A 57,671-nucleotide genomic window follows, 5' to 3' on the forward strand; every position below is an offset into this window, starting at 1 on the left:
CCCTTCATTCCTCCTCCTTCCCCCTCCCCTCCCATCGTTGTGGCGCCGCCCCTAGGGCGCCGCTGGCGTGGGGTTGCCGCATCCGCATCCGTACCGGCGCGCAGAAGGGCGCACGGAGTGGTGTGGACCAATGGCAATGGTGGAGTGCAGTGCTGCTGTGCGGGCGGGACGGGAAGTGCCTGCATGGTGCTGGAAGGCTGCGGCCTGCGCAACCGTTTCGACCGGATGCGGTCGGCCCCGGGCGTCCCCGGAGCCGACCGCCCTTGGGGTGACCGGGCTGCTGTCCCCTGCCGACCGGTCACGCGCGCCGGAGCGAGGTCCCACGACGCACCTGCGGTACGCCACACGCCCCAGCGGAGCCACGCGTGGTTCTTTCCTTCGGGGCCCGCCCCTGGCTGGCACGGACATCGGGACCAACGAAGCGGTACGGGAGCGGTCACGGGCCGTACGGGTGAGAGGGCGCCCGTACTGATGTGCGTATCCAGAGACCGCCCTGGCCGTTCAGATGCGGCCCCGGCACAGCTCCAGCAGCGTCATCGCCAGCGACGTACCCGGCTTGCCGAGCGCGTCCCTGTAGCGGCCGAGCACCTCCATCTCGCGCGAGAGATTCACGCGGCGGCCGCCGGAGGTGATGCGGGCCTCCTGGATGACGGCCGAGACGGCCATCCGTTCCTGGATCAGACCGATGATCCGGTCGTCGAGTGTGTCGATGCGCTCACGGGCTCCGGTGATCACATCCGCGGCCTCGGAGGTGCGGGCGCCGGTGTCGGTGACGGGAGTGACGGCCATGGTGAAGGGCTCCTTGGTGGAGGCCCCGGAGCGACCCGGCCCGGAAACCACAGAGCGCCCCGGGCCTGGTGGCCCGGGGCGCCTGGGAAGTCGCTTGTCAGTTGCTCAAGCAGCACGACCATGGCAGCCGGCGGGCCGGGTGCCATAGGTAAAGACGAAGGTCGAGTGCTTGCGCATGACGGTCAGTATGGCCCGGCCCCGGGGGCGGGACCAACGCGGGTTCGGATGGTGAGACGAAGAGCCACCCTCCTCCGCCGGTAGAATCGACAAATAGAGACCCCTCCCACCACCGCCGGAAGGCCGCCGTAGTGTCCTCAGCGTCCCCTGCTGCCGCACCCGACGTCGTGCTCGTTGTCGACTTCGGCGCGCAGTACGCCCAGCTCATCGCCCGCCGAGTCCGTGAGGCCCGGGTCTACAGCGAGATCGTCCCCTCCACCATGCCGGTGGCGGAGATGCTGGCCAAGAAGCCGGCGGCGATCATCCTCTCCGGCGGCCCGTCGTCCGTGTACGAGGAGGGCGCACCCCGCCTCGACCGTGCGCTCTTCGAGGCCGGCGTCCCCGTCTTCGGCATGTGCTACGGCTTCCAGCTGATGGCGCAGACCCTCGGCGGCACCGTTGACAACTCCGGTGCCCGTGAGTACGGCCGCACGGCGCTGCATGTGAGCAAGACGGGCTCCACGCTCTTCGAGGGCACCCCGGCCGAGCAGCCGGTGTGGATGTCCCACGGCGACGCCTGCTCCGCCGCGCCCGAGGGCTTCACCGTCACCGCGTCCACGGACGTCGTCCCGGTCGCGGCCTTCGAGAACGACGAGAAGAAGCTGTACGGCGTGCAGCACCACCCCGAGGTGATGCACTCCACCTACGGCCAGCAGGTCCTGGAGCACTTCCTCTACCGGGGCGCGGGCATCGAGCCGACCTGGACGACCCACAACGTGGTCGAGGAGCAGGTCGCGCTGATCCGTGAGCAGGTCGGCGACAAGCGCGCGATCTGCGGTCTGTCCGGCGGTGTGGACTCGGCGGTCGCCGCCGCCCTCGTCCAGAAGGCCATCGGCTCCCAGCTGACCTGCGTGTACGTCGACCACGGCCTGATGCGCAAGGGCGAGACCGAGCAGGTCGAGAAGGACTTCGTCGCCGCGACCGGCGTCTCGCTGAAGGTCGTCGACGCGCAGGAGCGCTTCCTGGCCGCGCTCGCCGGGGTCTCCGACCCCGAGGAGAAGCGGAAGATCATCGGCCGGGAGTTCATCCGGGTCTTCGAGCAGGCGCAGGCCGAGATCATCGCCGAGGCGGGCGCGCACGGCGACCAGCCGGTCCAGTTCCTGGTGCAGGGCACCCTCTACCCGGACGTGGTGGAGTCCGGCGGCGGCACCGGCACCGCCAACATCAAGTCGCACCACAACGTCGGCGGCCTCCCCGAGGACCTCGAGTTCGAGCTGATCGAGCCGCTGCGCAAGCTGTTCAAGGACGAGGTCCGGATGGTCGGCCAGGAGCTGGGCCTTCCGGAGGAGATCGTCCAGCGCCAGCCGTTCCCGGGACCGGGTCTCGGTATCCGTATCGTCGGCGAGGTCACCAAGGACCGCCTCGACCTGCTGCGCGAGGCGGACGCGATCGCCCGCGAGGAGCTCACCGCGGCCGGGCTCGACCGCGACATCTGGCAGTGCCCGGTGGTCCTGCTCGCCGATGTGCGCAGCGTCGGTGTCCAGGGCGACAGCCGGACGTACGGCCACCCGATCGTGCTCCGCCCGGTGTCCAGCGAGGACGCCATGACGGCGGACTGGACGCGCATGCCGTACGAGGTGCTCGCCAAGATCTCGACCCGGATCACCAACGAGGTCGCGGACGTCAACCGGGTGGTGCTGGACGTGACGTCGAAGCCGCCGGGCACCATCGAGTGGGAGTGACCCCTCCCCGTACGAACAAGGACGAAGCCGTCGCCCGCCTCGCGCGGGCGGCGGCTTCGGCGCGTGAAACCTCTGGTCAGTTGGGGTGACCGGAGGTACCTTCCGCCGCATGACCGAGACGCCCGCCCAGACGTCGGCCGGGACACCGCTCCCCGTTCCCGCGCCCGTCCCCGTCGAGCAGCTCCACTTCGCCATGCCGCCCGTGCACGAGTCCCCGGCCGACGAGCGGGCGTACCGGAAGCAGCGGCTCGCCGGGGCGCTGAGGCTCTTCGCGCGGTTGGGGTACGAGGAAGGTGTCTCCGGTCACGTCACCGCGCGGGATCCGGAGGTCCCGGACTGTTTCTGGGTCAATCCGTTCGGGGAGCCGTTCGCCACGATGACCGCGGGCAAGCTCGTCCTGGTCAACGGTGACGGACAGGTCGTGCTGGGTACCCGGCACGTCAACCAGGCCGCGTTCGCCGTGCATGCCGAGATACACCGGGCCAGGCCCGAGGCCGTCGCCGTCGCACACACCCACTCCGTGCACGGCCGGGCGCTGGCCGCGCTGGGGGAGCTGCTCGATCCGATCACCCAGGAGGCGTGCGCCTTCTACGAGGACCACGCTCTGTACGACGCGTACACGGGTGTGGTCGTGGACGCGGCAGAAGGCCGGCGCATCGCCTCCGCGCTCGGCGCGCACAAGGGCATCATCCTGCGCAACCACGGGCTGCTCACCGTCGGCGACTCGGTGGACGCGGCCGCCTGGTGGTTCCTCTCGATGGAGCGCTGCGCCCGGATCCAGCTCGAGGCCCGGGCGGCGGGAAAGCCGCTCCTCATCGGCCACCGCGACGCCCTCACCACCCGCGAGCAGCTCGGCACCGATCTCGTCGCATGGATCAACTACCAGCCGATGTGGCGGCAGATCGCCGCAGCGGAGCCCGAACTCATGTCGTAGTACGTCAATTTGATCGTGCGCAGATCACCCTCTCGTCGGCTTTCCGGTGCGTGATTGTCCCCGCCCGTACGGCACAATTCCTTGGAATTACGGGGTAGTTGCCGAAGCTGCCTACCGGGGAAGGGTGCGTCGCCGTGGCGGTGCAAGAAGCGGGACACAGCGTGCACGGGGGAGGCTGCACGTGCGGCGACTGCCCGCACGGAGCACGCGAGGGCCATCGGCGAGCCGTCGCCGGATTCCTCGCCCTGCGCGACGGACTGGCCGGGGGGCAGGGGCTGCCCGCCCAGGTCGCCTACTCCGCGGGCGCGTCCCGCCAGTGGGTCTCCGACGAGCTGACCGAGTCGGCCCGTGCCGTCGCGGAACGAAGCCGGGCGGCGGGCGAGGCCTGGCTCATCCGCGTCTGGCGGCGCACACTCCTCGCGCTGTGGGGCTGGGTCGCGCTGCTGCTCATCGCCCAGGCCGGGACCGCGATCGGCTCCGGCTGGAGCGTCTCCCGCACCGCGGGACTGGCCGCCGCGGTCTGCCTGGCGGCCCTGCTCACCGGCGCGGCCCGGCTGCACCGGACGCACGGCGGCCTGCTCGCCCCGCTCGTCGGCGAGGACAACCGGCTGTCGACCTCGCGGGCCGTCGCCGCCGCGTGGGTGCTCTTCGCCGCCTACACCGTCCTGTTCCTGGCGTTCCGCCTCGCCGCGTCGCAGCCGGCCGGACTCGGACTCGCCCAGGGCGCCGCCCTGCTGACCGTCGTCACGGTCGTCTGTCTGATCGCCGTCGTGGTACGCCGCGTCGTCACCGTGCGCATCATCACGCAGCGCCTGCAGAAGGTACAGGCGGACCGGCCGCGCCCCGCCGATCTGCTGTGCGACGACGCGGGGCGCGGGAGTTTCCCGGACGCGCAGTACGTCCTCGTCGGCGCTGCCGCGCTGGCCTGTGCGGGGGTCCTGCTCGCCCGCCGCCCCGACCAGTTGCCCGGACTGCCGTGGGGCCTCACGGTGCTGGTCCTGGTCTCCGCCGGCGTCTATCTCGCCGGGAAGTACGCGGAGGGCGGCCGGCCGGTCGTCCTCTCCGTCGTCCGCGCCCGTGAGCCCGGTGACCTCGACGGCCCCATCCGCACCGGCGACGACATCGAGATCCGCGGCGCCGGCTTCGTGCCGCCGGGCGCGGGGACCCCCGACCGGCTGTCCCGGATGACCGTCCGTATCGGCCCCGTCCACGTCCACGTCCCGCTGATCCCCGTCCCGGGCGGCTTCACCAACCCGACCGACACGAGCGTCGCGGTCCCGGTCCCGGCCGAGGTCGAACCGGGCAGGGTCGATGTGCAGGTGGTGACGGCGGCGGGCACCGAGTCGAACCGGGTGACCATCGACATCGCGGACTGAGCCTGCGTCGTGCGCCGAGGCGGCGCCGTGCACTGAGCCTGCGTGGCGTGCTGAGGCGGCGTCGTGCGCTGAGCCGTACGGCCGTCATCTCCGTATGCATAGGCGCGGGGCGTGGGGAGAATCGTTCCAGCCGGGTCAAACACGGAGGCGACGATGACACATGTGTACCGGACGACAGCCACCTACTCGAGCGATCAGGTCCGGAGCAGCTGGAAGGAGCGCGCGCAGCCCTACGCGCTGCTGCCGCTACGGCTCTTCCTCGGGGTGACGTTCATTTACGCGGGACTCGACAAGCTCACCGACAGCGCGTTCCTGTCGGCGACCGGCCCCGGGTCCATCGGGGAGCTCATGAACAATGTGCGGAACACGTCCGCCGTCCCCGGGCTCGTGGACATGGCCCTGCGCAACCCCGAAGGGTTCGGCTACGCCATGGCCTTCGGTGAGCTGGCCGTCGGCATCGGCACCCTGGTCGGGCTGCTGGCGCGGCTCGCCGCGCTCGGCGGGGCGCTGATCTCGCTGAGCCTGTGGCTGACGGTGAGCTGGCAGACGGAGCCGTACTACTACGGCAATGATCTGGCCTACCTGATGGCCTGGCTGCCGCTGGTGCTGGCCGGTGCGTCGGCGTTCTCGCTCGACGCCGCCATCGCGGAGCGGCGCCGCCGTATCCGGTAGTTCGTGAAGGTCGCGACCCCGGCGAGGAAGAGACCGCCGAAGACGACCGGGAAGGCCACGAACCACTCGGTCTCCCAGGCGCCCGCCGCGTCCCCGAGATAGGCCGCGGCGGTCGCCAGAGCCGCTGCGCCCGCGATCAGCCGGCCCGGACGGAACTCATGAAGCAGCACGGGTCACCTCCACCTGTCCGAGCCCGATCTCGAGATCGAGATCGAGCGTGCCCGCGGGCTTCGCGCCGGCCGGCGGGGCGAGCGTACGGGTACGGTCCTGGTCCGGGGCGATGTCCACGTCGTCGGCCGGGTCGCCGGGCAGGCTGATGTCGCCGATCCCCGCCTGCGCCGACACATTCACCTTCGCGCCCTCGGGCACGACGACCTTCAGGCGTCCCGCGCCGACCTCGGCCCGGGTGCTCACGGTCGTCTCCGCCGGGATCGCGACACGGCTGAGGTCGAGTGTGGCGTCGCCCGAGCCGAGTTCGTAACGCGGCGCGACGGCCGCGACCGTGGCGGGCTGCCACCGCGTCCGCGTCCAGTCGGTGCCGATCTCCTTGGGCAGCACGGAAGCTCCCGCCAGCAGGATCGCCGTGATCACCGTCATCAGGATCGTGCCCACGCCGATACGCCCGAGGAAGCTGCCCACCGCGAGACCGAGGCCGAACACCGCGAGCGCGCAGGCCAGTCCGATCTGCAGGCTCGTGCCCAGGGGCCGGCCGTCCCAGGACAGTCCCGTGCCCAGGCCGCCGGCCACCAGGGCGAGCAGGAGGACGAGACCGCCGATGCCGCGCGGTCCGCGGGGGCGTGGCGCGAGGACGGCCCGGTCGCGCCCGCCCCGGCGTGGCGGCGCCACGTCCGTCGCCGCGTCGGCCGGCCCCCACAGATAGCCGGTGGCGACCGGGCCCGTGGAGCCGTCCTTGATGATCGGGTCGCGCCACCAGGAGGGGCTTCCCGGGGCCGGCGGTGCCTTGGCCTCCGGCGGTGCCTCCGCCACCGCCTGCGCGGTGGCCCCGTCGAGCGGACCGCCGTCCGGTGCGACCGTCGTGCGCCGCTGCGACCACACGGCGGCGCCGGTCACGGCCAGCGCCAGCAGTGCGGAGAACGCGAGCGTGCCGCCATTGCCGATCATCGACAGGAACACGGCGCAGCCGAGCAGGGCCAGCAGCAGCGCTGCCAGACAGGCGCCGTCGACGCGGCCCGACAGGGCGCGCCGCGCCTCGTTCTCGTCGCTGCCCTCCAGCGGGATCAGCAGCCAGGCGAAGCCGTAGAAGATCAGGCCGATGCCGCCGGTCACCGACAGCACCCCGATGACGATGCGGAAGATCACCGGATCGACGTCGCAGTACCGGCCGAGGCCGCCGCACACTCCGCCCACGAGCTTGTGCCGCGGGGTCCGGCGCAGCAGCACCGGCGGAGGCTGCTGCTCCGACGGCGGCGAGGGCGGCGGAGCGGTCGGCTGAGTCATGACTCCATGGTGACGGGCCGCATCCCCGGGTGGCAGCCGCCCCGACCCTGGCCCTTCCCTGATATTGCGCCGATGCCGGCTCCGGGGGACCCCTGAGGTTCAGGGTCGGTCTCAGGGACGGCCCTGATGTCCGCGCCCGTACGTACGTGTGACGATCGGGGCATGCCAGTCGCCGCCGCCCGTCCGCCCGAGACCGAAGAGCCCGCCGTCCGCAAGCTGTACCGCAGCGCCGACGGGCGCTGGCTGGGCGGTGTCGCGCGCGGGCTCGCCGGGCATCTCGGGCTGCCGGTGATCTGGGTGCGGCTGGTCTTCCTCGGCCTGTTCATGGCGGACGGACTCGGCGCGCTGCTGTACGCGGTCTTCTGGATCGTCGTCCCGCTCGGTGTGGGGGGCAGGTCCGCCGAACCGAAGCCCGTCTTCGAGACGACCCCGGACGGCAGGCGGCGGCTGCGCAAGCCCGACAGGGGCCAGCTCTTCGCGATGTTCGCGCTGCTGATCGGCGCGGTCGTCTTCGTCGCCAATGTCGACATGGGCGGCTCCGCCAACCGCTATGTGTGGCCGGTGCTGCTGATCGCCGCCGGTGTCGTCCTGGTGTGGCGGCAGGCGGACAACGCCCGCCGGGCCCAGTGGGCGGGCGACGACCGGCGCCGCAGACTGCTGCAGCTGGCGCGCGGCCTCGCGGGCGTCGCCCTGGTCGGCATGGGCCTGACCGTCTTCATGGTCGTCCGCGGCTCGGCGGCCCAGCTCGGCAACGTACTGACGGCGGCGATCGCCGTGATCGTCGGCGTCGGTCTGCTCGCGGGCCCCTGGCTGGTCCGGATGACCCAGGACCTCTCCGAGGAGCGGCTGATGCGTATCCGCGCCCAGGAGCGCGCCGAGGTCGCCGCCCACGTCCATGACTCCGTCCTGCACACCCTGACCCTGATCCAGCGCAGCGCGGACGACGCGGGCGAGGTGCGCCGGCTCGCCCGCGCCCAGGAGCGCGAGCTGCGCAACTGGCTGTACAAGCCGGAGGGCACCGGCAAGGACGAGGGCGAGGAGCCCGCCACCCTCGCCGACGCGGTGAAGAAGGCCGCTGCCGAGGTCGAGGACAAGCACGGTGTCCCGCTGGAGGTCGTGGTCGTCGGCGACTGCCCGCTCGACGAGAAACTGACCGCACAGATGCAGGCCGCGCGCGAGGCGATGGTGAATGCCGCGAAGTACGGTGGCGAGGGGGGCCCCGTTCGGGTGTACGCGGAGGTCGAGGGCCGTGCGGTGTTCGTCTCGGTACGGGACCGGGGGCCCGGCTTCGACCCGGACGCGGTTCCGGAGGACCGGATGGGCGTACGAGAATCGATCATCGGCCGTATGCAGCGCAACGGCGGGACGGCGCGTCTGCGGTCCGTGCCCGGTGAGGGCACCGAAGTGGAGCTTGAGATGGAGAGGGCGGACGGATGACCGAGCAGACCGACGGAGCCGGTGGGACTTCGGAGCGTCGTGTACGGGTCGTGCTCGTCGACGACCACCGGATGTTCCGCGCCGGTGTCCAGGCCGAGATCGGCCGGACCGACGAGACGGGCGTCGAAGTGGTCGGCGAGGCCGCCGACGTCGACCAGGCGGTCACCGTGATCACGGCGACGCGCCCCGAGGTGGTGCTCCTGGACGTCCATCTGCCGGGCGGCGGCGGCGTCGAGGTGCTGCGCCGCTGCGCGAGCATGATGACGGCCGCCGAGCACCCGGTCCGGTTCCTGGCGCTGTCCGTCTCGGACGCCGCCGAGGACGTCATCGGTGTGATCCGCGGCGGCGCCCGCGGCTATGTCACCAAGACGATCACCGGCACCGACCTGGTCGACTCGATCTTCCGGGTGCAGGACGGCGACGCGGTCTTCTCGCCACGGCTGGCCGGGTTCGTCCTCGACGCCTTCGCCTCGACGGACGCGCCGCCGGTGGACGAGGACCTGGACCGGCTCACCCAGCGCGAGCGGGAGGTGCTGCGGCTCATCGCGCGCGGATACGCGTACAAGGAGATCGCGAAGCAGCTCTTCATCTCCGTGAAGACGGTGGAGTCGCACGTGTCGGCGGTGCTGAGGAAACTGCAGCTGTCGAACCGGCACGAGCTGACGCGGTGGGCGACGGCGCGTCGGCTCGTGTGACGCGGTCGTTCACGCACCCGGTGCTGCAGCCCTGCCAGTCGTGCACGCACGTGGTGCTGCAGCCGTGCACGCACGCGGTGCTGCAACCGTGCATGCATGCGGTTCAGCCATGCACATTCGGGAATCTGTGATGAAACCGCCGCACGACCGTGGCAACCAGGGCGGGTCAGGCTCCATCTGACTGTCCGTGATGAGTTTGACCGGGACGCCCTTTTTCGTGACCGCGATCGTACTGGCCGTGGTCGCCGTACTGCTGCCGCTGGCCCTGTGGAGCCGGGTGCGCGGCCCTGCCCTGCTGCGGGGCACCGTCCGGCTGATGATGCTCGGCTTCGCGCAGTCGACCGCGCTCCTCGTGGTCTTCATCGCCGTGAACAACAGCAACGGCCTGTACGACAGCTGGGAGGACCTGCTGGGCACGGGCGACCATGTCACGACCGCGCAGGACCTCGGTAAGGACGGCATGGGCGGGGTCCGCTGGGCCGATCTGCCGAAGACCAAGCAGACCTTCAAGCGCGCCACGGACCCGATCGTCGGGGAGGGGGTGCAGGTCACCTCGCTCACCGGGCAGGTGTCGGGCGTCCAGGGCGAGGTGTACGTCTGGCTGCCTCCGCAGTACGACGAGCCCGCCTACCGGAACACGAAGTTCCCCGTCGTCGAGATGCTGCCCGGCTATCCCGGCTCCTCCAAGGCCTGGTTCGGCACGCTCAAGGTGCAGGAGCAGCTCAGGCCGATGATGGAGCGCGGCGAGGTCGCGCCGTTCATCCTCGTCGCCCCGCGCACCACCCTGATCGGCCGCTCGGACACGGGCTGCGCCAACATTCCGGGCAAGATCAACGCGGACTCGTGGCTCAGTGTCGACGTCCGCAAGATGGTCATGGACAACTTCCGTGCCACGCAGAAGCCCGGCGGCTGGGCCGTCGCCGGATACTCGGCCGGCGGCCACTGCGCGGCGAAGCTCGCCGTCGCCCACCCCGACCGCTACCGCGCCGGCGTGAGCCTGTCCGGCTACAACGACCCGGCCGCCGAGAAGGCCTCCCTCGCCGCCCACGATCCCGAGCTGCGTCGCGCCAACAACCCCCTGCGCATCCTGGAGTCCGCCAAGACCGGCCCGCGCACGGCGCTCTTCGTCTCCGGCGCCCGCGGCGACGGCTACGAATCGGGCCTTGCGCTCCGCGCCGCCGCCAAGTTCCCGACGAGTGTCGACGTCTTCGAGATCGGCGGTGCCCACGACACCGGCGAGTGGAAGCGCCAGGTCCCCGATGTCTTCCGCTGGCTGACCCGCCAGGTCACGTACGAACGCGGTCCGAACCCGTCGGCGGCGGGTCACTGACCCGGGCCGTGAGCACGGGCTGGTGGAACCCGCTGTGGACGCTCCGCGCCCCGGCCCCCGGGAGCGGTGGACGAGTCCGTCCAGGGCCGCGTCCTGACGGGCCGTGCCGACGTCCCGGTCCGGGAAGACCAGGTGGTGGTACGCGGTCGGCTCGTCCGAGAAGCCGCGCACGGAGAAGTCGGGCACCGGGGAGAAGCCGGACACCGGGCCACTCCAGGTCGTGTCTTCAGAGTCCCGTCTGCTTCGGGCGGACGGCGCTCCTCTGAAGACACTCCCCAGGAGCCGGGCACCATGGGGGGCGGTGCCAGGGGGCTCCGTCACCCCGGAAGGGTGAAGTCCGCCTTCTCCGCCACGCGCCGGTAGCCGATGCCCTCGTAGATGCGCTCGATGTCGGCGTCGCCCGGCTCCAGCCAGACGGTGCGGATCCCGCGGGCGAAGGCCGCCGTGGTCAGAAACACGGAGACCACGGCGCCGATGCCGCGCCGGCGGAAGGGGGCCGCCACGGCGAGGCCGGCGAGTTCGCTGAGGCCGTCGACCGGCACGGAGCAGCCGCCCGCGGCGACGGGGGTGCCGTCGAGCGCCGTGGCGAGGGCCGCGACGCCACCGTGCTCGGACGCCTCCCGCAGCCAGCGGATCTCACCCTCCACCGGTTCGCCGGTCCCGCCGTACGCGAGGTGCTGGACGCCGGCCGCGGCGACGTACTCCGCGAGTGCGGACGGCTCGGTGACGGTGATGCCGTCCACCGGCTCCGGCGCCCGGAGGTCACCGGGCGCGCAGGCCAGCAGAGGTGCGCGGTTGGTGACCGTGAACCCGGCCGCCAGCAGCGCGGATTCGGTGCCGGGAGCGGTGGCCGGCAGGAACTCCAGCCGCGGCACCCGGTCCAGCTCCCGGAACAGCGCGACGAGCGCCTCGATGTCGGCGGCCGACGGGACCGCGCCCGCGTCGGGGATCGCGTAGTTGGCGGGCGGAATCTCCCAGTCGGGGTTGTACCGCACCGTGAACGGGCCCACCCGCCGGTGGTGCGGAGAACGCAGCGTCAGCGTGCGTGAGGAGTTCTGTATGTCATGGGCGATCGATTCCATGAAGCCGGGATGCTACGCGACCCGCGTCGCCCCCGCGTAGGGCATTTCGTCGATCGGCGCGATCCGGACCGGCGCCCCCGGGCGCGGTGCGTGGATCATCCGGCCGCCGCCGATGTAGAGGCCCACATGGGAGATGCCGGAGTAGAAGAAGACCAGGTCCCCGGGGGCGAGTTGGGACCGCGGGACGCTTTGGCCCGCGTTGATCTGGGTGTACGTCGTGCGGGGGAGGGAGATGCCCGCGGCGCGCCAGGCGGCCTGGGTCAGGCCCGAGCAGTCGTACGCGGAGGGTCCGGTCGCGCCCCAGACGTACGGCTTGCCGAGCGCCCCGTACGCGTACGCCACGGCCTGCGCGGCGCGCGCGTTGGGCGCGGTGGCCGGTGGTGCGCCGGGGACGGTCCTGGCGGCGTCCCGGTCCGCGCGGCCCGCCGGTGTGCCGTCCTGGCCGTTGTACGCGGCGCGCTGTGCGGCGGTGAGCTGTGCCAGCAGTGCCTCGGCCGCCGCGAGCTTCTTCCGTATCGTCGTGCGATGCCGCGCCAGCTCCGCCTGCCGCTGCTGAAGCTCGGCGAGCCGCTCGCCCGCCTCGGAGCGGACCTGCGCGATCTCCCTCAACTGCCGCCGGACCCCGGCGATCGCCGCGGCCTGCCGCTCCCCGGCGCGCTCCGCCAGCTCCGCGCCCACCAGATAACGGGCCGGGTCGGAGCTGAGCACGAGCTGCACGGCGGGGTCGATGCCGCCGGCCCGGTACTGCGCGGTGGCGAGGGAACCCAGTGCGTTGCGGGAGGCGTTGAGCCGGTCCGTACGCCGTGCCGCCTCGGCCCGCAGCTCGTTCGCCGAGGCCTTTGCCGCGTCGGCCTTCTCCTTCGCGCCGTTGTACTTCTCGGTCGCCTCCTCGGCCTCTTCGTACAGTTTGTCGGCCTTGGCCTTGACCTCGTCCGGGGTGAGGAGCGGTTCGGCGTGCCCGGCCCCCTCGAAGGCGGTGGCGGCTGCCGCGCCGGCGAGCGCGAGGGTGGCGGAGAGGCGGGCGGCGGGGCCGGAGAGCGTGCGCTGCCTGGGTTTGCGGTGCGCTGCCACGAGGGAGCCAGTCCTTCCGTAGGGTCCACCGGTACGGGTACCGGCGGCGGACCGCACAGGGGGGACGGTCCACCGCCGGTCTTTCGGCGGGGGCGACCGGCTGCCGTCCGGGTACGGGACGGTGGTGAGGAGTCGGCCACCTGGGGGAGGACGCTAAACCTCCGGGTTGCGACACGGCGGCGTCCTGACCGGTATTGGTGGGAGATGGACCGGCCGGGGTCACTTTCGGACCGTACGGCTAGGCTCCGGTGCCATGGACGTACTCATCAATGTCTTCGTCGCCCTGCACATCATCGGTATCGCGGCGCTGCTCGGCGGCTTCCTGACCCAGATGAAGGCGATGGGCGAGGGGACGGCGCGCTTCACGCCCGCGATGCTGCACGGTGCGCTTACCATGCTGGTCACGGGCGTGGTGCTGGTGGGGCTGAATCAGGCGGACGACCAGCCGGTGAACAACCTCAAGATCGGCATCAAGCTCGCGGTGCTCGTGGTGATCCTCGCGCTGGTCTACGTCAAGCGGGACGAGGAGAACGTGGACAAGGGGGTGTTCGCGACGGTGGGCGTGCTGACGCTGGCGAACATCTTCATCGCGACGCTGTGGACGTGATGCGGACGGGGGCCCGGGGGGCCCGGGGGTTCCAGGCTCCGCGCCGGTCGGCCGAGCCCGAGCAGCTCATGCCGCGACTCCCCTTGGTCAAAGGCCGGTTGCGGCGTGAGTCCGGCACCGGGCGGCGGCTCCCACCGGCGCGACTTCCGTAAGCACCACTTCCGTAAGCACCGCCTCTGTAAGCACGACTTCGGCAAGCCGGGCTCCCGCAAGCCGGGCTCCCGCAAGCCCGGCTTCCGCAAGTCCGCTCGGCACGCCCTCTAGGCGGGGCGGACGCTCCCGTAGATCGGCATGTAGTAGATCGACTCCTCGCGGACGTTCGTGCCCGGCTTCGGGGCGTGGATCATCATGCCGTCGCCGATGTAGATGCCGACGTGGCTGATGTCGTCGTAGAAGAAGACCAGATCACCCGGGAGGAGATCCTGCGTCGCCACCCGCTGTCCGACCTCCACCTGGTCCCAGGTGGTCCGGGGGAGATCGACACCGGCCGCCTTCCAGGCGGCCTGGGTGAGCCCGGAGCAGTCGTACGAGCTGGGGCCGGTCGCGCCCCAGACGTACGGCTTGCCGATCTGGGCGCGGGCGAAGGAGAGGACCTTCTCGGCCTTGGCCGCGTACGAGTCGGGGGCGGTGCCGGTGCCGGTGCCCGTGCCCGTTCCCGTTCCCGTTCCCGTTCCCGTTCCCGTGTCGGTACCGGTACCGGTACCGGTGCCCGTGTCCTGGTTCTGCTCCTGCTCCTGCTGCGCGCGCTCCTGGCGCAGCCGCTCCGCCTCCGCCTCGGCTTCCGCCTTGGCCTGTGCCTCGGCCTTGCGGCGGGCTTCTTCCTCCCGCTCCCGCTCCAGCGCCTCGAGCCGCGCCTTCTCCTCGGCGGTCAGCTGGGACAGCAGCGCCCGCGCCTCGGCGAGCTTCTTCTGGACGGTCTGCTTGCTCTCACGCAGCGTCTGCTGCGAAGCGGTCAGCGACTCCAGGCTCTTGGTCGCCTGCGCGCGCTGCTTCGCCGCCGCGGCCTGCTGGGTCTCGAAGTCGGCGATGGCGCTGCGCTGCTGGTCGGTCAGCCGGTCCATCAGCTGTGTCTGGTCGAAGTACGCCTGCGGGCTGTCGGCGAAAAGCAGCGCGGCGGTCGGGGCCACCGCACCCGTACGGTACTGGGCGGCCGCGTACGAACCGAGGGCCCGGCGGGACTCGTTGAGGGAGTCCGTGCGCTTGGCGACGTCGTCGAGGATCGTGTCCACCGCGCGGCGCTGCTTCTCGGTGGCCTCCTGCGCCCGGTTGTAGTCCTGGGTCGCGGAGCCCGCCTGCCGGTACAGGTCGTCGACCTTCTTCTGGACCTCTTCGATGCTCGGCTTCGGGTCGGCTGTCGCGTTCTGGGTCGAGAGCAGCGTCACGCCCGCCAGGGCGGCCGTCGTGAATCCGACGGCGGATGAATTCGTGCGAGTGCGGCTGCGCGGCTTGCGATGCGACGCCAAGGCCGGCATCTCCTTCCGTGGACCGCCTACCGGGTTAGCTGTCGGGTTCGGACGGAACGGAAGGCTGTCCTACGGGCCGGGTGGAGTGCGGCCCGATTCACCCCAGTTGTACATGTCTGGTGGGTCCCCGGTTCCGAACTCCCCTGCGGGAGGCCGGATTCGGCGCAGGCTGCCCGATTGGCGTAGGTCGCCGTTGGCAGTACGGGCCGCCTGGGCGAGCACGCTAGCCAAACTGTGGTGCTGCTGTGAAGGACGATGTTCGATATGCCCGATACATTTCCGTGACCTTGGCGTGTCGTGGCCGAGGCGTGACAGTATGTGATCGTTTCCTGTATGCACTCCGACACGGTGCGTGCTGCTGCTCGGGCGCGGCGCGGTACGTGTTGCTCGGGCAAAGGGAGGCGTTGCGCTCGGGCAAGAAGAGGCGTTGCGCCCCCGGCGCGGGGAGGTGTCGCGCTCCGGCGCGGGGAGGCGTTGCGCTCCGGCGCGGTGAGTGTGGTGAAGGCGGCGGCGGGCTGTCAGTGGGGCGGCCTAGACTCATAGAGCGATGAGCAGCCTCTTTGATGACAGCTTCCTGGCGGACCTCCAGCGCACCTCGGCCCCGGAGGAGCACCCGCCGCCCGAGCCCGACGAGCACGACGAGCACCCGCCCCACGAGGAGGTCCCGCACGACCTCTTCGAGGGCGCTTTCGACGCGCCTCCGGCCCGCGACGCGTATTACCGGGACGGGGCGCCGCGCCCTGCCGTGGACCCGGCCGCGCTGCTCGAGGGGCTGAACGAGCAGCAGCGTGCTGCCGTCGTGCACCAGGGCTCGCCGCTGCTCATCGTCGCCGGCGCCGGCTCGGGCAAGACCCGGGTGCTGACCCACCGGATCGCCCACCTGCTGGCGACCCGCCATGTGCATCCCGGCCAGATACTGGCGATCACGTTCACGAACAAGGCCGCGGGCGAGATGAAGGAGCGCGTGGAGCACCTCGTCGGCCCGCGCGCCAACGCCATGTGGGTCTCCACCTTCCACAGCGCCTGCGTCCGCATCCTGCGCCGCGAGAGCAAGAAGCTCGGTTTCACGTCGTCGTTCTCGATCTACGACGCCGCCGACTCCAAGCGGCTGATGGCCCTGGTCTGCCGTGATCTGGACCTCGACCCGAAGCGCTACCCGCCGAAGTCCTTCAGCGCCAAGATCTCGAACCTGAAGAACGAGCTGATCGACGAGGAGACCTTCGCCGACCAGGCCGCCGACGGTTTCGAGAAGACGCTGGCCGAGGCCTACCGGATGTACCAGGCGCGGCTGCGCGAGGCCAACGCGCTGGACTTCGACGACATCATCATGACCACCGTCCATCTGCTCCAGGCGTTCCCGGACGTCGCCGAGCACTACCGGCGCCGGTTCCGCCATGTCCTCGTCGACGAGTACCAGGACACCAACCACGCCCAGTACACGCTGGTCCGCGAGCTGGTCGGGACGGGTTACGAGGACCTGGAGCCGGCCGAGCTGTGCGTCGTGGGCGACGCCGACCAGTCGATCTACGCCTTCCGCGGAGCCACGATCCGCAACATCCTCCAGTTCGAGGAGGACTACCCGGACGCGACGACGATCCTGCTCGAGCAGAACTACCGCTCGACCCAGACGATTCTCTCCGCGGCCAACGCCGTCATCGAGCGCAACGAGAGCCGCCGTCCCAAGAACCTGTGGACGAATGCGGGCGCGGGCGCGCAGATCACCGGCTATGTCGCCGATACCGAGCACGACGAGGCCCAGTTCGTCGCCGACGAGATCGACCGGCTGACGGACGCGGGCAATGCCAAGGCCGGCGATGTAGCGGTCTTCTACCGGACGAACGCGCAGTCCCGTGTCTTCGAAGAGATCTTCATCCGCGTCGGCCTGCCCTACAAGGTCGTCGGCGGCGTGCGCTTCTACGAGCGCAAGGAGGTCCGGGACGTGCTGGCGTATCTGCGGGTCCTGGCCAACCCGGAGGACAACGTCCCGCTGCGCCGGATCCTGAATGTGCCCAAGCGCGGCATCGGCGACCGGGCGGAGGCGATGATCGACGCCCTGGCGCTCAGGGAGAAGATCACCTTCCCGCAGGCGCTGCGCCGCGTCGACGAGGCGTACGGCATGGCGGCCCGCTCCGCCAATGCCGTCAAGCGCTTCAACGCACTGATGGAGGAACTGCGCACGATCGTCGACTCGGGCGCGGGGCCGGCCGTCGTCCTGGAGGCCGTGTTGGAGCGGACCGGATATCTGGCCGAGCTCCAGGCGTCGACCGATCCGCAGGACGAGACGCGCATCGAGAACCTGCAGGAACTTGCCTCGGTGGCCCTGGAGTTCGAGCAGGAGCGCGGGGCCGGGGAGGGCTCCGGCACCCTCGCCGAGTTCCTGGAGAAGGTCGCGCTCGTCGCCGACTCCGACCAGATCCCCGACGAGGACGAGGAAGGCACGGGTGTCATCACGCTGATGACGCTGCACACGGCGAAGGGCCTGGAGTTCCCGGTCGTGTTCCTCACCGGCATGGAGGACGGCGTCTTCCCGCACATGCGCGCGCTCGGCCAGACGAAGGAGCTGGAGGAGGAGCGCCGCCTCGCGTACGTGGGCATCACACGCGCCCGCGAGCGGCTCTATCTGACGCGGTCGTCGATGCGGAGCGCCTGGGGCCAGCCTGCGTACAACCCGCCGTCGCGGTTCCTGGAGGAGATCCCGGACGCGCATCTGCAGTGGAAGCGCACCGGTCCCATGGCGGCGCCCGCCGGCCCGACGTCCGGGATCACGTCTTCGCTCTCGTCGTCCCGGTCGCGCTCCGGCCCCTCGGGCTTCGCCACGCGGCGTACGACGGACAAGCCGGTGATCGCGCTGGCGATCGGGGACCGGGTCACGCACGACCAGTTCGGACTGGGGACCGTGATGGCGGTTACCGGCTCGGGTGCGGACGCACAGGCGACGATCGACTTCGGTGACACCAAACCGAAGCGGCTGCTTCTGCGGTACGCACCGGTCGAAAAGCTTTAAGGAAGCGGTTCGGGGGGCGGGGGCTCGGCTTCCGCCCCGGTGCCACGGGCAGGTGCGCGAGCCGGAGCCGGAGCCGGAGCCGGACTCGGACCGCGGTGCGGCCCGGACGGGCCCTAGGTCGGGCTGAGGCCGTGGCTGCGCAGCCACGACAGCGGGTCGATCGCGGACCCGCCGCCCGGCCGGACCTCGAAGTGCAGGTGCGGGCCGGTGGAGTTGCCCGAGTTGCCCGAGTACGCAATGACCTCGCCGGCCTTGACCGATCCCGAGCGGATCTTGGTGCTGCTGAGGTGGCAGTACCAGGTCTCCGTGCCGTCGGCGGCGGTCACGATCGCCATGTTCCCGTACGCACTGTTCCACTGGGTGCGCACGGTGCCGTCCGTCGCGGCCATCACCGGCGTCCCGTACGAGACGGGGAAGTCGATACCGGTGTGCATGGACATCCAGTTGACGCCCGCCTGGCCGTAGTAAGCACTCAGCCCGTGCTGAGCGACCGGCAGCGCGAACTTGGGTCGCAGTGCCTCGCGTCGGGCGGCCTCCGCCTCGCGCTTCTTGCGCTCGGCCTCCTGGCGCTCCTTCAGGTCGATGCGCTCCTGTGTGCGGCTGGCGCGGTCACCGAAGTCGCGGGCGTCGGCGCTGAGCGCCGCGAGCTGGGTGTCGAGCTTGTTGTTCGCGGCGACGGGCTTCACGGACGACGGATCGGCGGCCGTGACCGCGGTGTCGGCGTCCTTCGTCTCGCCGCCGGTGAGCCCACCGACCGAGGCGGCGGCGACACCGGCGACGCCCATCACGCAGGCGGACGGTACGGCGACGGTGAGGAGCGCGGAGCGCTTGGCGGGGGTGCGGCGACGTCCGCGGCTGCCGCCGGCCCGGCGTACGGGGCGGACCGGTACGGCGGCGGGGGAGAGGATGACGGCGGGCGCGGTAGCGGTGTCGGCGTCGGCGACAAGCTCGGAGTCGGAGTCGTAGTCGGCGTGGTCGCCCTCGGACTCGTAGTCGTAGTCGGCGGCGTGGTCGCCCTCGGGCTCGTAGTCGTAGTCCGAACCGGTCGCGGCCGCGGTGTCGGCGTCGAACTCGTCCGCGGGGGAGAACTGTTCAGGGATGACGGCCTCGGTGAGGTCCTGGTGGCCGTCGTACACGGGATACTCGGCGTACTCCGCAGACTCTGTGTGCTCTGCGTGTTCCGTGTGGTCGAGGTGCTGCTCCGCGTACCCGATGTGCTCGGCGTACTGCTGGGTGTCGACGTACTGCGGATACGCGGCCGTGGCTTCCGCCGGGACCTCCGCGCCGGAGTTCCAGGCGGTGGCGTCATACGCGCCCGTTTCGTACGCCGATGCCGTGCCGTACCCGGCCGCCGGCCACTGGCCGGTCGTGTCGTACGCGAAGGTGGCCGCGGCCGTTTCGTACTGCCCTGTCGCGAACTGCCCTGCCTGGTTCCAGGCGTTGGCGTCCCACTGGCCCGTGGCGTCGTAGTGGGTGGTGTCGTACTGCTGCGGGTATGCCTGCTGGTGCGCCTGCGCGCCGAAGGTGTCGTAACCCGTACCCGTACCCGTACCCGTACCCGTCGCGGAGCCCGTGTTCCACTGCGTCGCGTCGTACTGCCCGCTATGTCCGCTGTGTCCCGCTTCGTAACTGCCCGGCAGGGCGCCGAAGAGCGGGTCGGTGTCGAAGCTGCCGGTGGCGTACGCGTCGTACCCGGCGTTGGGGTGCTGGTCGTTCACCAACTTCTCTCTCGCCTCGGCAGCAGGACCAGGATCTGGGGGCCACCCCACGGCGGGGGTCCCAGAGGCAAAGCAGTGGCGCGACTGTACCCGGCGGTATGCGACGCCGACAATCTTCGGCAGGTTTTGAAGGGACGGGAAACGGGCATTCGGCCGCCTTTCGGCGGACTGCGGGCACAGCTTTGGCCTTACGTTCGACTGTTGTTCGACTTCAGGCAACCGAAACGGCGCCCGAGGCTCCGGCGTCCGAGTCGGACGATTCGAGCGCCTCACGGATGCCTGCCGCGACGGCGGGATGGACGGGCAGCGCGAGATGGCCGATGCCGCTCACGCGGACATTCCGCACGAGGAGATCGGGGTGCTTCAGGCAGGCCGTCTCGAGCGGCACCATCAGCTGGTCGAGGTCGCTCCAGAAACTGACGAACCGCGTCCGGCACCCCGGGGCGGGCAGCCGCAGCTCTTCGAGCACGGGGGAGCCGGGACGCATCTGGCGCACGATGGGGTGGGCGCTCGCGAGCGGGGCGACGCTGGTGCCCGAATGAGGAGTGCCGAGGGTGACGAGGGTGCGCACGCGGCGGTCTCCGCCGAGCCGCTGGACGTAGTAGCGGGCGATCAGGCCGCCGAGGCTGTGCCCGACGATGTCGACCTCACGATGGCCGGTGCGCTCGCAGATCTCCTCGATGTGGCGGCCGAGCAGCTCGGCTGCCGTCCGTATGTCGCACGTCAGCGGGGAGTAGTTGAGCGACTCCAGATGGTGCCAGCCGTGCCGGGCGAGGGAGCGGCGCAGCAGGACGAAGACGGAGCGGTTGTCGACGAAGCCGTGCAGCAGGACGGCGGGGGGACGCGACGGGTCCTGGGTGGTCGGCAGGGTCGTAGGTGCTGATGACGGCGATGACGCCGGGCCGAACGGCGGTGATGCAGGGCCGGACGGCGGCAGCGGGGCTTGGCGCTCATGCGAGATGCCCGACGGGTACAGGATCAGATGCCCGGCGAGGATCGCCAGCTCGAGGGCGGTGGCCCGGAGCAGCGTGATCGACAGCCGTATCCGCAAGAGCGGCAGGAAACCCATGGCCGACCTCCCGAATGGCGCACGGGTCGACGACTCCGTCCCCCGTATGCCCTCATGGGGCTGCCGACAGGCCCTACCGCCGCGCCGCGCGGCTGGCGGCACGGTGGTACGGCGACCGAGTAGCGGCTCCCCTTGCGATCGCCCCGGCTGCGACTGGGTGGTGCACGATGCGGGTACGACGCACAGCGAACATGTCCCACGTGTGATTTCCCCCTCGCTATCCGCCGCGAAACGGCAGGTTGCGGGATGCTGGAGATAACGTTCGTTCACCTCCCCGGCCCGTACAGGCGTGGGGACCCGTGCCAATGACGGCGCAGTCGGTATGTGGAGGCAGTGATGGGTGTGACCGGTCCGATCCGCGTGGTGGTGGCCAAGCCGGGTCTCGACGGCCACGATCGCGGCGCGAAGGTGATCGCTCGGGCGCTGCGGGATGCCGGTATGGAGGTCATCTACACCGGGCTGCACCAGACCCCTGAGCAGATCGTGGACACCGCGATCCAGGAGGACGCCGACGCGATCGGCCTCTCCATCCTCTCCGGCGCGCACAACACGCTCTTCGCGAAGGTGCTCGAGCTGCTGAAGGAGCGCGACGCGGAGGACATCAAGGTCTTCGGCGGCGGCATCATTCCGGAGGCGGACATCGCCCCGCTGAAGGAGAAGGGTGTCGCGGAGATCTTCACCCCGGGCGCGACGACGGCGTCGATCGTGGACTGGGTGAACGCGAACGTTCGCCAGGCGGCGGACGCCTGACCGATCCCTGGGGCGGGTGCCCCGCACCGTGGGTGCGGGTCGCCGTCCCGCGGCTGCCACCGGTAGGGGTGTGTGCCGGTGGGGCGGGAGCCGCCCGTACGAACCCCCTGTCGCCGGCTACGGGTGCAGTTCCGAGTGCATCGTCGCGCGGAGACGCAGCGTCGAGACGAGGCGTTGGAAGGCCTCGGACCAGTAGCCGCCCGCGCCCGGGGAGCCGCCCTCCGGTTCGTCCGGGGTGGCGGTGAGGAGGTCGAGGCGGCTCGCCTCCGCCGGGTCGAGGCAGCGCTCGGCGAGGCCCATGACGCCGCTGAAGCTCCACGGGTAGCTCCCCGCGTCCCGCGCGATGTCCAGTGCGTCGACCACCGCGCGGCCGAGCGGCTCGGCCCAGGGCACCGCGCAGACACCGAGCAGCTGGAACGCCTCCGACAGACCGTGCGCGGATATGAACGCGGCGACCCACCCCGCCCGCTCCTCTTCCGGCAGTGTCGCCAGCAGCTTCGCCCGCTCCGCCAGCGATGACGTTCCGGGTCCGGTCGACGGTGGCTCGGACGGGGCGCCGAGCAGGGCGCGGGCCCATTCCGGGTCCCGCTGCCGCACCGCCGCCCGGCACCACGCCGCGTGCAGTTCGTCGCCCCAGTCGTCGGCGACGGGCAGGGCCACGATCTCCTCGGGGGTGCGCCCGCCGAGCCGCTCCGGCCAGGTGGACAGCGGCGCGGCCTCCACCAACTGCCCGAGCCACCAGGACCGTTCGCCCCGTCCGGACGGCGGCGTCGGGACGACCCCGTCGCGCTGCATCGCCGCATCGCATTCGTGCGGCGCCTCGACCGCGATCCCCGCCGTGCCCTCCGCGCGGTCCAGTCCGATGCAGCTGCCGGCCCGCGCGGCCATCCGGCCCGCGAGCGCGGAGTGCGGCAGCGCGGACAGCAGCTCGGCCGCGGTCGTCCGGACATTGCGGCTGCGGTCGGACAGCGCCTGCTCCAGGAACGGCTCGTCCGCGTCGGACAGCCCTGTACGCAGCGAGTCCAGGAACATCAGCCGGTCCTCCGCGCGCTCGGTCTGCCAGGTGCCGGTGAGCAGCGCGAGCGCCGCTGCCGGATCGTGAGCGCGTACGGAGGCGAGCAGGGCGACCCGCTCGGCGAACAGGCCCTCCTCCCACAGCCGCCGGACAGCCTCCGTGTCCTCCGGGGCGGGCAGGGCGGAACCTCCCCCAGAGCCTCCGGCCCGGGCGGACCCCCAGGTGCCACGCAGGGCGAACTTCCAGTCCGCGTTGAGCCGGGCGAGCCAGAGGCCGCGCGGACCTGCGAAGCGCAGGGCGAGGGGCCGCAGATCGGTGCGGGCGCGGGCCGCGTCGAGCAGGGCGGGCAGCGCCGAGGCCGGGGCGCGGTAACCGTGCTCGTTGGCCGCGGCGAGCCACTGCGGCAGCAGTTCCGTGAGGTCGGGCGCCGTGCCGCGGCGGCCTCCCGCGCCCGTGGGCGCGGCCCGGTCGGCCAGTAGCAGGGCGAGTCTCCGCCGGGCGGGCTCGGGCAGGTCGCGGCGGTCGTCGTGCGGTGCGGGCTCCGGCCGCGGCCCGGCCGGCGCGGGCCGCAGCCCGGCTCTCCACCGCACGGTGTGCAGCGCGGCCGCGTCCAGCAGCGCGACGGGCGCCTCTGCGCCGGGCGTCAGGACGTCGGCCGGCGGCGTCCGCCGGTCGGTGCCGAGAAGAGCGGAGGTCACGAGCTCTTCCCAGACGGTCGTGCGGGTGGTGCTGGTCATCGGTCCTCCGTGGTGCGTTCAGGTGAGGGTGACCGTCTCGGGGGTCTCGTCGGACCAGGCGGCCAGCGGTGTGAAGCCCCGGTGACCGCATTCGCCGAAGACGTTGACCGGGCTGCCGCCGGAGAGTGCGGCGAGTTTCCACAGCCCCGGCCGGGAGAGTGCGGTAGGGGAGACCGGCAGTGCGGACTCCCCATCCACGTCGGCCAGTTGCCATCCGTCGTCCGCCGGGACCGGTATGACACCGGTCAGCGTGACCGGCCAGGAATCGAGCCATGGGTCCTCGCGCAGGGCCGCCGCGTACGCGGCGAGCGCGTCGCCCGTGGAACCGCCCGGTGGCGGCGCCTTGATCGGGACCGGGGCGCCGAACTGCTCGCCCAGGTCGGCCCGCAGCTGCCCCGCGCCCGCGTACGGCACCAGTTCGGCGTCGATCATCAGGCCCGCAGGCAGGGCCTGCTGCGGTGCGCGGCCGGCCGCGCCGAAGGAGAGCAGCAGCGCCGTCCGCCCGGTCTCCCGCCCGTAGAGCCAGATGCGCCGTGTGGTGATCCTGGCATCGGCCGAGTCGTACTGCGCGAGCACCAGCCAGTCGTCCCTGACCGCCGGCCCTTCGGCGGGCACGGTCAGTCCGACCCTCGTCCGCACGGTCGCGGCCAAGGGCTCCGGCAGCCGCTCGATGCCCAGCCAGGCACGGTCGAGGAGATGCACAAGAGCACTCTCCTCCAGCAGGCGTACGGGCCAGCCGGGCCCGGAACCCGGTATGGCACCCAACTCCCTCACCCGACCGGCCAGTCCGGGAGCCTGTGCGTCGACCATGCGGGCGGCTGTCTCCTCCCACAGGCCGTATCCCGACTGCTCCGCCGAGGCCAGACCGCCGCGCACGAGATCCGCAAGCCGCTGCTCCAGCTCCGTCGCCCCCGCGGTGATGCGGCCCGCCCGGCGCTCCGCCCTGCGCCGCGCCGCCTCCGTGTCCGCGGTCTTCGTGGACGGCCCCTCGCCCGCAGTCCGCTCCTCCTTCTCCGCCGTGCGCTTGCGGCGACCCGCCAGCCACTCGTCGGCCCAGTCCGGCACCTCGGAGTCCCGGACGGTCTCGTCGTCGCCCGCCCAGAGCAGCAGCAGCCCGAGCGCGTGCTTGCACGGGAACTTCCGGCTCGGGCAACTGCACTTGTACGCCGGTCCCGTTGTGTCCACGATTGTCTGGTACGGCCTGCTGCCGCTGCCCTTGCACAGGCCCCAGACGGCGCCCGAGCCGCTGCTGCCCGCATCGGACCACGGCCCGGCCGCACCGAGCTTGCTTCCCGCCTTGCGTGACGAGGCATCAGGAGCCAGAGCCAGCACCTGTTCCGCCGTCCAGCGCACCCCCTGCTGATTCATGCGAGAGACGCTAGGGGTCCCCACTGACAATCAGCTCTGACCTGCGGAATCTTCGGACCGAGGAGTCCGGGGCGGGTGTCGCGGCCGCCGAGCCGCACCGCGATGTCCGCGATCACCGGCAACTCGGCTCCAGCGCCGCCTGCTTCAGCCCCGGATCACGGCTTCGGCCTGGGGAAACGACCGATTGTCAGTGGCATGGTGCACGGTGGAACCCACATCCGGTCGATCGATCTGGAGGGGGATCCATGACCGTGCCCGAAACCAGCGCAGCCACCGGCACCGAGGCCCTGCGGCCCCATGCCGAGGACGCCTTCGCCGACGAACTCAAGGCACTGGCGGCGTCCGACGACCGGCCGCGGCCGGCCCGCTGGCAGCTGTCGCCGTGGGCCGTGGCCACCTATCTGCTCGGCGGCACGCTGCCCGACGGGACCGTGATCACGCCCAAGTACGTGGGACCGCGCCGGATCGTCGAGGTCGCCGTCACGACGCTCGCCACCGATCGAGCGCTGCTCCTCCTCGGCGTTCCCGGCACCGCCAAGACCTGGGTCTCCGAGCATCTCGCCGCGGCCGTCAGCGGAGACTCCACGCTGCTCGTGCAGGGGACGGCGGGCACACCCGAGGAAGCCATCCGGTACGGGTGGAACTACGCCCAGCTGCTCGCCCACGGCCCCAGCCGTGACGCGCTGGTGCCCAGCCCCGTCATGCGCGCGATGTCGGACGGCATGACCGCGCGGGTCGAGGAGCTCACCCGCATCCCGGCGGACGTGCAGGACACGCTCATCACGATCCTGTCGGAGAAGACCCTGCCCATCCCGGAGCTGGGCCAGGAAGTGCAGGCCGTCCGCGGCTTCAACCTCATCGCCACCGCCAATGACCGCGACCGCGGGGTCAACGACCTGTCGAGCGCGCTGCGCCGCCGGTTCAACACCGTGGTCCTGCCGCTGCCCGCGACCCCGGAGGCGGAGGTCGACATCGTCTCCCGGCGCGTCGACCAGATAGGGCGCTCGCTCGAACTGCCCGCCGCGCCCGAGGGCGCCGACGAGATCCGCCGCGTCGTCACGGTCTTCCGCGAGCTGCGCGACGGCGTCACCGCGGACGGGCGCACGAAGCTCAAGTCCCCTTCGGGGACGCTCTCCACGGCCGAAGCGATCTCCGTCGTCACCAACGGGCTGGCGCTCGCGGCGCACTTCGGCGACGGAGTACTGAGGCCGGGCGACGTGGCGGCCGGCATCCTCGGAGCGGTTGTCCGTGACCCGGCGGCGGACCGCGTCATCTGGCAGGAGTACCTGGAGACGGTCGTTCGCGAGCGGGACGGCTGGAAGGACTTCTACCGCGCCTGCCGCGAGGTGAGCGCATGACCTCACGGACGGCGACGCCCGTACGGCCCGAGGTCCCGGCGCATGTCACAGCCGCAGGCACGGAGAGGACATGGCCCGGTGACGGTCCGCTCGTGCTCGGGGTGCGGCATCACGGGCCCGGGTCCGCGAGGGCGGTGCGGGCCGCGCTGGAGTCGGTGGAGCCCAGGGCGCTGCTGATCGAGGGGCCGCCCGAGGGGGACGCCCTGCTGCCGCTCGCTGCCGACGAGGGCATGGCCCCGCCGGTCGCGCTGCTCGCCCACGCCGTGGACGACCCGGGCCGGGCCGCGTTCTGGCCACTCGCCGAGTTCTCCCCGGAGTGGGTCGCGATCCGCTGGGCGCTGGCGCACGAGGTGCCTGTGCGCTTCATCGACCTGCCCGCCGCACACTCCCTGGCGGCCGCCACCGATCCCACCTGGGGCGATGGGGACGAAGTCACCGGCGGCGAGGCGACCCTGCGGATCGACCCGGTCGCAGTGCTTGCCGAGGCCGCCGGATACGACGACCCCGAGCGCTGGTGGGAGGACGTGATCGAGCACCGCGGCACGGCATCCTCGGCGGGCGGCGCGGGCCCGGCCGACCCGCTCGCGCCGTTCGCCGTGCTCGGCGAGGCCATGGCCGCGCTCCGCGAGACGTACGGACACGGCGGCCACACCCGCGACCTCGTCCGCGAGGCCCATATGCGGATCCAGCTGCGCGCGGCACGCAAGGAGTTCGGGGACGAGCTCGCCGTCGTCTGCGGCGCCTGGCACGTCCCCGCGCTGACCGGGAAGTCGACGGCCACCGCGGACCGCGCGCTGCTGAAGGGCCTGCCCAAGGTCAGGACCGAGATGACCTGGGTGCCCTGGACGCACCGAAGGCTCGCCCGGCACAGCGGATACGGCGCGGGAATCGACTCGCCAGGCTGGTACGCGCATCTGTTCAGCGCCCCCGACCGCCCCGTCGAGCGCTGGCTGACCAAGGTCGCCGGACTGCTCAGGGACCAGGACCGGATGGTCTCCTCGGCCCATGTCATCGAGGCCGTCCGGCTCGCGGAGACGCTCGCCGCGATGCGCGCCCGCCCGCTCGCGGGACTGAGCGAGACGACCGACGCGATCCGGGCCGTGATGTGCGACGGCTCCGATGTGCCGCTCGGGCTGATCCAGGACGCGCTGATCACCGGGGATGTGCTCGGTGAGGTGCCGGACACGGCCCCGGCCGTACCGCTGCAGCGCGACCTGACCCGCCTCCATCGCACCCTGCGGCTCAAACCGGAGCTGCTGGAGCGGGAGTTGGAGCTCGACCTGCGCAAGGAGACCGACGCGGAGCGAAGCCGGCTGCTGCACCGGCTGCGGCTCCTGGGCGTCGACTGGGGCACACCGACGGCGGGGCGCGGATCGACCGGCACGTTCCGGGAGACGTGGCGGCTGCGCTGGGACCCCGAGCTGTACGTCAAGGTCGCCGAGGCGGGCGTCTGGGGCACCACGGTGCTCTTCGCCGCGACCGCCAAGGCCGAGGGGCAGGCCGCGTCGGCGACCGCGCTGGCCGACGTCACGTCGCTGGCGGAGCGGTGTCTCCTGGCCGAACTGCCCGACGCGCTCCCGGTCGTGATGAAGGCCCTGGCCGACCGGGCAGCCCTGGACGCGGACGTCGGCCACCTCGCCCAGGCCCTGCCCGCGCTCGCCCGCTCCCTGCGCTACGGGGACGTGCGGGCGACGGACACCGCGGCCCTCGGCGAGGTCGCGGCCGGTCTCGCCGAGCGCATCTGCGTCGGACTGCCGCCCGCCTGCACCGGGCTCGACGCGGACGGCTCCGCCGAAATGCGCGGCCATCTCGACGGCGTCCACACGGCGATCGCACTGCTGCCGAAGTCCGAGGAGCTCAGCGGCCGCTGGTCGGGCGTCCTGCGCAAGCTCGCGGTGCGGGACGCCGTGCCCGGGGTGATCCGAGGGCGCGCGGCCCGGCTGCTGCTGGACGACGGGCGGCTTGCCGAGGACGAGGCCGCGCGGCTGATGAGCCTGGCGCTCTCGCCGGGCACCCCGCCCGCCGACGCCGCGGCCTGGATCGAGGGCTTCGTCGGAGGGGCGTCGGGAGGCGGGATGCTCCTGGTCCACGACGAGCGGCTCCTCGGACTCGTCGACGCCTGGCTGGCATCGGTCCCGGCGGACGCGTTCACCGACGTACTGCCGCTGCTGCGGCGCACGTTCTCGGTGTACGAGCCGGGCGTACGCCGCACCCTGGGCGAGCTGGTGCGGCGCGGCCCGGCCGCCGGCGGACCGGTGCGCGGCGAAGGGGGCGCGCCCGGATTCGGGGCCGGGCTCGACGAGGAGCGGGCGGACGCGGTGCTGCCCGTACTGCGGCTGATCCTGGAGGGGGAGCACGTATGACAACGCCGGAGACCGTGGTGGACATGGCATCCGACGAGCGGCTGCGGCGCTGGCGGCTGGTCCTCGGCGGGGGCGCGGCCGAGGGTACCGGCTGCACCCTGACCGGGACGGACGCCGCGATGGACGGAGCCCTGGGCGCGCTCTACGGCCCGGGGAGCGGTCAGGAGCGCGGGAGCGGAAAGCGATCGGCCGGCCTGGAGGGGTCGGCGCCCAATGTGGCGCGCTGGCTGGGCGACATCCGTACGTACTTCCCGAGCTCCGTCGTCCAGGTCATGCAGCGAGACGCGATCGACCGGCTCGGCCTCCGCACGCTGCTGCTGGAGCCGGAGATGCTGGAGGCCGTCGAGGCGGACGTCCACCTCGTCGGGACGCTGCTCTCCCTCAGCAAGGCGATGCCCGAGACTACGAAGGAAACCGCCCGCGCGGTCGTCCGCAAGGTCGTCGACGACCTCGAGAAGCGGCTGGCCACCCGCACCCGCGCGACCCTCACCGGCGCGCTCGACCGCAGCGCGCGCATCAACCGCCCACGCCACCGGGACATCGACTGGGACCGCACGATCCGGGCGAACCTGAAGAACTACCTCCCCGAGTTCAACACCGTCGTGCCCGAGCGGCTGATCGGCTACGGCCGCGCGTCCCAGGCAGTGAAGAAGGACGTCGTCCTCTGCATCGACCAGTCCGGGTCGATGGCGGCATCCGTCGTCTACGCCTCGGTGTTCGGAGCGGTGCTCGCCTCGATGCGGTCGATCGCGACGCGGCTCGTCGTCTTCGACACGGCGGTCGTCGATCTGACGGACCAGCTGGACGACCCGGTGGACGTCCTGTTCGGCACTCAGCTCGGCGGCGGTACGGACATCAACAGGGCGCTCGCCTACTGCCAGTCGCAGATCACCCGGCCCGCCGACACCGTCGTCGTGCTCATCAGCGATCTGTACGAAGGCGGCATACGGGACGAGATGTTGAAGCGGGTCGCGGCGATGAAGGCGTCGGGAGTTCAGTTCGTCGCTCTGCTCGCGCTCTCCGACGAGGGAGCACCTGCGTACGACCGCGAGCACGCGGCGGCCCTGGCGGCACTGGGTGCGCCGGCGTTCGCCTGCACGCCCGACCTGTTCCCGGAAGTGATGGCCGCGGCGATCGAGAAAAGGCCACTGCCCATACCGGACATGGCGACTCATCAGTAACAAGGGACTTGCGTGACCCCGGGAGGCTCGTGCAAGCATCGTCCCCGTTGCCCGTGGAGGGCCATGTTCCGCGACTGGGAGGGGCTCGCCCCATTTTGACTGTCATCGCTGCTCAGCCTCGTGCCGCCGAGCGCCTTGTGCGCCGTGCGGCCGGGCGGCATGCGGTGCACGCGGTGCGTGTGTTGCTGTTCGTGGGCGGGCTGCTGGTGCTGGGGTTCGTTCTCGGCGGTCAGGCGCACGCGGCGGAGCAGCCGGGCGTGGGCTCCTCGCTGGAGCAAGTCGCCCCTGCCGCCGGTCCGGCCGGTCAGCTCCGTGACGTCGCGGAGCCGGTGACCGAGGCTGCGGCCGAGCTGCTCAGCCAGGGCGCCGAGCATGCCGAACACGCCGAGCAAACCGAGGACGCCGAGCGGGCCCTCAAGCCCGTCACGGACCCCGTCACGGAACCCGTCACGGATCCTGTTGCGGCGCGCGTCACGAAGCCGGCCGTCGAGCAGACGGCCGGGCAGGCGGTGGAGCGCGTTGTCGAGCCGGCCGTTGAGCACGTGGCCAGGCCTTTCGTGGAGGCCGTCGCAGGGGCCGTGGGGCAGGTCGTTCACGGTGTGGCGGAGCCCGTCGGCGAAGTGGTCGGCTCAGTCGTGGAGGACGTGCCCGCGCGGCCGTTGCCCGCACCGGTATGGCCCGGCGACGGCCTGCCCGTGCCCGGGCAGGACCGGCCGCAGGACACCGCTCCCGTCACCGGCCACCGCGACGAGCCACGCTTCGGAGAGTCCGCCGGCCGTGCCCGTACGAAGGGCGGCAAGGCTGCTGCGACGCCCTCCCGAGAGCTTCGGTACGCGACCGCGTACGCGTACGGGCAGGGCTCGGCGGACACCCGTGCCGTCCCCCTGCTCGGCGACGGAACGCGTGACGGGCGGTTCCCGGGCCTCCCCGGCCGTTTGCCGGCCGCACCGGGCGGCAGTGCCGTCGTTCAGTCCGCCGGTGACGGCCACACACCGCGCCCCGGCGACCATCACGCGGCGTGGTTCTCGAACGCCGTGGCGTTCGGGCTCGAGCCCGGTTCCCGGCAGTCGCTGACCGGTGCCGGCGTCCGCGACCGGCATCGCGACATTCTCGAATTCCCCGGATAGGGCAGGCCGTTCCCCCGCCTCAGGACCTGCCGCGCGGGGGCGGAGCAGGTCTGCCCGCCGGCCCGGATGCCGACGTCCAGCTGAGCTGACGCCGACGCAACCGACGCAACCGGCATCCGGAACCCTCGAATTCGAAGGAATCTCCCGAACATGAACAAGAACATCCGCCGCTCCATAGCCGTCGCGGCCGGCGCAGCCGGAATGTGGGCCATCGGCACCGCGGCCGCCAGCGCGGACGAGCTCCCCTCGCTCTCCCTCTCCACCGCGGACCTGGCGGTCGACACCGCCGAGGACACGGTCACCGGCATCACCGACGAGGCTCCGGCCGTCGGCGCCGCCACCGGCAAGGTGCAGGCCACCGCCGGTGCCGCGGTCGCCGAGGCCAACGGCGCCGCACAGGACGCGCAGGCCGTCACCCAGGCCCCGGTCTCGTCCGTCCAGGCCCCGGTCGCGTCCGCCGCGGACCAGGCCCGCCAGTACGTCGAGGGCGAGCTGTCCGACGCCCAGGGCGAGGTCGACTACCTCTTCGGCCCGCTCTCCGCCTTCGCACCCGAGCTGGTCGACCAGGCACCCGGCACGGCTCAGGGCTACGCCCAGGGCGCGGTCACCGCCGCGACCCCGATCGCCGACGAGACGGCGCAGGACGTCCTGCCTCCGGTCGCCGGCCGTGCGATCGACGGCGTGCTCCCGGTCGCCGGTCAGGCGGTCGGTGACGTCGGCGGCCTCGCCACGGGCGTCGTCGCTGACGTGACCCCCTTCGCGGGCGGTGTCGTGAGCGAGGTCCAGCCGTTCGCGGGCGGCGTGGTCGGCGAGGTCCAGCCCTTCGCGGGCGGTGTCGTCGGCTCGGTCCGGCCGCTGGTCGAGACCGTCGTCGACCAGGTCGAGCCGGTCGCGTACGGCGTCGGCGGCAGCGCGGGCACTCTCGCGTACGGCGTGGCCGGAGACGTGCAGCCGTTCGCCGGCGGGGTCGTCTCCGAGGTCCAGCCGTTCGCCCAGGACCTGACCGGCACGGTCGGCGCAACCCCGGTCGCCGGCAACGCCGTCTACGGCCTGCAGGGCGCGGCCACCGCGGTCACCCCGAGCTACGTCGACAGCCTGGGCCACAACCTGACCCAGGGCATCTGACGACGCCGGGCATCAGGTGACCGGCGGGTCACGGACAGCGACGGGCGGTTCCCATTGGGGTGGGGGCCGCCCGTCCCCGTACCCGGGTGCCCGGCTGGTGTCCGTCCGTGGCCTCCCGGGAACCTGCCGGGTGTCCGTCCGTGGTCTTCCCGGAACCTGCCGGGTGTCCGTCCGTGGTCTTCCCGGAACCTGCCGGGTGTCCGTCCGTGGCCCTCCCCGTGTCCGTCCCGTAACCGCAGAGTTCCGCCACGCGCGCGATCTGTGACAGGTATCACCGCTCCGGTGTGATCTGCGATTTAGGCCCCCACGTCCCTCGGGGATAACCTGCGAGACGGACATGCCGCGTGCCCGGTCACCGTGTACGCCTTCCTAGTGACAGCGCAGTCACGTTGCCCTTCGCGGCACGCCCACGCAGACAACGAACCGCGAATCACTGAAAAGGGACGGACGCGCGTGGACCTGTTCGAGTACCAGGCGAGGGACCTCTTCGCCAAGCACGGTGTACCGGTGCTGGCCGGTGAAGTCATCGACACGCCTGAGGCGGCGCGCGAGGCGACCGAGCGACTGGGCGGCCGTTCGGTCGTCAAGGCGCAGGTGAAGGTCGGCGGCCGCGGCAAGGCCGGTGGCGTCAAGCTGGCCGCCACGCCGGACGAGGCCGTCGCGCGTGCGACGGACATCCTCGGTATGGACATCAAGGGCCACACGGTCCACAAGGTGATGATCGCCGAGACGGCTCCCGAGATCGCCGACGAGTACTACGTCTCGTACCTCCTCGACCGCACCAACCGCACCTTCCTGGCCATGGCCTCGGTCGCGGGCGGCATGGACATCGAGGAGGTCGCCGCGACGACCCCCGAGAAGCTCGCCAAGATCCCGGTCGACGCCAACGAGGGTGTCAGCGCCAACAAGGCCCGCGAGATCGTCGAGGCCGCGAAGTTCCCGGCCGAGGTCGCCGAGCAGATCGCCGAGATCCTCCAGACCCTGTGGAAGACCTTCATCGCCGAGGACGCGCTCCTCGTCGAGGTCAACCCGCTCGCCAAGGTCGCCGACGGCCGGGTCCTGGCCCTGGACGGCAAGGTGTCGCTGGACGCCAACGCCGAGTTCCGCCAGCCCTCGCACGCCGAGCTCGAGGACAAGGCATCGGCCAACCCGCTCGAGGCCGCTGCCAAGGCCAAGGGCCTCAACTACGTCAAGCTCGACGGCGAGGTCGGCATCATCGGCAACGGCGCGGGTCTGGTCATGTCGACCCTCGACGTCGTCGCGTACGCCGGTGAGAAGCACGCGAACGTGAAGCCCGCCAACTTCCTCGACATCGGTGGCGGCGCCTCCGCCGAGGTCATGGCGAACGGCCTCGAGATCATCCTCGGCGACCCGGACGTCAAGTCCGTGTTCGTCAACGTCTTCGGCGGCATCACCGCGTGCGACGCGGTCGCCAACGGCATCGTGCAGGCCCTGGAGCTCCTCGAGTCCAAGGGCGAGGCCGTGACGAAGCCGCTGGTCGTGCGCCTCGACGGCAACAACGCGGAGCTGGGTCGTCAGATCCTCGACGACCGCAACCACCCGCTCGTGCAGCGCGTGGACACCATGGACGGCGCGGCCGACAAGGCCGCCGAGCTGGCTGCGAAGTAAGGGACGAGGGACACCAACACCATGGCTATCTTCCTCACCAAGGAATCCAAGGTCATCGTCCAGGGCATGACCGGCTCCGAGGGCCAGAAGCACACCAAGCGCATGCTCGCTTCCGGCACGAACATCGTCGGTGGCGTCAACCCGCGCAAGGCGGGCACGACGGTCGACTTCGACGGCACCGAGATCCCCGTCTTCGGGTCGGTCAAGGACGCCATCGAGAAGACCGGCGCGGACGTCACGGTCATCTTCGTCCCGGAGAAGTTCACCAAGGACGCGGTCATCGAGGCGATCGACGCCGAGATCGGCCTCGCGGTCGTCATCACCGAGGGCGTCGCGGTCCACGACACCGCGCAGTTCTGGGCGTACGCGGGTGCCAAGGGCAACAAGACCCGGATCATCGGCCCGAACTGCCCGGGTCTGATCACCCCCGGTCAGTCGAACGCCGGCATCATCCCGGCCGACATCACCAAGCCCGGCCGCATCGGTCTCGTGTCCAAGTCCGGCACGCTGACCTACCAGATGATGTACGAGCTCCGTGACCTCGGCTTCAGCTCCTGCGTCGGCATCGGTGGTGACCCGATCATCGGCACCACCCACATCGACGCCCTGGCCGCCTTCGAGGCCGACCCGGACACCGACCTGATCGTGATGATCGGCGAGATCGGCGGCGACGCCGAGGAGCGTGCCGCCGACTTCATCAAGGCGAACGTCACCAAGCCGGTCGTCGGTTACGTCGCGGGCTTCACCGCGCCCGAGGGCAAGACCATGGGTCACGCGGGCGCGATCGTCTCCGGTTCTTCCGGTACCGCACAGGCCAAGAAGGAGGCCCTCGAGGCCGCCGGTGTGAAGGTCGGCAAGACGCCGACCGAGACGGCGAAGCTGGCGCGCGCGATTCTCGCCGGCTGACACAGCCTCGTCGGCCGAGCCTGACCGGCTCAGCCGCAAGCACGAGGGCCCGCCCCCGGGAGACCGGGGTGCGGGCCCTCGCGCATGTTCAGCCCGAACCGGAACGGGGGGTCAGCCGACGCGTGGAATGAGCCGTTGCGGGCCGGCGTGCGGATGCGACTGGAGCATGTTGCGGAGCTTCACTTCCGCCTTCGTGTACGACTGGGGTCCGCCGCGCGGCGGTACGCCGCCGACCGCCTCGCCGGGCGCCTGCGGTGGCTCGTAGTGGCCCTCCGAGGTGGCCGCGGTGAACGCCGCCGCAGCGAGGATCAGCGCGGTGAGGCCGAACACCGCACGGGTCCGCAGCTGGGTCCTGCGCTCGCCGGCGATTCGTACGGCACGGGCGGTGGGGACCTTCGGCGTGGACACGTCGTCGACCAGGCCGCCGAGCTGTTCGTGCAGCACCTGTGGATCCGCCAGTTCCGGCAGCCGCTCGGCGACGACGGCGCGGGCGTGCAGGACGCGGTTCCCGGCGGCCGGAGTGCTCGCCTCGGTCTCGGCCGCGGTCTCGGGCAGGTCGAGGCCGAGTCCGTCGTACAGCAGCAGGGCGCGGCGGTACGTCGGGGGCAGCTCGAGCAGCGTCTTGCGCAGGGCGAGTCGGCACGGGTCCTGAGCTGTGCACAGCAGGGCCGGAAGGGTCGGGTCCGGAACCGGGTCCGGATCCGGGTGCCGGTGGCTGCGGCGCAGCCGGTGCCAGGGCGACAAGGCGTACTCGTACGCCGCCGCCCGCACCCAGCTCGCGGGGTCCCGGTCGACGGCGACCTCGGGCCAGCGCTCCCAGGCGAGATGGAAGGCATGCTCCACGGATTCCAGGGCGAGCCCGCGCCGTCCGGTGAGCAGACAGGCCTGGCGTACGAGAGCGGGGGCGGTGCGGGCGTAGAGGGCGTCGAAGGCCTCCTCCGGGGTGAGGTCCGGCTCGCGCGCGGGAGGCGGCGGCTGGGGCACGGGGGGTGTCCGATGCCTGCTCGGGGCGGGAGGAGCGGGACGGGTGGGAGGGGCGGAGAGTGCCCCGCCCTCGTGCGTCTTCAACTCTTCCGCCTGCCTGGCTTCCCTCGCCTGCGTGGCCTGCCTGGCCTCCCCGGCTTCCCCGGCCTGCCTGGCCTTCCCGGCCGAGACCTCCGCCTCGCACGTGGCGAGGAGCTTCGCGTACGCCTCGCGCTTGCGCCCGCGTGGGCTGGTGCGGCCGGCCTCCCAGGACTTGACCGTCGCCTTGGTGACGCCGACGGCTTCCGCGAGCTGCTCCTCGCTCATTGACTTCGCCTCGCGCAGCCTGCGTCGCTCCTTGGGGGAAGGCAGCGCCGGCGCGGTCGTCTCCGCGCCTTCCGCAGGGCGCTCCCTCATGAGGGGCTCCCCGTGAAGCTGCACCAGGCCAAAAAGTACATAAACGTATATTGGGCGACACAACGGCCATTCGCCTGTTACCCGGATAAAGCGCGTGTCGTTGGCAGCATGGCCGCGTGACCCAGACGACCGATCACAGCCCGTCGTTCGTGCCCGTGCAGGGCGGCAGACCGGCCGCAGCGCTCGTGACGTCGCTTCTGCGCGGGGTGCTCGCCGCGGGGCTGGGGCTCGGCGCGCTCGCCGTGCTCGTGATGGTGATGTGGATCAGCTCGCCTTACCCGGACAGCGGCCCGCGCGGGGCGCTGCACGTGGCCGCCGGGCTGTGGCTGCTCGCGCACGGGACCGAGCTGATCAGAGCCGACACACTCTCCGGGACGCCCGCGCCCGTCGGGCTCGTGCCGATGCTGCTGGTGGCGCTGCCCGTGTGGCTGGTGCACCGGGCCGCGCGTGACTCCCTCGAGGAGGGGGAGGGGTGGCGCCAGCCGTCGGGTGGCATGGCCGTATGCGGAGTGACCTGTGGATATCTGCTGGTCGCGGCTGCGGCGGTGCTCTACTCCCTGGGTGGGGACCTCGCCGCGGAGCCGCTCAGCGCGGCGCTGCATCTGCCCGTGGTGGTGGCGCTGTCGGCGGCGACGGGGGTGTGGGCGGCGAACGGCCTGCCGCTCGGGCCGCTGCCGGACTGGATTCCCGAGCGCGTTCGCATCGCCCTCGCCCGCTCCAGGGTCCCCGTCGCGTTCCGGGCGGCGGGAGCGGCGGTGGCGGTGCTGCTCGGCGGCGGGGCGCTGCTCGTCGCGGCGTCGCTGGTATGGCATGCGGCGGCGGTGCAGAAGTCGTTCCTGCTGCTCGCGAGCGACTGGCCGGGGCGGTTCGCGGTGCTGCTGCTCGCTCTGGCACTGGTGCCGAACGCGGCGGTGTGGGCGGCGGCGTACGGGCTCGGCCCGGGCTTCGCGCTCGGTACGGGCGCCACGGCGACGCCTCTCGCGGTGGCGGGGAACCCCGCGCTGCCCCAGTTCCCGCTGCTCACCGCGGTCCCCGCCGAGGGGCCCGGGTCACAGCTGAACTGGGCGGCCGCGGTGGTGCCGGTCGCGGCGGGCGCCGTGGTCGCGTGGTTCACCGTGCGCGGGTCGGACAAGGCGGCGTCCTGGAGCCGCCGCGAGACCGCGCTCACGGCGTTGCTGGGGGCGGCGGTGTGCGGAGCCCTCACGTCCTTCCTGTCGGCCGTTGCGGGCGGCCCCCTGGGTACGGGCCACCTGGCGTCCTTCGGTCCGGTGTGGTGGCTCACGGGCCCGGCCGCTCTCCTGTGGACCGGTGCCGTCGGCGTGCCCGGCGCGCTCGCCGTCCACGCATGGTGCCGCCGCAATGCCGACCGCGACGCGCGGGCCCGGCGCTGGGCGGCCATCAAACAGGCCTCGGGCGGTCTGATGGCGGCGTTCCCGTTCCCGGCTTCCGAGGCCGCTGCGGCCCATGCCGCCCCTTCGGCTGCCGCGGCCACTGAGCCCTCCCCGCCGCCCGGGTCGCACGCGCCGGGTGCGGCTGATTCCGAGCCCCCGCCCCTCGCGCCCGATGCCGCGCAGGGCGGTGCAGGGGACGACCCGGCCGCTCCTGCGGAAGGTCCGGCCGCCTCGGACGAGTCGCTGGGGGCGGCGGGCGAAGCCGTTGCGGCTGCGGCTGCGGCCACGGCTGCGGACCGCGACGGCGACGGCGATGGGCCGACGGGCGTTCCCACGCCGGGCACGGGCGGCGCTGCGTCCGCGTCGGGCACCTCTCCCGGCGAGGACCGGCCGAACTCGTCGGCGTCCGACGCCGCCGGCCAGTCACGGCCGCGGGCTTCGGCGCCGCAGCCTCCGCCCGCGCCGGTCCCGCGGTCGGACGGGCAGCAGTCGGACGGGCAGCCGGACGCGCGGCCGGGCAGCTCCGGGTTCGCTCCGGCCCCCGCGCCGGGCGCACGGTTCGAGCCCGCCCGTACGGGCGAGGCAGCCCACCGGGGCGAGGTCACTCCCGTGCGTGAACCATCCCCGTCGGGGGAGGTTCACGGCCTGAGCCACTCGGGTGATGCGGCCGTTCATCCGCGTCCCGCGCCGGAGGTCCCCGACGCGCAACCACCGAGCGTCACGCCGTCGAGCGTCACGCCGCCGGAGGCGTAGCGCCGCACCTGGGTGACGAGGCGGCGATCGCGATGCGGGCGCTCACCCGGATCCACCCCACCGCCGGAGGCGTGGTGCCGCTGCTCGTTGGTGCCGCTGCTCCGTCGCGCTCCGTTACTCCGCCGGGCTCCGTTACTCCGCCGCGCCGCTACTCCTTGACGCCGATGACCCCGCGCAGCGGGTCCGGCAGGAGCTCGTTGCAGGAGAGCTGGCCCGCCTTCGTCAGGGAGTCGTCCACGCACGTGTAGAAGTCGCGGTACACCAGCTGCACCGTGAACGTCATCGCCACGATCGCGAGTGCGATCCCCGCCAGCAGCAGGCCGCTCACCGCCGCCGTCACCTGGGGCTTGCCCGCAGGCTGCGGCGGCGTGGCGGAGGCGGCCACAGTGGGGTCGGGGGAAGCGCGGCGGGGCTTGGCGCGAAGCGAGCTCGTACCCCAGTAGAGCGCGAGGGCACCGAGGAGCAGGGCGATCTCCGGGAGGTCGAAGAGCGCGAAGAAGAAGGCCCACATACCGCCGAGCAGTGCGTAGCGGGCACGGCGCTGGGCGGGGTCCGTCGGGTCCCAGCGGAGTCCGCTGCCCTGGCCACCGCCTTCCGGGCCGCTGTCCTGACTGCCCCCGCCGCCACTGCCGCCGCTCTGGCCACTCTGGGCACTCTGGCCGCCCGGCCGGCTGCCGAAGCCGCCGGGGGAGCGGCCCGGCTGGCGGCTGCTCCACTGGCTGCCCCAGGACGAACGCTCGTCGTCCCGCCGACCGCCCTCGTCGCCGGAGTCGCTCCCGGAGCCGTGCCGTGGCTGCCACGGCCGGTCCGGGGAGCCCTCGGGCGGCGGCGCGAACGGATTGCTCTCGTCCCTCGGCTCCCTGGGCTCCCTGGGTGTACTGGGGTCCCCGGTCTCCCGGGGCTCCGTGGACTCCGGCGACTGGCGTTCCCGCAGCAGCAGGGAGCCCCGCTCGGTGGAGAGCGGGAGGCGGAGTGCCGTGCGGCGGCGTCGGTCCGGCATGTGGTGAACGTCTTCCCCTCTGTACCCGGGTACTCCGTCTGGGGACGGGCCCTGCCCCCAGACGCTACCTCCCGGCCCAGCCCCCGTCCCGTGGGGGCCGCTCGGTGTGCCGGTATCGTTGCTGACGGTCGACGGCTTCGTAGAGTTCCCCTATCGCCGGGCTCGTTTCGTTCGTACGACCATACAAAGATCGACACAAGAACCGCCCAACCGCACACCGCACGACCCGCACGGCCTTCTGCAAGCCGTACCGCAACGCGAAAAGAGTCCCCCAGTGGCTGCCGCCCGCCTCGTCGTCCTGGTCTCCGGATCCGGCACCAACCTCCAGGCGCTGCTCGACGCCATCGGCGACGATCCGCAAGGCTTCGGCGCCGAGATCGTCGCGGTCGGGGCCGACCGCGACGGCATCGCCGGCCTCGACCGCGCCCGCGACGCCGGGCTCCCCACCTTCGTCCGCAAGGTGAAGGACTACGCGACCCGCGAGGAGTGGGACCGCGCGCTGGCCGAGGCCACCGCCGCGTACGAGCCGGATCTCGTTATCTCGGCCGGCTTCATGAAGATCGTCGGCAAGGACTTCCTCGCCCGGTTCGGCGGTCGGTTCGTGAACACCCACCCCGCCCTGCTGCCCAGTTTTCCCGGTGCCCACGGAGTGCGTGACGCGCTCGCGTACGGGGCGAAGGTCACCGGATGCACCGTCCACTTCGTCGACGACGGTGTCGACACCGGGCCGATCATCGCGCAGGGCGTGGTCGAGGTGGTCGAAGAGGACACAGAAGAAGGCGAAGCCGCTCTCCATGAGCGCATCAAAGAAGTCGAGCGTCAGCTGCTCGTCGAGGTCGTGGGGCGTCTCGCCCGAAACGGCTACCGCATTGAGGGACGAAAGGTTCATGTCGGTGAATAAGCCCATCCGTCGCGCGCTGGTCAGTGTCTATGACAAGACGGGGCTGGAGGAGCTCGCCCGCGGCCTCCACGAAGCCGGCGTCGAGCTCGTCTCCACCGGCTCCACCGCCGCGAAGATCGCCGCGGCCGGGGTCCCGGTCACCAAGGTCGAGGAGCTCACCGGCTTCCCCGAGTGCCTGGACGGCCGCGTCAAGACCCTGCACCCGCGCGTGCACGCCGGCATCCTCGCCGACCTCCGCCTCGACAGCCACCGCGAGCAGCTCGCGGAGCTCGGCGTCGAGCCCTTCGACCTCGTGGTCGTGAACCTCTACCCGTTCCGGCAGACCGTCGCCTCCGGCGCGACCCCCGACGAGTGCGTCGAGCAGATCGACATCGGCGGCCCCTCGATGGTCCGTGCCGCCGCCAAGAACCATCCGTCCGTGGCGGTCGTCACCAGCCCCGAGCGGTACGCCGATGTCCTCACCGCCGTCGCGTCCGGTGGCTTCGACCTCACCGCCCGCAAGCGCCTCGCCGCCGAAGCGTTCCAGCACACGGCCGCGTATGACGTCGCCGTCGCCTCCTGGTTCGCCTCCTCGTACGCCCCGGCCGACGAGAGCCTCTTCCCCGACTTCCTCGGTGTCACGTACGAGCGCTCGAACGTCCTGCGCTACGGCGAGAACCCGCACCAGGACGCCGCGCTGTACGTCACCGAGGCGGGCGGCGGCCTCGCGCAGGCCGAGCAACTGCACGGCAAGGAGATGTCGTACAACAACTACACGGACACGGATGCCGCGCGCCGTGCCGCGTACGACCACGCCGAGCCGTGCGTCGCGATCATCAAGCACGCCAACCCGTGCGGCATCGCGATCGGTGACGACGTCGCCGAGGCGCACCGCAAGGCCCACGCCTGCGACCCGCTCTCCGCGTTCGGCGGTGTGATCGCGGTCAACCGCCCGGTCTCCGTGGCGATGGCCGAGCAGGTCGCCGAGATCTTCACCGAGGTCATCGTCGCCCCGGACTACGAGGACGGCGCGGTCGAGGTGCTGGCCCGCAAGAAGAACATCCGCGTGCTGCGCTGCCCCGACGCCCCGTCAGCGCCCGTCGAGCTGAAGCCGATCGACGGTGGCGCGCTGCTCCAGGTCACCGACCGGCTCCAGGCCGACGGTGACGACCCGGCGAACTGGACCCTCGCCACCGGCGAGGCGCTCAGCGCCGAGGAGCTGGCCGAACTCGCCTTCGCCTGGAAGGCCTGCCGAGCCGTCAAGTCCAACGCGATCCTGCTCGCCAAGGGCGGCGCCTCGGTCGGTGTCGGCATGGGCCAGGTCAACCGCGTCGACTCCGCGAAGCTCGCCGTCGAGCGGGCGGGCGAGGAGCGTGCGGCGGGCGCGTACGCGGCCTCCGACGCGTTCTTCCCGTTCCCGGACGGCCTCGAGATCCTGACCGCGGCCGGAGTCAAGGCCGTGGTCCAGCCCGGCGGTTCGGTCCGTGACGAGCAGGTCGTCGAGGCCGCGCAGAAGGCGGGCGTCACGATGTACTTCACGGGGACGCGGCACTTCTTCCACTGAGCGCGCGACGCGTTACGCACGACGCATGCCACATGACACATGACGCGTGAATCATGACGCGTGACGGCCCGCACGGTACTGAAACACCGGCAGGCCGCACGTGCACCTACTCGGTGGCTCGCCTCGCACACGCACAGAAGGCCGTAACCCTCCGCCGTGAGGCGGAAGTTACGGCCCTCTGTGTCTTGCCGGGCGTCGCGTCAGTAGCGCGGACGGCCGAACCAGGTGGAGGCGTCCGACTTGGCGCAGAAGACGATGATCAGGATGCCCAGCACGAGGCTGATGAGGGCGAAGATGTTCGCCCCGAGCAGGCTGATGAGGCTGAACAGCGTGATCACAGAGCCGTAGACGATCGCCGAGATACGGATGCCGCTGCCGCCGGTGTGGAACTTGGCGGCCGTGAGGATGCCCCACAGCGCGAAGCCGAGAACGAGGAGCGCGACGAACACCATGACGCCCATGCCGATGCCGGCGGCCGCGTCAGCGTCCGCACCGGAGATCTCGGAGGAGCCCGAGATCGCATCCATGATCGCCGCGCCGGCGACGACGGTGATGACCGCGCCGACCGCCTGCAGGCCGCCCAGGATGTAGAGCATCACACGCGCGGCCTTCACCCCACCCGGCATCTCCACCGGGACGCCCGGGTAGCCACCGCCGTACGGCTGCTGGACGGGCGGGGCCTGCGGGTAGCCGTATCCGGGCTGCGGCTGCTGCGGGCCCTGCGGGTAGCCGTAGCCCGGCTGGCCCTGCTGGCCGTAGCCAGGCTGGCCCTGCTGCTGGCCGTAGGGGTTGTTCGGGTCGCCGAAGCTCATGGCGGGATTCCTCCGTGGGATTTGCGGGGACGGCGCGGTCCTGACAGGAGGAAAGTTCACAAAAACAAGCGGTTTGCCCCCCGACACTGCCCGCGGCACTGCGCGGCTCATCGTGGTATTAAGGCCGAGTTTTTGTCCAGTCGGTATCCGAATGTGTTGTGCAAGTGCAACCTCGTGCACCGCTCGGCGGACCGGTGACGGAGCCGTGTGGACGGGCTGCCGGACCGGTGACGACGGCTCGAATTGGAACAGGGGAGGGGTCATCCGCGAGGATGGGGGCATGACCGCCCAGATTCTCGATGGCAAGGCCACCGCAGCCGCGATCAAGTCCGATCTGACCGCCCGCGTGGCGGCCCTCAAGGCCAGGGGCATCACGCCCGGCCTCGGGACCCTGCTGGTCGGCGACGACGTCGGCAGCCAGAAGTACGTCGCGGGCAAGCACCGCGACTGCGCGCAGGTGGGGATCGCCTCCATCCAGCGCGAACTGCCCGACACCGCCTCGCAGGACGAGATCGAGGCGGTCGTACGCGAGCTCAACGCGAACCCCGACTGCACGGGCTACATCGTGCAGTTGCCGCTGCCGAAGGGCATCGACGAGAACCGGGTGCTGGAGCTGATCGACCCGGCGAAGGACGCGGACGGGCTGCACCCGATGAACCTCGGCCGTCTCGTCCTGAACGAGCCGGCCCCACTGCCGTGCACGCCGTACGGCGTGATCCGGCTGCTGCGTCAGTACGGCGTCGAACTGAACGGCGCGCACGTCGTCGTCGTCGGCCGCGGCACCACCATCGGCCGCTCGCTGCCGCTGCTGCTGACCCGCCGCTCCGAGAACTCGACGGTCACGCAGTGTCACACCGGTACGCGTGACCTCTCCGCGCATCTGCGCCAGGCCGACATCATCGTCGCCGCGGCGGGCTCCGCCCACCTGGTCCGGCCGGAGGACGTGAAGCCGGGCGCGGCCGTCCTCGACGTCGGCGTCAGCCGCGACGGCAACGGGAAGATCGTCGGCGATGTCCACCCCGACGTCGCGAACGTCGCCGGCTGGCTCTCCCCGAACCCGGGCGGCGTCGGCCCGATGACCCGGGCCCAGCTTCTGGTCAATGTCGTCGAGGCGGCCGAGCTCGCGTCCGCGGACTGACAGCCATGACCACCCCGGACAACAACGAGACCGGCCCTGGTGCCGCCGACCGGGCGGCACCCGACGCTCCGGTGAACGGCACCGGGCCCTGGCCCGGGCCGGCGAAGGGGTCGGCGAACGGGTCGGCGAACGGGCGGTCGGCCGCCGAGCCGGACGGTCGCGGACGCGCTACGACCCCGTCGCCGGACAGCAGCGCCTCGGGCGCGACCGGCGCGGCGGCCAACGGCCACGCCGCCTCCGAGCAGGCCGCGGCCAACGGCCACGTGCCCGGTTCCGAGGGGGCCGCGGACAACGGGCAGGCCGGCTCCGAGCGGGCGGCGGCCAACGGCCACGCCGTCTCCGAGCGCGCAGGGAGCAAGTCGCGGCGGCCGCCGGCCGTCACGCGGGACACCGCGCGGCCCGAGGGCGGCGGGCGGGCAGCGTCCGGGGACGCGCCCGCGCCCGCGCGGCAGTGGCCGTTGCTGACCGTGCTCGGGATGACGGCGCTCGGGCTGCTGATCGTCGGCACGGATCCGTTCGACCAGGCCTTCCGGGTCGGCACGATTCTCGTCGGCGTCGCCCTGCTCACCGGCGCGGCGCTGCGCCGCGCGCTGCCCTCCGTGGGCATGCTTGCGGTGCGCTCACGCTTCACCGACATGGTCACGTACGGCCTGCTCGGCACCGTGATCGTGCTGCTCGCCCTGATGGTCCAGCCGCGTCCCTGGCTGGAGATCCCGTTCCTGGAGGACGCGGTCCATCACTTCACCGTGCGTTAGGCGGCGCGTACGCGGAGAGCCGGGGGGCCAACCAGCACGAAGCCCGAGAGGGACGGTCCAGCTCATGGCCAAGATCAAGGTAGCCAACCCCGTCGTCGAGCTCGACGGCGACGAGATGACCCGCATCATCTGGCAGTTCATCAAGGACAAGTTGATCCTGCCGTACCTCGATGTCGAGCTGAAGTACTTCGACCTGGGCATCGAGCACCGCGACGCCACCAACGACCAGGTGACGGTCGACGCCGCCAACGCCATCAAGGAGTACGGCGTCGGTGTGAAGTGCGCCACGATCACACCCGACGAGGCGCGGGTCGAGGAGTTCAACCTCAAGGCGATGTACCGCTCGCCCAACGGCACCATCCGCAACATCCTCGGCGGCGTGATCTTCCGCGAGCCGATCATCATGGACAACGTGCCACGGCTGGTCCCGGGCTGGACCAAGCCGATCGTCGTCGGCCGTCACGCCTTCGGCGACCAGTACCGGGCAACCGACCTGAAGGTCCCGGGCGAGGGCACCCTCACCATGACCTTCACCCCGAAGGACGGCTCCGATCCGGTCGAGCTGGAGGTGTACGAGTTCCCGGGTGCCGGTGTCGCGCTGTCGATGTACAACCTGGACGCGTCGATCCGCGACTTCGCGCGCGCCTCGTTCCGCTACGGCCTGGCCCGCGGCTTCCCGGTCTACATGTCCACGAAGAACACGATCCTGAAGAAGTACGACGGCCGCTTCAAGGACATCTTCCAGGAGATCTTCGACAACGAGTTCAAGACCGAGTTCGAGGAGAAGGGGCTCACCTACGAGCATCGGCTCATCGACGACATGGTGGCCTCGGCCCTGAAGTGGGAGGGCGGCTACGTATGGGCCTGCAAGAACTACGACGGTGACGTCCAGTCGGACATCGTCGCGCAGGGCTTCGGCTCGCTCGGCCTGATGACCTCGGTGCTCATGTCCCCCGACGGCAGGACCGTCGAGGCCGAGGCCGCGCACGGGACGGTGACCCGCCACTACCGCCAGCACCAGCAGGGCAGGGCGACCTCGACCAACCCGATCGCCTCGATCTTCGCCTGGACCCGTGGCCTCGCCCACCGCGGCAAGCTGGACGGCACCCCCGAGGTCACCAGGTTCGCGCAGACCCTGGAGGAGGTCTGCATCGAGACCGTCGAGGGCGGCCAGATGACGAAGGACCTGGCGCTGCTGATCTCCAAGGACACCCCGTGGATGACCACGGAGCAGTTCCTGGAGGCGCTGGACTCCAACCTGGAGAAGAAGATGGCCATGGCCGCCGCCTGAGCCTTTGCCTGCGCCCTTGCCTGAGTTCTTGCCTGACCGTTCGCTTGATCCTCTGATGCCTCTCGCGCCGCGACCCCGGACGGTGGCCCGTCCCCGTACGAACCGGGGGCGGGCCACCGCGTTCCGGGGTCAGCAGCCGGGGTTCAGCGCGTGCCACGTCTTCAGGCCGACGATGCTGCTTCGCGTCGGCACGCGCTGTGCACGCCGATCCGCCGTGACGGCGCCCGTCCTCTCCCCCGAGGGAGGACGGGCGCCGTCTCGTGATCCAGAGTCATGCACGCGCCAAACAGACACAAGAAAGGTCCGGGGCCTGTGGCACGGAAGTGACGGTTCCGCCATGGTGTGATCGTCGGGCAACGGATGCGAGACTGGGGCGGGCTTCAGGGCAGGGGCGCACGCGGGGGTACGCCAATGTCCCGAATGCCCCCCGTGCGCCCCGGGGTCAGGAACTGTCATCCTGGCTCCGCGCATCCCTCTGGGTAGTCCACAACGCGGACGAGTCCGTAACTCGTACGAGTCCGTGACGGCCGCCCGAGGGCGTGGCAGGGGGCACCACAGCGCGGGGCACATCAGGCACGTTCGGGGGACAAGGGGGGAAGTAATGCCTCGTTGGAAGGCGCTACCGGAGGAACTGGACCCGCAGGTCAGGGAGTTCGCCAGCCAGCTGCGCCGGCTCGTCGACCGCAGCGGGCTCAGCATCGCCGCGGTCGCGGACCGTACCGGCTACAGCAAGACGTCGTGGGAGCGCTATCTGAACGGGCGGCTGCTCGCACCCAAGGGCGCGATCGTCGCACTCGCCGAGGTGACGGGGACGAACCCGCTCCACCTCACGACCATGTGGGAGCTCGCGGAGCGCGCCTGGAGCCGCGCCGAGATGCGTCACGACATGACCATGGAGGCCATCCGGATCTCCCAGGCGCGGGCCGCGCTGGGTGAGTTCGGGCCGACCGGGCAGCCCGGCGCCTCGCGGACCGCCGCGCCCCCGACCGGTCCCGAGCACGAGCCGTACGTCCCCGTGCAGGGCGGTGGCCGCTCCGTTCCGCCGCCCCGTACCGGTGGGCATGCCGCTCCCGCGTCCCCCGACCAGGGGCGCGGACGGCGCAAGATGACGATGTTCCTCGCGGGTGTCGTCGGCGCGCTGCTGGTGATCGCGGCGGCCGTCCTGCTGACCGATCTCGGGGGCGGCGGGGACGGCGGCGACGGCGGCAAGAACGTGGCCGCCACGCCCACCGCCGCTCCCACGACCAGCGATCCGCAGCTGCCGGCGGGGGTCAAGTGCTCCGGTGCCGACTGCACCGGCCAGGACCCCGAGACCATGGGGTGCGGCGGTGAGTTCGCCACGACCGCTTCGCGGGTGAAGGTCGGCACGGCCCTCGTCGAGGTGCGCTACAGCAAGACGTGCGCGGCCGCGTGGGCCCGTATCACCCAGGCGACGCCGGGCGACAAGGTCTCGATAGCCGCGGGGGACGCGACCCGGAACGGCCTCGTGAACGCCGACAAGGACGCGTACACCCCCATGGTCGCCGTGACCGACGAGTCCGAGGCCAAGGCGTGCGCGACGCTCACCACGGGCACGAAGGGCTGCACGAAGGAGCAGTGAGCCGCTCCCGTGAGCCGGGCCACAAGGGGGTGGCGGTCCACAGGGGTCCCGGTCCGATAGCCTGGCCGCTGGATATCTCTTCACGTCGAGAGATCGATCAGTACGGTGGAGATATCCAGCATCAGGGGTAGGGACCCCCACCGCCAGCTGTCTTACGGAGATCGCCATGACCCGCACTCCCGTGAATGTCACCGTCACCGGCGCGGCCGGCCAGATCGGCTACGCGCTGCTCTTCCGCATCGCCTCCGGCCACCTGCTCGGCGCGGATGTGCCGGTCAAGCTCCGCCTCCTGGAGATCCCGCAGGGCCTGAAGGCCGCCGAGGGCACCGCCATGGAGCTCGACGACTGCGCCTTCCCGCTGCTCCAGGGCATCGACATCAGCGACGACCCGAACGTCGCCTTCGACGGCGCCAACGTCGCGCTGCTCGTCGGCGCCCGTCCCCGGACCAAGGGCATGGAGCGCGGCGACCTGCTGGAGGCCAACGGCGGCATCTTCAAGCCCCAGGGCAAGGCCATCAACGACAACGCCGCGGACGACATCAAGGTCCTCGTCGTCGGCAACCCGGCCAACACCAACGCGCTCATCGCGCAGGCCGCCGCCCCGGACGTACCGGCCGAGCGCTTCACCGCGATGACCCGCCTCGACCACAACCGCGCGATCTCGCAGCTGGCCGCCAAGACCGGTGCCGCCGTCTCCGACATCAAGCGACTCACCATCTGGGGCAACCACTCCGCGACCCAGTACCCGGACATCTTCCACGCGGAGATCGCCGGCAAGAACGCCGCGGAGGTCGTGAACGACCAGGTCTGGCTGGCCGACACGTTCATCCCGACCGTCGCCAAGCGCGGCGCCGCGATCATCGAGGCCCGTGGCGCGTCCTCGGCCGCCTCGGCCGCGAACGCCGCGATCGACCACGTCCACACCTGGGTCAACGGCACCGCCGAGGGCGACTGGACCTCCATGGGCATCCCGTCGGACGGCTCCTACGGCGTCCCGGAGGGCCTGATCTCCTCCTTCCCGGTCACCTGCAAGGACGGCAAGTACGAGATCGTCCAGGGCCTGGACATCAACGAGTTCTCCCGCACCCGCATCGACGTGTCGGTCGCGGAGCTGGCGGAGGAGCGCGACGCGGTGCGCGGCCTCGGCCTCATCTGATTTCCCGCTACGGACTGTGGGGCGCTGCGCGGCCGCGTAGCGCCCCACAGCGCTCTCTGCGAGCCTGGGCCCATGGAACCCGGTCCCAGGAACGAGCGAGACGCCGCCCGTCTCGTGCTGCTGCGGCACGCCAAGTCCGCCTGGCCGGACGTCGCCGACCACGAGCGACCGCTGGCGCCGCGCGGCCGGCGGGACGCCCCGGCGGCCGGACGGCTCCTGCGCGAGACGGGGTGCGTGCCCGACCTGGTGATCTGCTCGACCGCCCGGCGGGCGCGCGAGACCTGGGACCTCGCCTCCGCGCAGCTGGGCACGGAGGTGCCGGTGCGCTACGAGGAACGGGTGTACGCGGCGGATCCGGCGGAGCTGGTCGGCGTCCTGCGGGAGGTGCCCGAAGATGTGGGGACGGTCCTGCTGGTCGGCCACAACCCGGGCATGGAGGACCTGGCGGGAGGGCTCACCGGTGAGGCCGAGGGCGACGCCCTGGCCCGGATGAGCGAGAAGTTCCCGACATCGGCTTTCGCGGTGCTCGGCCTCAGCGGCGGCTGGGCGGGGCTCGGCCTCGGCACCGCACGGCTGACGGCCTTCGTCGTCGCCAGAGGAGCGAAGACCGGCCGGACAGACACCGGGACCACCGGCCGGACACAAAACAGTCCCCGGTAGTCCGCCTCGATTTCCGTGTACCTCAGTCGTCGCTGAAGCGCCGGTCCTCGTGCGGTTCTGCCGGGGGCCTAGCCAGAGCCGTGGGAAGGGTCACGCGGGTCGGTGGACGTCTCCGCCGACGGGTGCGGCTCTCTCCGGTTGTCCGGTGTAGAGGTCAGTATCCTCCCGATTTGTCGGAAGTCAAGAGTCGAGTCAGGTGTGCTGTTCGGCGCGGCGGGCCTGTACGCGCTGGTGTTCCGCCGGTGGGGCGCGGTGCGCATGCGCGTACCGCTGGCGATGGCGTGGACCGGTGTGGGCGCCGCCTTCAGCTCCAGCGGCTGGATGGACTTCGCGGCGGTCTCGGCTCCGTCGGGAGGCGCTCTGCTCGGCTTCGTCAACACTGCCGAGCTGATCTCCGGGTTGCTCGTGCTGTGCGTCGGCTGCTTCGCGCTGGCGGAACTGGCGGTTGAGGGACGCCGGTCCGTGGTCAGGCGCCAGATCCACCCCGGCAGTCCCGGCAGCGGCCGGGCTCCGGGGATCTGAAGGGCCGGTCGCAGCCCTCGCAGTGCTGGAACGGGTCGATCGCCCGGATGATCCTCCCCGCCCCGACGGAGACGGTGTCGCGCCACGACCGGCGCATGTACGCGATCATGAACGGCCGGGAGGGGGCGGCCGCGTACGCCACGGTCGCGCGCAGGCGCATGGCCGTCGGGGCGACGCCGGGGCTCCGCGGGCAGGACGAACCCGGCGGTGGACCCGCGACGGACCGGCCGACGGCCTCGTCGGCGATCTCGCGTGGAGTGACCCGCATTACTTCCGGCCATGCCCCGCGCATGCTTTCCGCCCTCCGGGGCAGGCGCCCCGATCACCAGTTCTCGCTGGTGGGAGACATAACGGGAACGGAAGGCATAACGCGACGTGTCGGCACAACTGACCATCCACGTGGGCGGAGAGTGGCGCAAAGCCGCCTCCGGAGCCACGCGCGAGATCCTCGACCCCGCTGACGCCACGCCCTTCGCGGTCGTGGCGGAAGGCGGGTCCGAGGACACCGACGCCGCGGTCGCCGCCGCTCGCAGCGCGTTCGACCAGGGTGAGTGGCCCCGTACACCGGTGGCCGAGCGGGCCGCGCTGCTGCGGCGCGTGGCCGGGCTGCTGCGGCGGGACCGCGAGGAGCTCGGGCTGCTCGAGAGCCGGGACGCCGGCAAGACGGCGGAGGAAGGGCGCGTCGACGTCGACTGCGTCGCGGACGCGTTCGCGTACTTCGCCGACCTGGTCATGAACGAGAACGGGCGCGTCGTGGACGCCGGGTCCCCGGACATCCACAGCGTGGTCGTGCACGAGCCGGTCGGGGTGTGCGCTCTGATCACCCCCTGGAACTATCCCCTCCTCCAGGCCAGCTGGAAGATCGCCCCGGCCCTCGCGGCCGGCAACACCTTCGTCATCAAGCCGAGCGAGATCACCCCGCTCACCACGGTCGCGCTCGTCCGGCTGCTCGCCGAGGCGGGCCTGCCCGACGGCGTCGCCAACATCGTCACCGGCCCCGGCGACCCGGTCGGCGCGCGCCTCGCCGAGCACCCCGACGTCGACCTCGTCTCCTTCACGGGCGGACTCGCCAGCGGTACCAAGGTGATGCGTGCCGCCGCCGCCGGCGTCAAGAAGGTCGCCCTGGAGCTCGGCGGCAAGAACCCCAACGTGGTGTTCGCGGACGCCTGCACCACCGACGAGGCGTTCGACACCGCCGTCGACCAGGCGCTCAACGCCGCGTTCATCCACAGCGGCCAGGTCTGTTCGGCCGGCTCCCGCCTCATCGTCGAGGAGTCCCTGCGCGAGCGCTTCGTCGGCGAACTCGCCCGCCGCGCCGAGAAGATCCGCATCGGCCGCGGTACGGACAAGGGCGTCGAGTGCGGACCGCTCGTATCCGCGCAGCAGCTGGCGAAGACCGAGGAGTACGTCGCCTCCGCGCTCGCCGAAGGAGCCGTGCTGCGGGCGGGCGGCGTGCGGCCCGACGGTCCCGGGTACGAGGGGTACTTCTACCGGCCCACCGTCCTCGACCAGTGCCACCGCGAGATGCGCGTCGTCCGCGAAGAGGTCTTCGGCCCGGTCCTGACCGTCGAGACGTTCCGCACCGAGGACGAGGCCGTCGCGCTCGCCAACGACACCGAGTACGGGCTCGCGGGTGCCGTCTGGAGTGGAGACCCCGGGCGCGCCCGGCGCGTGGCGGGGCGGCTGCGCCACGGCACCGTCTGGATCAACGACTACCACCCCTACCTCCCCCAGGCTGAGTGGGGCGGCTTCGGCAAGTCCGGCATCGGCCGGGAGCTCGGCCCCGCCGGGCTCGCCGAATACCGCGAGAGCAAGCACATCTATCAGAACCTCGCCCCGCGCCCCGTGCGCTGGTTCGCGGGCTGAACACGGCTGAACACGGGGAGCAAGGAAGTACATGCACATGACCGAGTACGACTATGTCGTCATCGGGGGCGGCACCGCCGGATCGGTGATCGCCGCCCGTCTCACCGAGAACCCGGACGTCACCGTCGCCGTCATCGAGGGCGGCCCGAGCGACGTCGACCGGGAGGACGTCCTCACGCTGCGCCGCTGGATGGGGCTCCTCGGCGGCGAGCTCGACTACGACTACCCCACCACCGAGCAGCCCCGCGGCAACTCCCACATCCGGCACAGCCGCGCCCGCGTCCTCGGCGGCTGCTCGTCGCACAACACCCTCATCGCCTTCAAGCCGCTGCCGTCCGACTGGGACGAGTGGGCGGAGGCCGGGGCCGAGGGCTGGCACGCCGCCGCCATGGACCCGTACTACGACCGGCTGCTCAACCACATCGTGCCGGTCGACGAGGCGGACCGTAACGCCATCGCCCGCGACTTCGTCGACGCCGCCCGGACCGCGCTCGGCGTCCCGCGCGTGGAAGGCTTCAACAAGAAGCCCTTCGACGAGGGCGTCGGCTTCTTCGACCTCGCGTACCACCCGGAGAACAACAAGCGGTCGTCCGCGTCCGTCGCCTATCTCCACCCGGTCATGGACCGGCGGCCGAACCTCACCCTGATGCTGGAGACCTGGGCGTACCGGCTGGAGCTGGAGGGCACCCGGGCGCGCGGTGTCCGGGTGCGGACCAAGGACGGCGAGGAACTGCTCGTCGAGGCGCGGCGCGAAGTGATCGTCTGCGCGGGCGCGGTGGACACCCCGAGGCTGCTGCTGCACTCCGGTATCGGCCCGAAGGGCGACCTGGAGGCACTCGGCATCCCTGTCGTCCACGATCTGCCGGGCGTCGGCGAGAACCTCCTCGACCATCCCGAATCGGTCATCGTGTGGGAAACCCACGGGCCGATACCCGAGAACTCGGCGATGGACTCGGACGCCGGGCTGTTCGTCCGGCGGGACCCGGAGCAGCGGGGCCCGGACTTGATGTTCCACTTCTACCAAATACCGTTCACCGACAACCCGGAGCGGCTCGGCTACGAACGCCCGCCGCACGGGGTGTCGATGACGCCCAACATCCCCAAGCCGCGCAGCCGCGGCCGCCTCTCCCTCACGAGCGCCGACCCGCAGACCAAGCCCGCGCTCGACTTCCGCTACTTCACCGACGAGGACGATTACGACGGCCGCACCCTCGTCGACGGCATCCGCCTCGCGCGTGAGATCGCGAAGTCGGAACCCCTGGCCGGCTGGCTGAAGCGGGAGGTGTGCCCGGGCCCCGAGGTCACCGGTGACGAGGAGCTGAGCGAGTACGCGCGCAAGGTCGCGCACACGGTGTACCACCCCGCCGGTACCTGCCGAATGGGCGCGTCCGCTGATGAACTTGCCGTAGTTTCCCCGGACTTGAAGGTCAGGGGACTCGACGGAATCCGTATCGCCGACGCGTCCGTCTTCCCGACGATGCCCGCCGTCAACCCGATGATCGGGGTGCTGATGGTCGGCGAGAAATGCGCGGACCTGCTGACGGTGAGTGAAACCCGATGAGCCCGAAGAGCCCGATGAGCCCGACGAGCGCAATGAGACCGAGGAGCCCGATGACCGCCGACGACATCACGAAAGAGCCGCCGGTGTTCGCGGTGCGCGAGCTGTGGAAGGTCTTCGGGCCGAGGGCGGACCGGGTGCCCGGCTCGCCGGAGCTCGGCGCCCTGACCCCCGCCGAGCTGCGCGAACGTACCGGCTGCACAGCAGCCGTCCGCGACGTCAGCTTCGACGTCCGCAAGGGCGAGGTGTTCGTCGTCATGGGCCTGTCCGGCTCGGGCAAGTCGACGCTCGTACGCTGCCTGACGCGGCTGATCGAGCCGACGTCCGGGTCGATCGCGATCGACGGCGAGGACGTGCTGTCGATGGACAAGGCACGCCTGCGCGAGCTGCGCCGGCACCGCGCCGCCATGGTCTTCCAGCACTTCGGGCTGCTCCCGCACCGCTGCGTCCTCGACAACGTCGCCTATGGGCTGGAGATCCAGGGCGTGGGGCGGGCCGCACGGCGCGAAAGGGCCGCCGAGGTCATCGCCAAGGTCGGCCTCGAAGGCCTGGAGAACCGGCGCCCCGGGCAGCTCTCCGGCGGTCAGCAGCAGCGCGTCGGGCTCGCCCGGGCGCTCGCCGTCGACCCCGAAGTGCTGCTCTTCGACGAGCCGTTCAGTGCGCTCGACCCGCTCATCCGCCGCGACATGCAGGAGGAGGTGATCCGGCTGCACCGCGAGGAGGGCCGCACGATGGTCTTCATCACCCACGACCTGAGCGAGGCGCTGCGCCTCGGCGACCGGATCGCGCTGATGCGGGACGGGCGGATCGTCCAGCTCGGCACGCCCGAGGAGATCGTGGGCTCGCCCGCCGACGACTACGTACGGGACTTCGTCCGCGATGTGCCGCGTGAGCAGGTCATGACGGTCCGCACGGCGATGCGGCCGGTGGACGCGGAAGAGCCCGAATCGGGCCCGGCCGTCGCCCCCGACGCCACGGTCTCCGAGGCGATCGAGGCGGTCGCCCGCGCGGGTGTCCCCGCGCGGGTGATGCAGGACGGCCGCTGCGTGGGCGTCGTCGACCACGCGGCGCTGCTCGCGGTGGTGGCGGGGCTGTCGACCGAGGGGGTGGCGGCGTGAACGGCTCCCTGGACGCGGGGACTCTGCCCCCGAACCTGCGGCGGTGGTCCCGATGAGCGTCACCGTGAACGACGTGTCCAAGACGGCCAGGACCCCCGGCACCGCGGGCGGGTCCCAGCAGCCGGGCCGCGGGCTGCGGGACGTCGTACGACGGCGCCGCGGGCTGGTCGCAGGCGTCGCGGCCGTCGCCGTACTGGTCGTGCTCGGCATCACCCTGCTCGGCGGCGGGGGCTGGCCCTCCGCGCTGACCGTCGACATCTCGCAGCCGCTCGACGACGCCAACGCCTGGGTCATCGACAACCGCGACACCCACCCCCTCTTCCTCTACTTCCTGCTGCATCTGTCCAACACCGCCACCGACGCGGTCGACGCCGTCTACCAGCTGCTCGACGCGCTCGGCTGGCTCGGGGTCCTCGCCGGGGGAGTGCTGGTCGCCTGGCGGGCCGCCGGGCTCGGGCGGCGCGGGACACGCGTCGCGCTGACCGCGCTCGGGGTGTTCGCCGTGTGCGGGCTGCTCGGGATGTGGGACGCCACGCTGATCACCATCGCGCTGATGGTGGTGTCCGTGGCGGTCGCGGCCCTGCTCGGCGCGCTGATCGGGCTGGCCGCGGGGCTGTCCGACCGGGTGGACCGGGCGCTGCGGCCGGTGCTCGACACGATGCAGGTGCTGCCGGCGTTCGCGTATCTCCTGCCGTTCGTGCTGGTCTTCGGCACGGGCACGCCCGCCGCGCTGTTCTGCACGGTGATCTACGCCGCCCCGCCGATGGCCCGGCTCACCACGCTCGGACTGCGCGGCGCCGACCCGGCCGCGCTGGAGGCGTCCGCGTCGCTCGGCGCGAGCAGCTGGCAGCGGCTGTGGACCGCGCGGTTCCCGCTCGCCCGCAAGCAGATGCTCCTCGGCCTCAACCAGACGATCATGATGGCGCTGTCGATGGTCGTCATCGCGGCGCTCGTCGGCGCGGGCGGCCTCGGCGAGGAGGTGTACTCGGCGCTGTCGACGACGGACGTCGGCAAGGCGTTCGCCGCGGGCGTCCCGATCGTGCTGATCGCGATCTGGCTGGACCGTACGACCGCGGCCGCGGGCGACCGTATCGGCGAGCCCGCCCCCGCGGGGAGCTGGCTGCACGGCGGACGCGCCTGGGCGCTGGTGGGCGTGCTCGTCGCCGCGGCCGCCGCCGTACGGACCACGACCTGGCCCGAGGCATGGACGTACGAGATCTCCACGCCCGTCAACAAGGCCCAGGAGTGGATCACCGAGAACCTCACCTTCGCCGAGGTGTGGGCGCGGGAGTTCACGCTGTGGATCCTCAACCCCCTGCGGGACACCCTGGCCTGGCTGCCGTGGTGGTCGGTGCTGCTGATCGTCGCCGCCACGGCCTGGCTCGTCGGCAACTGGGCCGCCGCGCTCACGGCGACCACCGCGATGGCGGCGATCGGGGCGCTCGGCGTCTGGGCGAGGTCCCTGGACACGCTCTCCCAGGTGCTCGCCGCGCTGGTGATCACGCTGGTGCTGGGCTTCTTCGCGGGGGTGTTGTGCGCCCGCGCCGGACGGCTGGAACGCTGGCTGCGGCCCCTGCTCGACGCGATGCAGACGATGCCGCAGTTCGTGTATCTGATCCCGGTCGTCGCACTCTTCGGCGCCACGCGCACGTCGGCGATCGTCGCGGCCGTGGTCTACGCACTGCCCGCCGTCGTCCGCATCACCACCCAGGGCCTGCGTGAGGTCGATCCGGCCGCGCTGGAGGCGTCCCGCTCGCTCGGCGCCTCCACGCGCCAGCAGCTCTTCGGCGTCCAGCTGCCACTCGCCCGCCCGGCGCTGCAGCTCGCCGTCAACCAGGGCGTCGTGCTGGTGCTGGCCGTCGTCGTCGTCGGCGGACTCGTGGGCGGCGGGGCCCTCGGCTACGACGTCGTCAAGGGCCTCTCCCGGGGCGAGATGGGCCTCGGCATGACGGCCGGAGTCGCCATCGTCTGCCTCGGCCTCGTCCTGGACCGGATCACGCAGCAGCCCGCCCGCAAACACCGCTGACCTTTACTCACCCTCTCGACAGGAGCACCACCATGCGCACCCTCCGTACCGCCACCGCTGTCGTCGGCGCCCTCGGCGTCCTCAGCCTCACCGCGTGCAGCGCCGCCGACACCGGCAAGAGCAACGACGTCGGCGGCAAGAAGACCGTGAAGCTGACCGTCCCCTCCTGGGTCGGCGCCCAGGCCAATGTCGCCGTCGCCCAGCACATCCTGGAGAAGGAACTCGGCTACACGGTCAAGACCCAGCAGATGGGCGAGGTGCTGGCCTGGGACGCGCTGTCCAAGGGCGACACCGACGCGATCCTCGAGGACTGGGGCCATCCCAAGGAGGAGAAGCAGTACGTCGAGACGAAGAAGACCGTCGTCAAGGGCGGCGACCTCGGCGTCACCGGCCACATCGGGTGGTTCGTACCGAAGTACTTCGCGGACGCGCACCCCGATGTCACGGACTGGAAGAACCTCAACAAGTACGCCAAGGACTTCAGAACCGCTGAGAGCGGCGACAAGGGGGAGCTGCTGGAGGGCTCGCCCGACTACGTCACGAACGACGACGCGATCATCAACAATCTGAAGCTGGACCTGAAGACGAACTACTCGGGTTCCGAGGCCGCCCAGATCACGGCCATCAAGAAGTACGCGAAGGAGAAGAAGCCCTTCCTTACGTACTGGTGGACCCCGCAGTGGCTGAACGCCCAGATCGACATGGTCGAGGTCAAGCTGCCGGAGAACAAGGCGGGTTGTGACGCCGACCCGAAGAAGGTGGCCTGCGCCTACCCGAACACGCCGCTGCAGAAGTACTTCAACGCGGACTTCGTGAAGAACGGCGGCGAGGCGGCCGAGTTCCTGAAGAACTTCAAGTGGACGACCGAGCAGCAGAACGAGGTCGCCCTGATGATCGCGGACCAGAAGCTGTCGCCGGAGGCGGCGGCGGAGAAGTGGGTGAAGGCGAACGAGGCGACCTGGAAGGCGTGGCTCCCGAAGAAGTGACGGCCGGGGCCCGTGGTCCCGGCAGAAGTGACGGGCGGGGCCCGTGGTCCCGGCCAGATGTGACGGGCGGGGCCCGTGGTCCCGGCCGGGGTGCCGCCCCGGACCCCCTGCCTCACTCTCCCCCCACGCCCTGCGGGCGTGGGGGGACCCCAGCGGGGCTCAGGACGAGCACGTCCGGCGAGTGAGGCGCGGAGCCCCCGGTCAGGTGCGCAGGCTCGTCGCCAGTTCGCGTACCGACTCCAGCGTGCGCAGGAGCAGGCCCGGGCCGAAGGTGATCCGCGTCGCGCCGAGCCGGCCCAGCTCGGGGATGGCGGGGGTGCCGGGGAACTTGCCTACGTTGATGGGGCCCTCGATCGCCTCGCGGAGGCGCGGCAGGGCCTCCGTCGGAGCACCGATCGGGTAGACGCAGTCCGCGCCCGCGGCGACGTACAGCCGCGCCCGTTCGATCGCAGCCTCCGGGTCGGCGACCCCGCGGATGAACGTGTCGACGCGGGCGTTGACGAAGAGCGCGTCACCCGCCTCCGCCCGCACCGCCGCGAGCCGCTCCGCCTGGCGCTGCGGCTCGACGAGGGCCTTGCCGGGTCCCGAGTCCTCCAGGTTGACACCGACCGCGCCGGTGTCGAGGACCCGCTGGACCAGTTCCTTCGCGGGGAGGCCGTAGCCCGCCTCGATGTCCGCGGAAACGGGGATGTCCACGGCGCGGACGATCCGGGCGATCGCGGCGAACATCTCGTCGGCGGGCGTCTCGCCGTCCTCGTAGCCGAGCGACGCCGCCACGCCCGCGCTGGGCGTCGCGAGCGCCGGGAAGCCGGCGTCCGCGAAGACCCGGGCGCTCGCCGCGTCCCAGGGGCCCGGGAGAACCAGCGGGTCCTCGGGCGCGCGGCCGTGGTGCAGGGCACGGAAGTCGCTCACTGAGTCCTTGACCGACATAGGAGACCTCTCAGTGCTGTGCTGCAGTGCTGGTGCTGCAGTGTTGGTGCCTTAGGGCTGGTGCTGGCCCGGCGTGTAGTGACCGGGCACCATGCGGGTCGAGACACCGAAGCGGTTCCACGC

General features: G+C 71.6%; 48 protein-coding genes and 1 riboswitch (1 of these 49 running past the window's edge). Of the genes, 32 read left to right on the forward strand and 16 right to left on the reverse strand.

Annotated elements, in window-relative coordinates; all coding sequences use genetic code 11:
* Positions 1 to 501: 501 nt before the first annotated feature.
* A complete protein-coding gene (locus AC0699_RS03520) occupies positions 502 to 789 on the reverse strand; it encodes a chorismate mutase (protein WP_478655074.1) in 288 nt (95 codons plus the stop codon).
* Between the two features lie 308 nt (positions 790 to 1,097).
* Here AC0699_RS03520 and guaA point away from each other — a divergent pair, with 308 nt between their 5' ends.
* The 4 genes from guaA to AC0699_RS03540 all read left to right on the forward strand — a co-directional run bounded on the left by guaA (position 1,098) and on the right by AC0699_RS03540 (position 5,669).
* Positions 1,098 to 2,687 carry a glutamine-hydrolyzing GMP synthase gene (gene guaA / locus AC0699_RS03525; RefSeq protein WP_478655076.1) on the forward strand — a complete coding sequence of 530 codons (1,590 nt, stop codon included), beginning with the start codon at positions 1,098 to 1,100 and terminating at the stop codon, positions 2,685 to 2,687.
* Between the two features lie 109 nt (positions 2,688 to 2,796).
* A complete protein-coding gene (locus AC0699_RS03530; RefSeq protein WP_478655078.1) occupies positions 2,797 to 3,621 on the forward strand; it encodes a class II aldolase/adducin family protein in 825 nt (274 codons plus the stop codon).
* A 134-nt stretch (positions 3,622 to 3,755) separates the two neighbouring features.
* Positions 3,756 to 4,997: a hypothetical protein gene (locus AC0699_RS03535; protein WP_478655080.1), complete on the forward strand. Its 1,242-nt coding sequence runs from the start codon at positions 3,756 to 3,758 to the stop codon at positions 4,995 to 4,997.
* A gap of 153 nt (positions 4,998 to 5,150) precedes the next feature.
* A complete protein-coding gene (locus AC0699_RS03540) occupies positions 5,151 to 5,669 on the forward strand; it encodes a DoxX family protein (RefSeq protein WP_478655083.1) in 519 nt (172 codons plus the stop codon).
* On the opposite strand, the gene AC0699_RS03545 is transcribed toward AC0699_RS03540, so the two are convergent.
* Both AC0699_RS03545 and AC0699_RS03550 read right to left on the reverse strand, forming a co-directional pair.
* Complete coding sequence (locus AC0699_RS03545; RefSeq protein ID WP_478655085.1) at positions 5,576 to 5,839, reverse strand: hypothetical protein; 264 nt, start codon at positions 5,837 to 5,839, stop codon at positions 5,576 to 5,578. The two genes, AC0699_RS03540 and AC0699_RS03545, sit on opposite strands and share 94 nt — an antisense overlap.
* On the reverse strand, positions 5,826 to 7,127 hold the full coding sequence (locus AC0699_RS03550) for a PspC domain-containing protein (protein WP_478655088.1): 1,302 nt from the start codon (positions 7,125 to 7,127) through the stop codon (positions 5,826 to 5,828). Before AC0699_RS03550 ends, AC0699_RS03545 begins: the two co-directional genes overlap by 14 nt.
* A gap of 162 nt (positions 7,128 to 7,289) precedes the next feature.
* Here AC0699_RS03550 and AC0699_RS03555 point away from each other — a divergent pair, with 162 nt between their 5' ends.
* From AC0699_RS03555 to AC0699_RS03565, 3 genes are all read left to right on the forward strand, one after another.
* Positions 7,290 to 8,564 (forward strand): PspC domain-containing protein, encoded by a 1,275-nt coding sequence (locus tag AC0699_RS03555; protein ID WP_478655091.1) that lies wholly within the window; start codon positions 7,290 to 7,292, stop codon positions 8,562 to 8,564.
* A complete protein-coding gene (locus tag AC0699_RS03560) occupies positions 8,561 to 9,259 on the forward strand; it encodes a LuxR C-terminal-related transcriptional regulator (RefSeq protein WP_478655093.1) in 699 nt (232 codons plus the stop codon). Before AC0699_RS03555 ends, AC0699_RS03560 begins: the two co-directional genes overlap by 4 nt.
* Before the next feature lie 190 nt (positions 9,260 to 9,449).
* Positions 9,450 to 10,589 carry an alpha/beta hydrolase gene (locus tag AC0699_RS03565; RefSeq protein ID WP_478655096.1) on the forward strand — a complete coding sequence of 380 codons (1,140 nt, stop codon included), beginning with the start codon at positions 9,450 to 9,452 and terminating at the stop codon, positions 10,587 to 10,589.
* A gap of 317 nt (positions 10,590 to 10,906) precedes the next feature.
* Here AC0699_RS03565 and AC0699_RS03570 read toward each other — a convergent pair whose 3' ends face one another.
* Both AC0699_RS03570 and AC0699_RS03575 read right to left on the reverse strand, forming a co-directional pair.
* Positions 10,907 to 11,671 (reverse strand): GNAT family N-acetyltransferase, encoded by a 765-nt coding sequence (locus AC0699_RS03570; protein WP_478655099.1) that lies wholly within the window; start codon positions 11,669 to 11,671, stop codon positions 10,907 to 10,909.
* Between the two features lie 12 nt (positions 11,672 to 11,683).
* Positions 11,684 to 12,742: a C40 family peptidase gene (locus AC0699_RS03575; RefSeq protein WP_478655102.1), complete on the reverse strand. Its 1,059-nt coding sequence runs from the start codon at positions 12,740 to 12,742 to the stop codon at positions 11,684 to 11,686.
* A gap of 253 nt (positions 12,743 to 12,995) precedes the next feature.
* On the opposite strand from AC0699_RS03575, the gene AC0699_RS03580 reads away from it, so the two are divergent.
* Positions 12,996 to 13,349, forward strand: coding sequence for a hypothetical protein (locus tag AC0699_RS03580; RefSeq protein ID WP_478655105.1), 354 nt, complete (start codon positions 12,996 to 12,998; stop codon positions 13,347 to 13,349).
* Between the two features lie 87 nt (positions 13,350 to 13,436).
* Here the strand turns inward: AC0699_RS03580 and AC0699_RS03585 are convergent, their stop codons facing one another.
* Entirely contained in the window at positions 13,437 to 13,604 is a 168-nt protein-coding gene (locus tag AC0699_RS03585) for a pentapeptide repeat-containing protein (RefSeq protein WP_478655107.1), read from the reverse strand.
* A 5-nt stretch (positions 13,605 to 13,609) separates the two neighbouring features.
* Positions 13,610 to 14,821: a C40 family peptidase gene (locus AC0699_RS03590; RefSeq protein ID WP_478655110.1), complete on the reverse strand. Its 1,212-nt coding sequence runs from the start codon at positions 14,819 to 14,821 to the stop codon at positions 13,610 to 13,612.
* Positions 14,820 to 14,987: riboswitch (cyclic di-AMP (ydaO/yuaA leader) on the reverse strand. Its footprint overlaps the gene before it by 2 nt.
* A gap of 372 nt (positions 14,988 to 15,359) precedes the next feature.
* On the opposite strand from AC0699_RS03590, the gene pcrA reads away from it, so the two are divergent.
* Positions 15,360 to 17,816, forward strand: coding sequence for a DNA helicase PcrA (gene pcrA / locus AC0699_RS03595; RefSeq protein ID WP_478655112.1), 2,457 nt, complete (start codon positions 15,360 to 15,362; stop codon positions 17,814 to 17,816).
* Between the two features lie 113 nt (positions 17,817 to 17,929).
* Here pcrA and AC0699_RS03600 read toward each other — a convergent pair whose 3' ends face one another.
* The gene (locus AC0699_RS03600; RefSeq protein ID WP_478655114.1) at positions 17,930 to 19,534 is read right to left on the reverse strand and encodes a M23 family metallopeptidase; all 1,605 of its coding nucleotides are present in this window, start codon (positions 19,532 to 19,534) and stop codon (positions 17,930 to 17,932) included.
* Positions 19,535 to 19,745: 211 nt separating this feature from the next.
* Positions 19,746 to 20,603 (reverse strand): esterase/lipase family protein, encoded by an 858-nt coding sequence (locus AC0699_RS03605; RefSeq protein WP_478655117.1) that lies wholly within the window; start codon positions 20,601 to 20,603, stop codon positions 19,746 to 19,748.
* A gap of 336 nt (positions 20,604 to 20,939) precedes the next feature.
* Between AC0699_RS03605 and AC0699_RS03610 the strand changes: the two genes are divergently transcribed.
* Entirely contained in the window at positions 20,940 to 21,353 is a 414-nt protein-coding gene (locus tag AC0699_RS03610) for a coenzyme B12-dependent isobutyryl CoA mutase small subunit (RefSeq protein WP_453658408.1), read from the forward strand.
* Positions 21,354 to 21,470: 117 nt separating this feature from the next.
* On the opposite strand, the gene AC0699_RS03615 is transcribed toward AC0699_RS03610, so the two are convergent.
* A complete protein-coding gene (locus AC0699_RS03615) occupies positions 21,471 to 23,105 on the reverse strand; it encodes a DUF5691 domain-containing protein (RefSeq protein ID WP_478655121.1) in 1,635 nt (544 codons plus the stop codon).
* 18 nt (positions 23,106 to 23,123) lie between these two features.
* A complete protein-coding gene (locus tag AC0699_RS03620; protein WP_478655124.1) occupies positions 23,124 to 24,473 on the reverse strand; it encodes an SWIM zinc finger family protein in 1,350 nt (449 codons plus the stop codon).
* Positions 24,474 to 24,718: 245 nt separating this feature from the next.
* On the opposite strand from AC0699_RS03620, the gene AC0699_RS03625 reads away from it, so the two are divergent.
* From AC0699_RS03625 to sucD, 7 genes are all read left to right on the forward strand, one after another.
* Positions 24,719 to 25,831 (forward strand): ATP-binding protein, encoded by a 1,113-nt coding sequence (locus AC0699_RS03625; protein ID WP_478655127.1) that lies wholly within the window; start codon positions 24,719 to 24,721, stop codon positions 25,829 to 25,831.
* Positions 25,828 to 28,194: a DUF5682 family protein gene (locus AC0699_RS03630; RefSeq protein ID WP_478655130.1), complete on the forward strand. Its 2,367-nt coding sequence runs from the start codon at positions 25,828 to 25,830 to the stop codon at positions 28,192 to 28,194. Before AC0699_RS03625 ends, AC0699_RS03630 begins: the two co-directional genes overlap by 4 nt.
* Entirely contained in the window at positions 28,191 to 29,375 is a 1,185-nt protein-coding gene (locus AC0699_RS03635; protein ID WP_478655132.1) for a VWA domain-containing protein, read from the forward strand. The genes AC0699_RS03630 and AC0699_RS03635 overlap by 4 nt, the downstream gene beginning before the upstream one ends.
* A gap of 173 nt (positions 29,376 to 29,548) precedes the next feature.
* Positions 29,549 to 30,502, forward strand: coding sequence for a hypothetical protein (locus AC0699_RS03640; RefSeq protein ID WP_478655134.1), 954 nt, complete (start codon positions 29,549 to 29,551; stop codon positions 30,500 to 30,502).
* Between the two features lie 150 nt (positions 30,503 to 30,652).
* Complete coding sequence (locus tag AC0699_RS03645) at positions 30,653 to 31,627, forward strand: hypothetical protein (RefSeq protein ID WP_478655137.1); 975 nt, start codon at positions 30,653 to 30,655, stop codon at positions 31,625 to 31,627.
* A 453-nt stretch (positions 31,628 to 32,080) separates the two neighbouring features.
* Complete coding sequence (gene sucC / locus AC0699_RS03650) at positions 32,081 to 33,256, forward strand: ADP-forming succinate--CoA ligase subunit beta (protein WP_478655139.1); 1,176 nt, start codon at positions 32,081 to 32,083, stop codon at positions 33,254 to 33,256.
* Positions 33,257 to 33,277: 21 nt separating this feature from the next.
* Positions 33,278 to 34,162 (forward strand): succinate--CoA ligase subunit alpha, encoded by an 885-nt coding sequence (gene sucD, locus AC0699_RS03655; RefSeq protein ID WP_453658426.1) that lies wholly within the window; start codon positions 33,278 to 33,280, stop codon positions 34,160 to 34,162.
* A 111-nt stretch (positions 34,163 to 34,273) separates the two neighbouring features.
* On the opposite strand, the gene AC0699_RS03660 is transcribed toward sucD, so the two are convergent.
* Entirely contained in the window at positions 34,274 to 35,542 is a 1,269-nt protein-coding gene (locus tag AC0699_RS03660) for a sigma factor-like helix-turn-helix DNA-binding protein (protein WP_478655141.1), read from the reverse strand.
* Positions 35,543 to 35,658: 116 nt separating this feature from the next.
* On the opposite strand from AC0699_RS03660, the gene AC0699_RS03665 reads away from it, so the two are divergent.
* The gene (locus AC0699_RS03665) at positions 35,659 to 37,686 is read left to right on the forward strand and encodes a cell division protein PerM (RefSeq protein WP_478655144.1); all 2,028 of its coding nucleotides are present in this window, start codon (positions 35,659 to 35,661) and stop codon (positions 37,684 to 37,686) included.
* Positions 37,687 to 37,834: 148 nt separating this feature from the next.
* Here the strand turns inward: AC0699_RS03665 and AC0699_RS03670 are convergent, their stop codons facing one another.
* Entirely contained in the window at positions 37,835 to 38,686 is an 852-nt protein-coding gene (locus AC0699_RS03670) for a hypothetical protein (protein WP_478655146.1), read from the reverse strand.
* Between the two features lie 274 nt (positions 38,687 to 38,960).
* On the opposite strand from AC0699_RS03670, the gene purN reads away from it, so the two are divergent.
* The gene (gene purN / locus AC0699_RS03675) at positions 38,961 to 39,587 is read left to right on the forward strand and encodes a phosphoribosylglycinamide formyltransferase (RefSeq protein ID WP_478655148.1); all 627 of its coding nucleotides are present in this window, start codon (positions 38,961 to 38,963) and stop codon (positions 39,585 to 39,587) included.
* Positions 39,574 to 41,130, forward strand: coding sequence for a bifunctional phosphoribosylaminoimidazolecarboxamide formyltransferase/IMP cyclohydrolase (purH, locus tag AC0699_RS03680; RefSeq protein WP_478655150.1), 1,557 nt, complete (start codon positions 39,574 to 39,576; stop codon positions 41,128 to 41,130). The genes purN and purH overlap by 14 nt, the downstream gene beginning before the upstream one ends.
* Positions 41,131 to 41,330: 200 nt before the next feature.
* Here the strand turns inward: purH and AC0699_RS03685 are convergent, their stop codons facing one another.
* Positions 41,331 to 41,942 carry a hypothetical protein gene (locus AC0699_RS03685; RefSeq protein ID WP_478655152.1) on the reverse strand — a complete coding sequence of 204 codons (612 nt, stop codon included), beginning with the start codon at positions 41,940 to 41,942 and terminating at the stop codon, positions 41,331 to 41,333.
* A 280-nt stretch (positions 41,943 to 42,222) separates the two neighbouring features.
* Between AC0699_RS03685 and AC0699_RS03690 the strand changes: the two genes are divergently transcribed.
* The 12 genes from AC0699_RS03690 to AC0699_RS03745 all read left to right on the forward strand — a co-directional run bounded on the left by AC0699_RS03690 (position 42,223) and on the right by AC0699_RS03745 (position 56,618).
* The gene (locus tag AC0699_RS03690) at positions 42,223 to 43,080 is read left to right on the forward strand and encodes a bifunctional methylenetetrahydrofolate dehydrogenase/methenyltetrahydrofolate cyclohydrolase (protein ID WP_478655155.1); all 858 of its coding nucleotides are present in this window, start codon (positions 42,223 to 42,225) and stop codon (positions 43,078 to 43,080) included.
* A 5-nt stretch (positions 43,081 to 43,085) separates the two neighbouring features.
* The gene (locus tag AC0699_RS03695) at positions 43,086 to 43,835 is read left to right on the forward strand and encodes a DUF3017 domain-containing protein (RefSeq protein WP_478655157.1); all 750 of its coding nucleotides are present in this window, start codon (positions 43,086 to 43,088) and stop codon (positions 43,833 to 43,835) included.
* A 64-nt stretch (positions 43,836 to 43,899) separates the two neighbouring features.
* Positions 43,900 to 45,126: an NADP-dependent isocitrate dehydrogenase gene (locus AC0699_RS03700; protein ID WP_478655160.1), complete on the forward strand. Its 1,227-nt coding sequence runs from the start codon at positions 43,900 to 43,902 to the stop codon at positions 45,124 to 45,126.
* 601 nt (positions 45,127 to 45,727) lie between these two features.
* A complete protein-coding gene (locus AC0699_RS03705) occupies positions 45,728 to 46,726 on the forward strand; it encodes an XRE family transcriptional regulator (RefSeq protein ID WP_478655163.1) in 999 nt (332 codons plus the stop codon).
* 166 nt (positions 46,727 to 46,892) lie between these two features.
* Positions 46,893 to 47,882 (forward strand): malate dehydrogenase, encoded by a 990-nt coding sequence (locus AC0699_RS03710; protein WP_478655166.1) that lies wholly within the window; start codon positions 46,893 to 46,895, stop codon positions 47,880 to 47,882.
* A 72-nt stretch (positions 47,883 to 47,954) separates the two neighbouring features.
* Entirely contained in the window at positions 47,955 to 48,542 is a 588-nt protein-coding gene (locus AC0699_RS03715) for a SixA phosphatase family protein (protein ID WP_478655168.1), read from the forward strand.
* A 198-nt stretch (positions 48,543 to 48,740) separates the two neighbouring features.
* Entirely contained in the window at positions 48,741 to 49,064 is a 324-nt protein-coding gene (locus AC0699_RS03720; RefSeq protein ID WP_478655170.1) for a hypothetical protein, read from the forward strand.
* Positions 49,065 to 49,439: 375 nt separating this feature from the next.
* Positions 49,440 to 50,930 (forward strand): aldehyde dehydrogenase family protein, encoded by a 1,491-nt coding sequence (locus AC0699_RS03725; protein ID WP_478655172.1) that lies wholly within the window; start codon positions 49,440 to 49,442, stop codon positions 50,928 to 50,930.
* Positions 50,931 to 50,961: 31 nt separating this feature from the next.
* Positions 50,962 to 52,491: a GMC family oxidoreductase gene (locus AC0699_RS03730; RefSeq protein WP_478655175.1), complete on the forward strand. Its 1,530-nt coding sequence runs from the start codon at positions 50,962 to 50,964 to the stop codon at positions 52,489 to 52,491.
* Between the two features lie 50 nt (positions 52,492 to 52,541).
* Positions 52,542 to 53,606, forward strand: coding sequence for a quaternary amine ABC transporter ATP-binding protein (locus tag AC0699_RS03735; protein ID WP_478655177.1), 1,065 nt, complete (start codon positions 52,542 to 52,544; stop codon positions 53,604 to 53,606).
* Between the two features lie 52 nt (positions 53,607 to 53,658).
* Entirely contained in the window at positions 53,659 to 55,632 is a 1,974-nt protein-coding gene (locus AC0699_RS03740) for an ABC transporter permease (protein WP_478655179.1), read from the forward strand.
* Positions 55,633 to 55,664: 32 nt separating this feature from the next.
* Positions 55,665 to 56,618, forward strand: coding sequence for an ABC transporter substrate-binding protein (locus AC0699_RS03745; protein WP_478655181.1), 954 nt, complete (start codon positions 55,665 to 55,667; stop codon positions 56,616 to 56,618).
* Positions 56,619 to 56,819: 201 nt separating this feature from the next.
* On the opposite strand, the gene AC0699_RS03750 is transcribed toward AC0699_RS03745, so the two are convergent.
* Together AC0699_RS03750 and AC0699_RS03755 are read right to left on the reverse strand one after the other, a co-directional pair.
* Positions 56,820 to 57,548, reverse strand: a complete 729-nt coding sequence (locus tag AC0699_RS03750) for an isocitrate lyase/PEP mutase family protein (protein ID WP_478655183.1) — start codon at positions 57,546 to 57,548, stop codon at positions 56,820 to 56,822.
* 51 nt (positions 57,549 to 57,599) lie between these two features.
* A protein-coding gene (locus AC0699_RS03755) for a carboxymuconolactone decarboxylase family protein (RefSeq protein ID WP_478655185.1) crosses the window boundary here: on the reverse strand, positions 57,600 to 57,671 show its final stretch. Its footprint extends 426 nt past the window's final position; only the last 72 of its 498 coding nucleotides appear in the window; its start codon lies off the right edge, out of view — the gene reads right to left on this strand; the stop codon is at positions 57,600 to 57,602.

Source organism: Streptomyces sp. NPDC043870 (assembly GCF_056435785.1).

Coding starts and splice junctions, on each gene's coding strand:
- AC0699_RS03520 (WP_478655074.1), bottom strand. CDS start 789: ATGGCCGTCACTCCCGTCACCGACACCGGCGCCCGCACCTCCGAGGCC.
- AC0699_RS03530 (WP_478655078.1), top strand. CDS start 2,797: ATGACCGAGACGCCCGCCCAGACGTCGGCCGGGACACCGCTCCCCGTT.
- AC0699_RS03540 (WP_478655083.1), top strand. CDS start 5,151: ATGACACATGTGTACCGGACGACAGCCACCTACTCGAGCGATCAGGTC.
- AC0699_RS03550 (WP_478655088.1), bottom strand. CDS start 7,127: ATGACTCAGCCGACCGCTCCGCCGCCCTCGCCGCCGTCGGAGCAGCAG.
- AC0699_RS03555 (WP_478655091.1), top strand. CDS start 7,290: ATGCCAGTCGCCGCCGCCCGTCCGCCCGAGACCGAAGAGCCCGCCGTC.
- AC0699_RS03560 (WP_478655093.1), top strand. CDS start 8,561: ATGACCGAGCAGACCGACGGAGCCGGTGGGACTTCGGAGCGTCGTGTA.
- AC0699_RS03565 (WP_478655096.1), top strand. CDS start 9,450: ATGAGTTTGACCGGGACGCCCTTTTTCGTGACCGCGATCGTACTGGCC.
- AC0699_RS03570 (WP_478655099.1), bottom strand. CDS start 11,671: ATGGAATCGATCGCCCATGACATACAGAACTCCTCACGCACGCTGACG.
- AC0699_RS03580 (WP_478655105.1), top strand. CDS start 12,996: ATGGACGTACTCATCAATGTCTTCGTCGCCCTGCACATCATCGGTATC.
- AC0699_RS03590 (WP_478655110.1), bottom strand. CDS start 14,821: ATGCCGGCCTTGGCGTCGCATCGCAAGCCGCGCAGCCGCACTCGCACG.
- pcrA (WP_478655112.1), top strand. CDS start 15,360: ATGAGCAGCCTCTTTGATGACAGCTTCCTGGCGGACCTCCAGCGCACC.
- AC0699_RS03605 (WP_478655117.1), bottom strand. CDS start 20,603: ATGGGTTTCCTGCCGCTCTTGCGGATACGGCTGTCGATCACGCTGCTC.
- AC0699_RS03610 (WP_453658408.1), top strand. CDS start 20,940: ATGGGTGTGACCGGTCCGATCCGCGTGGTGGTGGCCAAGCCGGGTCTC.
- AC0699_RS03615 (WP_478655121.1), bottom strand. CDS start 23,105: ATGACCAGCACCACCCGCACGACCGTCTGGGAAGAGCTCGTGACCTCC.
- AC0699_RS03620 (WP_478655124.1), bottom strand. CDS start 24,473: ATGAATCAGCAGGGGGTGCGCTGGACGGCGGAACAGGTGCTGGCTCTG.
- AC0699_RS03625 (WP_478655127.1), top strand. CDS start 24,719: ATGACCGTGCCCGAAACCAGCGCAGCCACCGGCACCGAGGCCCTGCGG.
- AC0699_RS03630 (WP_478655130.1), top strand. CDS start 25,828: ATGACCTCACGGACGGCGACGCCCGTACGGCCCGAGGTCCCGGCGCAT.
- AC0699_RS03635 (WP_478655132.1), top strand. CDS start 28,191: ATGACAACGCCGGAGACCGTGGTGGACATGGCATCCGACGAGCGGCTG.
- AC0699_RS03645 (WP_478655137.1), top strand. CDS start 30,653: ATGAACAAGAACATCCGCCGCTCCATAGCCGTCGCGGCCGGCGCAGCC.
- sucD (WP_453658426.1), top strand. CDS start 33,278: ATGGCTATCTTCCTCACCAAGGAATCCAAGGTCATCGTCCAGGGCATG.
- AC0699_RS03660 (WP_478655141.1), bottom strand. CDS start 35,542: ATGAGGGAGCGCCCTGCGGAAGGCGCGGAGACGACCGCGCCGGCGCTG.
- AC0699_RS03670 (WP_478655146.1), bottom strand. CDS start 38,686: ATGCCGGACCGACGCCGCCGCACGGCACTCCGCCTCCCGCTCTCCACC.
- purH (WP_478655150.1), top strand. CDS start 39,574: ATGTCGGTGAATAAGCCCATCCGTCGCGCGCTGGTCAGTGTCTATGAC.
- AC0699_RS03685 (WP_478655152.1), bottom strand. CDS start 41,942: ATGAGCTTCGGCGACCCGAACAACCCCTACGGCCAGCAGCAGGGCCAG.
- AC0699_RS03690 (WP_478655155.1), top strand. CDS start 42,223: ATGACCGCCCAGATTCTCGATGGCAAGGCCACCGCAGCCGCGATCAAG.
- AC0699_RS03695 (WP_478655157.1), top strand. CDS start 43,086: ATGACCACCCCGGACAACAACGAGACCGGCCCTGGTGCCGCCGACCGG.
- AC0699_RS03700 (WP_478655160.1), top strand. CDS start 43,900: ATGGCCAAGATCAAGGTAGCCAACCCCGTCGTCGAGCTCGACGGCGAC.
- AC0699_RS03705 (WP_478655163.1), top strand. CDS start 45,728: ATGCCTCGTTGGAAGGCGCTACCGGAGGAACTGGACCCGCAGGTCAGG.
- AC0699_RS03710 (WP_478655166.1), top strand. CDS start 46,893: ATGACCCGCACTCCCGTGAATGTCACCGTCACCGGCGCGGCCGGCCAG.
- AC0699_RS03715 (WP_478655168.1), top strand. CDS start 47,955: ATGGAACCCGGTCCCAGGAACGAGCGAGACGCCGCCCGTCTCGTGCTG.
- AC0699_RS03730 (WP_478655175.1), top strand. CDS start 50,962: ATGCACATGACCGAGTACGACTATGTCGTCATCGGGGGCGGCACCGCC.
- AC0699_RS03735 (WP_478655177.1), top strand. CDS start 52,542: ATGACCGCCGACGACATCACGAAAGAGCCGCCGGTGTTCGCGGTGCGC.
- AC0699_RS03740 (WP_478655179.1), top strand. CDS start 53,659: ATGAGCGTCACCGTGAACGACGTGTCCAAGACGGCCAGGACCCCCGGC.
- AC0699_RS03745 (WP_478655181.1), top strand. CDS start 55,665: ATGCGCACCCTCCGTACCGCCACCGCTGTCGTCGGCGCCCTCGGCGTC.
- AC0699_RS03750 (WP_478655183.1), bottom strand. CDS start 57,548: ATGTCGGTCAAGGACTCAGTGAGCGACTTCCGTGCCCTGCACCACGGC.